The 57,242-nt window shown below is 73.3% G+C and carries 49 protein-coding genes and 3 pseudogenes (1 of these 52 running past the window's edge); 24 read left to right on the top strand and 28 right to left on the bottom strand.

The features are described 5' to 3' along the window. Positions 1–138 precede the first annotated feature (138 nt). Positions 139–1,806 (bottom strand): FadD3 family acyl-CoA ligase, encoded by a 1,668-nt coding sequence (locus AC069T_RS06005; protein ID WP_478781560.1) that lies wholly within the window; start codon positions 1,804–1,806, stop codon positions 139–141. Positions 1,807–1,917: 111 nt separating this feature from the next. Between AC069T_RS06005 and AC069T_RS06010 the strand changes: the two genes are divergently transcribed. From AC069T_RS06010 to AC069T_RS06020, 3 genes are read left to right on the top strand one after another with little or no spacing between them, the layout of a single operon-like run. Then, a complete protein-coding gene (locus AC069T_RS06010; RefSeq protein WP_478781561.1) occupies positions 1,918–3,090 on the top strand; it encodes a lipid-transfer protein in 1,173 nt (390 codons plus the stop codon). 9 nt (positions 3,091–3,099) lie between these two features. Next, positions 3,100–3,540, top strand: a complete 441-nt coding sequence (locus tag AC069T_RS06015; protein WP_478781562.1) for a Zn-ribbon domain-containing OB-fold protein — start codon at positions 3,100–3,102, stop codon at positions 3,538–3,540. Further along, positions 3,537–4,316 (top strand): enoyl-CoA hydratase/isomerase family protein, encoded by a 780-nt coding sequence (locus tag AC069T_RS06020; protein WP_478781563.1) that lies wholly within the window; start codon positions 3,537–3,539, stop codon positions 4,314–4,316. The genes AC069T_RS06015 and AC069T_RS06020 overlap by 4 nt, the downstream gene beginning before the upstream one ends. A 52-nt stretch (positions 4,317–4,368) precedes the next feature. Here AC069T_RS06020 and AC069T_RS06025 read toward each other — a convergent pair whose 3' ends face one another. Next, positions 4,369–5,001 carry a hypothetical protein gene (locus AC069T_RS06025; RefSeq protein ID WP_478781564.1) on the bottom strand — a complete coding sequence of 211 codons (633 nt, stop codon included), beginning with the start codon at positions 4,999–5,001 and terminating at the stop codon, positions 4,369–4,371. 131 nt (positions 5,002–5,132) lie between these two features. Here AC069T_RS06025 and AC069T_RS06030 point away from each other — a divergent pair, with 131 nt between their 5' ends. Beyond that, positions 5,133–5,906, top strand: coding sequence for a hypothetical protein (locus AC069T_RS06030; protein ID WP_478781565.1), 774 nt, complete (start codon positions 5,133–5,135; stop codon positions 5,904–5,906). A 215-nt stretch (positions 5,907–6,121) separates the two neighbouring features. Here the strand turns inward: AC069T_RS06030 and AC069T_RS06035 are convergent, their stop codons facing one another. Next, complete coding sequence (locus AC069T_RS06035; protein WP_478781566.1) at positions 6,122–8,461, bottom strand: outer membrane protein assembly factor BamB family protein; 2,340 nt, start codon at positions 8,459–8,461, stop codon at positions 6,122–6,124. Between the two features lie 220 nt (positions 8,462–8,681). Next, a complete protein-coding gene (kbpA, locus tag AC069T_RS06040; RefSeq protein ID WP_478781567.1) occupies positions 8,682–9,437 on the bottom strand; it encodes an AfsK-binding protein KbpA in 756 nt (251 codons plus the stop codon). A 144-nt stretch (positions 9,438–9,581) separates the two neighbouring features. On the opposite strand from kbpA, the gene AC069T_RS06045 reads away from it, so the two are divergent. Then, entirely contained in the window at positions 9,582–10,217 is a 636-nt protein-coding gene (locus tag AC069T_RS06045) for a TetR family transcriptional regulator (protein WP_478781650.1), read from the top strand. Positions 10,218–10,555: 338 nt separating this feature from the next. On the opposite strand, the gene AC069T_RS06050 is transcribed toward AC069T_RS06045, so the two are convergent. Then, entirely contained in the window at positions 10,556–11,077 is a 522-nt protein-coding gene (locus AC069T_RS06050; RefSeq protein WP_478781568.1) for a nitroreductase family deazaflavin-dependent oxidoreductase, read from the bottom strand. 268 nt (positions 11,078–11,345) lie between these two features. After that, complete coding sequence (locus tag AC069T_RS06055) at positions 11,346–12,572, bottom strand: acyl-CoA dehydrogenase family protein (RefSeq protein ID WP_478781569.1); 1,227 nt, start codon at positions 12,570–12,572, stop codon at positions 11,346–11,348. A 251-nt stretch (positions 12,573–12,823) separates the two neighbouring features. Here AC069T_RS06055 and AC069T_RS06060 point away from each other — a divergent pair, with 251 nt between their 5' ends. After that, on the top strand, positions 12,824–14,032 hold the full coding sequence (locus AC069T_RS06060; protein ID WP_478781651.1) for a thiolase C-terminal domain-containing protein: 1,209 nt from the start codon (positions 12,824–12,826) through the stop codon (positions 14,030–14,032). 53 nt (positions 14,033–14,085) lie between these two features. After that, positions 14,086–14,742: a pyridoxine/pyridoxamine 5'-phosphate oxidase gene (locus AC069T_RS06065; RefSeq protein WP_478781570.1), complete on the top strand. Its 657-nt coding sequence runs from the start codon at positions 14,086–14,088 to the stop codon at positions 14,740–14,742. 116 nt (positions 14,743–14,858) lie between these two features. On the opposite strand, the gene AC069T_RS06070 is transcribed toward AC069T_RS06065, so the two are convergent. From AC069T_RS06070 to AC069T_RS06080, 3 genes are all read right to left on the bottom strand, one after another. Beyond that, the gene (locus AC069T_RS06070) at positions 14,859–15,527 is read right to left on the bottom strand and encodes a GNAT family N-acetyltransferase (protein ID WP_478781571.1); all 669 of its coding nucleotides are present in this window, start codon (positions 15,525–15,527) and stop codon (positions 14,859–14,861) included. A 115-nt stretch (positions 15,528–15,642) separates the two neighbouring features. Beyond that, positions 15,643–16,065 carry a Zn-ribbon domain-containing OB-fold protein gene (locus AC069T_RS06075; RefSeq protein ID WP_478781652.1) on the bottom strand — a complete coding sequence of 141 codons (423 nt, stop codon included), beginning with the start codon at positions 16,063–16,065 and terminating at the stop codon, positions 15,643–15,645. Positions 16,066–16,112: 47 nt separating this feature from the next. Beyond that, positions 16,113–16,565, bottom strand: a complete 453-nt coding sequence (locus AC069T_RS06080; protein WP_478781653.1) for a DoxX family protein — start codon at positions 16,563–16,565, stop codon at positions 16,113–16,115. A 269-nt stretch (positions 16,566–16,834) separates the two neighbouring features. Here AC069T_RS06080 and AC069T_RS06085 point away from each other — a divergent pair, with 269 nt between their 5' ends. From AC069T_RS06085 to AC069T_RS06110, 6 genes are all read left to right on the top strand, one after another. Further along, the gene (locus AC069T_RS06085) at positions 16,835–18,025 is read left to right on the top strand and encodes a flavin-containing monooxygenase (protein ID WP_478781572.1); all 1,191 of its coding nucleotides are present in this window, start codon (positions 16,835–16,837) and stop codon (positions 18,023–18,025) included. 514 nt (positions 18,026–18,539) lie between these two features. Beyond that, the gene (locus AC069T_RS06090) at positions 18,540–20,765 is read left to right on the top strand and encodes an acetate--CoA ligase family protein (RefSeq protein ID WP_478781573.1); all 2,226 of its coding nucleotides are present in this window, start codon (positions 18,540–18,542) and stop codon (positions 20,763–20,765) included. 88 nt (positions 20,766–20,853) lie between these two features. Then, positions 20,854–21,762 carry an enoyl-CoA hydratase/isomerase family protein gene (locus AC069T_RS06095; RefSeq protein WP_478781574.1) on the top strand — a complete coding sequence of 303 codons (909 nt, stop codon included), beginning with the start codon at positions 20,854–20,856 and terminating at the stop codon, positions 21,760–21,762. A gap of 36 nt (positions 21,763–21,798) precedes the next feature. Beyond that, positions 21,799–22,755: a GlxA family transcriptional regulator gene (locus AC069T_RS06100; RefSeq protein WP_476753970.1), complete on the top strand. Its 957-nt coding sequence runs from the start codon at positions 21,799–21,801 to the stop codon at positions 22,753–22,755. 107 nt (positions 22,756–22,862) lie between these two features. Beyond that, positions 22,863–23,861: a type I glyceraldehyde-3-phosphate dehydrogenase gene (gene gap / locus AC069T_RS06105; RefSeq protein ID WP_478781575.1), complete on the top strand. Its 999-nt coding sequence runs from the start codon at positions 22,863–22,865 to the stop codon at positions 23,859–23,861. Positions 23,862–23,983: 122 nt separating this feature from the next. Then, on the top strand, positions 23,984–24,613 hold the full coding sequence (locus AC069T_RS06110; protein ID WP_478781576.1) for a flavin reductase family protein: 630 nt from the start codon (positions 23,984–23,986) through the stop codon (positions 24,611–24,613). A 112-nt stretch (positions 24,614–24,725) separates the two neighbouring features. Here AC069T_RS06110 and AC069T_RS06115 read toward each other — a convergent pair whose 3' ends face one another. The 3 genes from AC069T_RS06115 to AC069T_RS06125 form a co-directional block, all read right to left on the bottom strand. Continuing rightward, positions 24,726–26,057, bottom strand: coding sequence for an MFS transporter (locus tag AC069T_RS06115; RefSeq protein WP_478781577.1), 1,332 nt, complete (start codon positions 26,055–26,057; stop codon positions 24,726–24,728). Between the two features lie 182 nt (positions 26,058–26,239). Further along, entirely contained in the window at positions 26,240–26,869 is a 630-nt protein-coding gene (locus tag AC069T_RS06120) for a class I SAM-dependent methyltransferase (protein ID WP_478781578.1), read from the bottom strand. Positions 26,870–26,945: 76 nt separating this feature from the next. Then, a complete protein-coding gene (locus tag AC069T_RS06125) occupies positions 26,946–27,272 on the bottom strand; it encodes a glycine-rich domain-containing protein (protein WP_478781579.1) in 327 nt (108 codons plus the stop codon). A 260-nt stretch (positions 27,273–27,532) separates the two neighbouring features. Here AC069T_RS06125 and AC069T_RS06130 point away from each other — a divergent pair. After that, positions 27,533–28,308, top strand: a pseudogene (locus tag AC069T_RS06130) (helix-turn-helix domain-containing protein). A gap of 125 nt (positions 28,309–28,433) precedes the next feature. Here AC069T_RS06130 and AC069T_RS06135 read toward each other — a convergent pair. Beyond that, positions 28,434–28,613, bottom strand: a pseudogene (locus AC069T_RS06135) (MFS transporter); the annotation flags it as partial. 530 nt (positions 28,614–29,143) lie between these two features. Between AC069T_RS06135 and AC069T_RS06140 the strand changes: the two are divergent. After that, positions 29,144–30,124, top strand: a complete 981-nt coding sequence (locus AC069T_RS06140; protein WP_478781654.1) for a GlxA family transcriptional regulator — start codon at positions 29,144–29,146, stop codon at positions 30,122–30,124. Here the strand turns inward: AC069T_RS06140 and AC069T_RS06145 are convergent. The 4 genes from AC069T_RS06145 to AC069T_RS06160 form a co-directional block, all read right to left on the bottom strand. Further along, the gene (locus AC069T_RS06145; RefSeq protein WP_478781580.1) at positions 30,011–31,297 is read right to left on the bottom strand and encodes an MFS transporter; all 1,287 of its coding nucleotides are present in this window, start codon (positions 31,295–31,297) and stop codon (positions 30,011–30,013) included. The two genes, AC069T_RS06140 and AC069T_RS06145, sit on opposite strands and share 114 nt — an antisense overlap. Before the next feature lie 178 nt (positions 31,298–31,475). Next, entirely contained in the window at positions 31,476–32,525 is a 1,050-nt protein-coding gene (locus AC069T_RS06150) for a Zn-dependent alcohol dehydrogenase (RefSeq protein WP_478781581.1), read from the bottom strand. 25 nt (positions 32,526–32,550) lie between these two features. Further along, the gene (locus AC069T_RS06155; protein ID WP_478781582.1) at positions 32,551–33,699 is read right to left on the bottom strand and encodes an acyl-CoA dehydrogenase family protein; all 1,149 of its coding nucleotides are present in this window, start codon (positions 33,697–33,699) and stop codon (positions 32,551–32,553) included. Between the two features lie 2 nt (positions 33,700–33,701). Further along, entirely contained in the window at positions 33,702–34,646 is a 945-nt protein-coding gene (locus AC069T_RS06160; protein WP_478781583.1) for an SDR family NAD(P)-dependent oxidoreductase, read from the bottom strand. An 83-nt stretch (positions 34,647–34,729) separates the two neighbouring features. On the opposite strand from AC069T_RS06160, the gene AC069T_RS06165 reads away from it, so the two are divergent. Further along, on the top strand, positions 34,730–35,665 hold the full coding sequence (locus AC069T_RS06165; RefSeq protein ID WP_478781584.1) for a cyclase family protein: 936 nt from the start codon (positions 34,730–34,732) through the stop codon (positions 35,663–35,665). Positions 35,666–36,096: 431 nt separating this feature from the next. On the opposite strand, the gene AC069T_RS06170 is transcribed toward AC069T_RS06165, so the two are convergent. The 4 genes from AC069T_RS06170 to AC069T_RS06185 form a co-directional block, all read right to left on the bottom strand. Further along, positions 36,097–36,573 carry an ATP-binding protein gene (locus AC069T_RS06170; protein ID WP_478781585.1) on the bottom strand — a complete coding sequence of 159 codons (477 nt, stop codon included), beginning with the start codon at positions 36,571–36,573 and terminating at the stop codon, positions 36,097–36,099. A gap of 480 nt (positions 36,574–37,053) precedes the next feature. Next, the gene (locus AC069T_RS06175; RefSeq protein ID WP_478781586.1) at positions 37,054–37,977 is read right to left on the bottom strand and encodes an acyl-CoA dehydrogenase family protein; all 924 of its coding nucleotides are present in this window, start codon (positions 37,975–37,977) and stop codon (positions 37,054–37,056) included. 9 nt (positions 37,978–37,986) lie between these two features. After that, the gene (locus AC069T_RS06180; protein ID WP_478781587.1) at positions 37,987–39,141 is read right to left on the bottom strand and encodes an acyl-CoA dehydrogenase; all 1,155 of its coding nucleotides are present in this window, start codon (positions 39,139–39,141) and stop codon (positions 37,987–37,989) included. Further along, entirely contained in the window at positions 39,141–40,334 is a 1,194-nt protein-coding gene (locus tag AC069T_RS06185; RefSeq protein WP_478781588.1) for an amidohydrolase family protein, read from the bottom strand. The genes AC069T_RS06180 and AC069T_RS06185 overlap by 1 nt, the downstream gene beginning before the upstream one ends. Positions 40,335–40,536: 202 nt before the next feature. Between AC069T_RS06185 and AC069T_RS06190 the strand changes: the two genes are divergently transcribed. Further along, a complete protein-coding gene (locus AC069T_RS06190; protein ID WP_478781589.1) occupies positions 40,537–42,036 on the top strand; it encodes a class I adenylate-forming enzyme family protein in 1,500 nt (499 codons plus the stop codon). A gap of 21 nt (positions 42,037–42,057) precedes the next feature. Here AC069T_RS06190 and AC069T_RS06195 read toward each other — a convergent pair whose 3' ends face one another. Then, positions 42,058–42,570, bottom strand: coding sequence for an EF-hand domain-containing protein (locus AC069T_RS06195; protein WP_478781590.1), 513 nt, complete (start codon positions 42,568–42,570; stop codon positions 42,058–42,060). A 175-nt stretch (positions 42,571–42,745) separates the two neighbouring features. Continuing rightward, positions 42,746–43,126 carry an STAS domain-containing protein gene (locus AC069T_RS06200; protein WP_478781591.1) on the bottom strand — a complete coding sequence of 127 codons (381 nt, stop codon included), beginning with the start codon at positions 43,124–43,126 and terminating at the stop codon, positions 42,746–42,748. Positions 43,127–43,462: 336 nt separating this feature from the next. Here AC069T_RS06200 and AC069T_RS06205 point away from each other — a divergent pair, with 336 nt between their 5' ends. Both AC069T_RS06205 and AC069T_RS06210 read left to right on the top strand, forming a co-directional pair. Beyond that, positions 43,463–44,038: a sigma-70 family RNA polymerase sigma factor gene (locus tag AC069T_RS06205; protein ID WP_478781592.1), complete on the top strand. Its 576-nt coding sequence runs from the start codon at positions 43,463–43,465 to the stop codon at positions 44,036–44,038. A gap of 146 nt (positions 44,039–44,184) precedes the next feature. Next, positions 44,185–45,522, top strand: a complete 1,338-nt coding sequence (locus AC069T_RS06210; RefSeq protein ID WP_478781655.1) for a maleylpyruvate isomerase N-terminal domain-containing protein — start codon at positions 44,185–44,187, stop codon at positions 45,520–45,522. A 106-nt stretch (positions 45,523–45,628) separates the two neighbouring features. On the opposite strand, the gene purU is transcribed toward AC069T_RS06210, so the two are convergent. Together purU and AC069T_RS06220 are read right to left on the bottom strand one after the other, a co-directional pair. Further along, positions 45,629–46,510, bottom strand: a complete 882-nt coding sequence (purU, locus tag AC069T_RS06215; protein ID WP_478781593.1) for a formyltetrahydrofolate deformylase — start codon at positions 46,508–46,510, stop codon at positions 45,629–45,631. Between the two features lie 47 nt (positions 46,511–46,557). Beyond that, positions 46,558–47,058, bottom strand: a complete 501-nt coding sequence (locus tag AC069T_RS06220; RefSeq protein WP_478781594.1) for an SCO4402 family protein — start codon at positions 47,056–47,058, stop codon at positions 46,558–46,560. A gap of 117 nt (positions 47,059–47,175) precedes the next feature. Here AC069T_RS06220 and AC069T_RS06225 point away from each other — a divergent pair, with 117 nt between their 5' ends. Then, on the top strand, positions 47,176–48,489 hold the full coding sequence (locus tag AC069T_RS06225) for an ABC transporter substrate-binding protein (RefSeq protein WP_478781595.1): 1,314 nt from the start codon (positions 47,176–47,178) through the stop codon (positions 48,487–48,489). Between the two features lie 37 nt (positions 48,490–48,526). On the opposite strand, the gene AC069T_RS06230 is transcribed toward AC069T_RS06225, so the two are convergent. Next, positions 48,527–50,581 (bottom strand): DNA polymerase III subunit gamma/tau domain-containing protein, encoded by a 2,055-nt coding sequence (locus AC069T_RS06230; RefSeq protein ID WP_478781596.1) that lies wholly within the window; start codon positions 50,579–50,581, stop codon positions 48,527–48,529. A gap of 237 nt (positions 50,582–50,818) precedes the next feature. Continuing rightward, positions 50,819–52,204, bottom strand: a complete 1,386-nt coding sequence (locus AC069T_RS06235; protein WP_478781597.1) for a transcriptional regulator — start codon at positions 52,202–52,204, stop codon at positions 50,819–50,821. Positions 52,205–52,519: 315 nt separating this feature from the next. Between AC069T_RS06235 and AC069T_RS06240 the strand changes: the two genes are divergently transcribed. From AC069T_RS06240 to AC069T_RS06250, 3 genes are all read left to right on the top strand, one after another. Further along, the gene (locus tag AC069T_RS06240; RefSeq protein WP_478781598.1) at positions 52,520–53,179 is read left to right on the top strand and encodes a bifunctional DNA primase/polymerase; all 660 of its coding nucleotides are present in this window, start codon (positions 52,520–52,522) and stop codon (positions 53,177–53,179) included. Positions 53,180–53,281: 102 nt separating this feature from the next. Further along, positions 53,282–54,073 (top strand): ABC transporter ATP-binding protein, encoded by a 792-nt coding sequence (locus AC069T_RS06245; RefSeq protein WP_478781599.1) that lies wholly within the window; start codon positions 53,282–53,284, stop codon positions 54,071–54,073. Beyond that, positions 54,070–55,704 (top strand): transporter, encoded by a 1,635-nt coding sequence (locus AC069T_RS06250; RefSeq protein ID WP_478781600.1) that lies wholly within the window; start codon positions 54,070–54,072, stop codon positions 55,702–55,704. The genes AC069T_RS06245 and AC069T_RS06250 overlap by 4 nt, the downstream gene beginning before the upstream one ends. A gap of 167 nt (positions 55,705–55,871) precedes the next feature. Here AC069T_RS06250 and AC069T_RS06255 read toward each other — a convergent pair. Next, positions 55,872–56,438 (bottom strand): annotated as a pseudogene (locus tag AC069T_RS06255) (hypothetical protein); the annotation flags it as partial. A 151-nt stretch (positions 56,439–56,589) separates the two neighbouring features. Between AC069T_RS06255 and AC069T_RS06260 the strand changes: the two are divergent. Next, positions 56,590–57,242, top strand: partial view of an aminoglycoside phosphotransferase gene (locus AC069T_RS06260; RefSeq protein ID WP_478781601.1) — the 5' portion only. Its footprint extends 154 nt past the window's final position; only the first 653 of its 807 coding nucleotides appear in the window; it begins with the start codon at positions 56,590–56,592; its stop codon lies beyond the right edge, outside the window.

Genomic DNA, 57,242 nt, shown 5'->3' on the forward strand with positions numbered 1-57,242 from the left:
GAGGAAGGGGGAACACACCACAACCCCCCCCCAACAAAAAACAATCCTCACCCCCCCCCCCGGAGCGGGGCCTCCCCCCCCCCCCCCCCCCACCCCCCCCCCCGCGCCCGAGGCGTGTCCGGGGCGACGGGGCCCGACTCAGCGCTTGTGGCCGGGCCGGTCGGCCTCGCCGACGGCGGGGACGGAGGGCGGTCGGCGGGTGTCCTCTCCCCGCCCCCGCAACTCCCCCTTCACCACCTTCCCGCTCGCGTTGCGGGGGAGGTCCGGGACGAATTCGACCGTGCGCGGGACCTTGTAGTTGGCCATCTCGCGGCGGGACCAGGCGATCAGGTCGTCGGCGGTCAGGGTGGCGTGCGGGCGGCGTACGACGTAGGCCTTGCCGACCTCGCCGAGGCGGGCGTCCGGGACGCCGACGACGGCGACATCGGCCACGTCGGGGTGCAGGCCCAGCAGTTGCTCGATCTCCGCCGGGTACGCGTTGAAGCCGCCGACGATGAACATGTCCTTGATGCGGTCCGTGATGCGGAGGTTGCCGTCGGGGTCCAGGACGCCGACGTCACCGGTGCGCAGCCAGCCGTCCGGGGTGAGCACGGCCTCCGTGGCGGGCGCGTCCTCGAAGTAGCCCCGCATGACGTTGAAGCCGCGGACCAGGACCTCGCCGGGGGAACCGGCCGCCGCCCCGGCACCGGACGCGTCCACCACCCGTACCTCCGTGCCGGGGACGGCCCGCCCCGACGTCGAGGCGATCACCGCCGCCGCGTCACCGCGCCGGCACATGGTGACGATTCCGCTCGCCTCCGAGAGCCCGTACGCCGTCAGCACCGTGTCGATCTTCAGCTCCGCCTTCAGCCGCTCCACCAGGCGCAGCGGGACCACCGCCGCTCCCGTCACCACGAGCCGCAGCGCCGAGAGGTCGTGGGCGTCCCGGGACGGGTGGTCCAGGAGGGACTGGTGGAGGGTGGGCGGCCCGGGCAGGACCGAGACGCGTTCCGCGGCGACGTTCGCCAGCACCGTGTCCACGTCGAAGACGGGCTGCGGGATCATCGTCGCGCCCCGCATGAGGCATGCCACGATGCCCGCCTTGTAGCCGAAGGTGTGGAAGAACGGGTTCACGATCAGATAGCGGTCGCCCTCCCGCAGCCCGGACAGCTCGCACCACACGGCGTAGGCGCGCAGCGTCTGGGCGTGGGTGATCACCACGCCCCTGGGCCGGCCCGTCGTCCCGGACGTGTAGACGATGTCCGAGGGCGAGGAGCCGTCGAGGGCGTCCCCGCGCGCCCGGACGTCCGCCACCCCGGCCTGCTGCCCGCTCGCCAGGAAGTCCGCGAACGTACGGAAGTCGGCGGGGGCGTCGTCCGAGAGCACCACGACCTGCTCCAGGTGCGGCAGCCCCGGCAGCGGGCCCCGCCCCGCGCCCTCCCCCGCGGCCCGCCGCAGGGACGCCACGTACGACGTCCCGAGGAACGTGCCCGTCACGAACAGCAGCCTGGCCCGGCTCCGGGACAGCACGTACGCCGCCTCCGCGCCCTTGAACCGGGTGTTCAGCGGGACCAGCACCGCACCGGCGCACACGGCGCCGAGGGCCGAGACGATCCAGTCCAGGGTGTTGGGCGCCCAGACCGCCACCCGGTCGCCGGCCCGCACCCCGTTCGCCAGACAGGCCGCCGCCGCCCGCTCCACGCGCGCGCCCAGCTCCGCGTACGAGACGCGCGTACGGCCCTCGACGACCGCCTCGGCGTCGCCGTACCGCTCGGCCGCGGCCCGCACCAGCCCCGGGATGCTGCCCCACTCCAGGTCCCCGCGCATCGCACGCCTCCCCTGACCGGACGACCGGACGTACCGCTAGCTGACTGACCGTCAGATTAGCTGTAGCCTGACGCCCTGTCAGCAGGCGTGACCGCGCGCGGAGGTGTGCCCATGGCGGGCAAGGGGACGGGAAGCACGGCAGGGATCAAGGACGCCACCGCCGTCGTCGGCATCGGACAGACGGCCTTCGCCAGGCAACTGGCCGAATCCGAGAAGGCATTGGCCTGCCGGGCGATCCTCGCCGCCCTGGACGACGCCGGGATCGCACCCGCCGAGGTCGACGGGCTCGCCTCCTACACCATGGAGGAGACGGACGAGGTCGAGGTCGCCAAGGCGGTCGGGTTCGGCGACCTCACCCACTTCAGCAAAGTGGGCTACGGGGGCGGCGGTTCGTGCGCCACCGTGGCCCATCTCGCCGCCGCCGTCGCCACCGGACAGGCCACCGTCGGCGTCGCCTGGCGCTCGCGCAAACGGGGCAGCGGGCCCCGCCCGTGGCGGAACACCACCGTCCAGCTCCCCACCCCCGCCCAGTGGACCCGGCCCTTCGGGCTGCTCAGACCGGCCGACGAGATCGCCATGCTGGCCCGCCGCTACATGCACGAGTACGGCGCCACCCGCGACCACCTGTTCAACGTCGCCCTCGCCTGCCGCAACCGCGCCAACCAGAACCCGGCCGCCATGATGTACGAGCGCCCGCTGACCCGCGAGATGTACATGACCTCCCGCTGGATCAGCGAGCCCCTCTGCCTGTTCGACAACTGCCTGGAGACGGACGGCGCGCTCGCCTGCGTGGTCGTCCCGGCCGAACGGGCGCGCGACTGCCGCCACCGGCCCGTCTACGTCCACTCCGCCGCGCAGGGCCTGCCCGCCCAGCACCACGGCATGGTCAACTACTGGAACGACGACCCCCTCACCGGCCCCGCCTGGACCGCCGCCCGGCAGCTGTGGAAGCACGCCGACCTCACCCCCGAGGACGTCGACGTCGCCCAGATCTACGACGCCTTCACCCCCCTCGTACCGCTCTCGCTCGAGGGCTACGGCTTCTGCGGACGGGGCGAGGGCGGCGCCTTCACCGAGGGCGGCGCGCTGGAGATCGGCGGCCGGCTGCCCCTCAACACCGGCGGCGGCGGCCTCTCCGAGGCGTACGTGCACGGCTTCAACCTCATCAACGAGGGCGTCAAGCAGCTGCGGGGCACCAGCACCGCCCAGGTCCCCGGCGCCGCCACCTGCCTGGTCACGGCCGGGGAAGGCGTCCCGACCTCCGCCCTCCTGCTCAGGACCTGAGGAGCCGCCATGCCCCTGCTGCCCCCCGTCCCCGACGACGACGGCGCCCCCTTCTGGCGGTACGCCGCCCGAGGCGAACTGCGCGTCCAGGCCTGCGCCGGACCCGGCTGCGGCGAGCCGCGTTTCCCGCCGCGCCCCTGCTGCCCGCACTGCCACTCCTTCGCCGCCGAGTGGCGCAGGACGAGCGGGCGCGGACGGATCTGGTCCTACGTCGTCCCGCATCCGCCGCTGCTCCCGGCCTACGAGGAGCAGGCCCCGTACAACGCGATCGTCGTGGAGCTGGCGGAGGCGCCGCGGATCCGGCTCGTCGGGAACCTGGTCAGCGCGCCGGACGCCCGGCTCGACTCGGTCGACCCCGGCCGCATCCGGATCGGGGCGCGAGTGCAGGTGGTCTTCACCGGCGCCGGGACCGGCATGACCGTGCCCCGCTGGGTACTGGAGCGGCCGTGAGCGGCGGCCTGCGCACGAGCACCGACCAGGACACCGGCGTCGCCGTCCTCACCCTCGACCGGCCCGACAAGCTCAACGCGATCGACCTCGCACTCGCCGCCGAACTGGCCCGTGCCTGGCGGGAGCTGCGGCTCGACGACTCCGTACGGGCCGTCGTCCTCACCGGAGCGGGCGGCCGCGCCTTCTGCACGGGGATCGACCGGAGCGTGGACGTACCCCAGCCCGACTCGCCCTACATGACGGACGATCCGCTGCTCACGGTCGGCCCGAAGGCGAACGACCTGTGGAAGCCGGTGGTCGCCGCGGTCGAGGGGATGGCCTGCGGCGGCGCCTTCTACCTGCTGGGCGAGGCGGAGTTCGTCGTCGCGGGCGAGACGGCTGCCTTCTTCGACCCGCACACGACGTACGGCATGGTCAGCGCGTACGAGGCCGTCCACATGGCGCACCGGATGCCGTACGGGGAGGCCGCGCGGACGGCGCTCATGGGAACCGCCGAGCGGCTCTCCGCCCGCCGGGCGTACGAGATCGGCCTGGTGTCCGAACTCACAGCCTCTGGCGAGGCGTTGGAGGCCGCCGTGCGGTGCGCCGCCGTCATGGCCTCCTACCCGGCCGCGGCCGTACAGGGCACCGTCCGCGCCCTGTGGACGGCACGGGAGGCGGCGCGCGCCCACGCGTTCGCGCAGGCGCCGCACCTCATCGCGCTGGGCAACCTGCCAACGTCGCGGCAGGCCGAACTGTTCGCCGCACGGCGGCCGGACGGGTACCGGATGCGGTGAGCCCGCCCCGGCTGCTCGGTCGGTCCGCTCCGGCTGTCCGGTCGGCCCGGCGTCAGCTTCTCGGCCGGGCCGCCGGGTCGACCTCGCAGTGGTCCACCGAGTCGACGAGGCCCGAGCCGCCGACCTTCACGCGGACGGTCTCCTTGCCGCTCGCGGGGATCGTGACGCGCTCGTAGCCGGAGGTGACGGAGATGTCGTTCTCGTCGAGGAACTCGACCGTCACCGTGAACGTGCCCTTGCGGGCGTTCGGGTTGGACACCTCGACGGTCGCGTACGGAGTCTTCCTCGTCGCGCAGCTCAGCAGCCGCGCCTTCGCGTCCTCCAGCGACTTCGAGCCGCTGCCCGAGGAGGAGGTGGAGCGGTGGTTCGGACGCCGGTCGTAGCCGCCGCTGGTGCTGCCTCCGCCGGTGCTGCTGCTTCCGTACGTGTCGTCATCGTCGTAGTCGTCACCGGAACTCGTCGAGCCGGAACTCGTCGAGCCGGAGCTGTACGACCCTCCGCCCGACGTCGACGACGACGAACTGTCGTGGTTCTGGCTGGAGCTGCTGCAACCGCCGCCCCCGCCGCCCCCGCCGCCACTGTGGCTGCCGCCGCCGCGACCGCGCCCCGACGAGAAGCCGGTCAACGCGAGCACCACCATGGCCAGAACCGCTGCGAATTTGAGACTGCGCCCCCGTGTATGCATGTGATCAGACTACTCACCGCTCGCTCCCGGTCACACCGCATGACAGAGATGGCCGCGCATCCTCCACACCGCATGGCGGGTGCGCACTTCGCGGCGTAGCGTCGGTTGCGAGAGCAGTGAGGAGGCCCGCGATGGTCCGCAACGTTCTCGGGTCGGTACTCGCCCTCCTCGGAGCGGCGGCCGCCGTCTGGAGCCCTTTCCGTGCCTGGTACGACGGCCGTCACGGCCGGTACTACCGCGTGGGTGACCTGTTCTCCGGAGCCGGCGTCGGCGACGCCCGGGCCGGGCTGTTCGCCTCGCTCTTCCTCCCTCTCCTCGCAGCGGCGGTCCTGGCGGTCATCGGGGTGCTGCTGCGGTCGCGGCTGCTGGTCGCCCTCGCGGGCGTCGTCGTGCTCGGCTTCGCCGTGCTGTGGATGGTGCGCGTGGGTCAGGCCGAGTCCGGCCTGACCGTCGACAGCGACGGGAACGGCCTCGGCACCGGTGTCGCGGGCGCTCTCGCCGGTGGGGTGCTGCTGCTGCTCGGCGCGGCCGTGATGCGGGGCCGGGACGGGCGGCGCGAGCGCATGGCGACGCTGCCGCCGTCCGAGCGGTCCGCGCCGTCGGAGGAGCCCAGGTCCTGGCAGTCCCCGCGCCACCAGGAGGAGCCCAGGTCCTGGGAGTCCCCGTCCGAAGAGGAGCCCCGGTCACGGCAGTCCGCGCCCGCGGAAGAGCCGGGGTCGTGGCAGTCCGGGCCGGCCGGGGAGCCCCGGTCCTCGCAGTACCCGCCCCAGGAGGAGCCCGGGTCCTGGCAGTCCGGGCCGACGGATCCGACGCCGGACCGGCCGCCGCAGCGGGAGCCCGGCGGCACGGGTGCGGCGGAGGACGAGCCGACGGCCACGTGGCGGCGTCCGCCGGATCAGCACTGACAGGTGGCGGCGTCCGCCGGATCAGCACTGACAGGTGGCGGCGTCCGCCGGATCAGCATTGACAGGTGGCGGCGTCCGCCGGATCAGCACTGACAGGTGGCGGCGTCCGCCGGATCAGCACTGACAGGTGGCGGCGTCCGCCGGATCAGTACTGACGGGGCGCCCGGCCGACGCCGGTTGCCGTCCCGCCGGTCGGGCTGACGTGCCCTCGCGCCTCACGTCGTTCTCGCTGTGCCCGTGCCCTTCTCCGCGTCCAGGGCGTAGACGCATCTGTCCTTGCTGCAGGCGTAGACGACGCCGTCCTTGACGACGGGGGCGCCGGTGATCTCGCCGCCGGTGGCGAGCTTCCAGCGGAGGCGGCCGTCGTCGGCCTTCAGGGTGTAGAGGAGATGGTCGGTGGAGCCGAAGTGGATGCGGCCCTCGGCGACGGCGGGGGCGCCGACGATGTCGCCGCCCGCCTGGAAGCGCCACTTCGGGGTGCCGGTGACGGCGTCGAGCGTGTAGAGGCCCTTGCCGCTGCCGACGTGGACGTGGCCCGCGGCGACCAGGACGGGCTCGGCGGAGGCGCGGGACTCCGTCGCGATGCGCCAGCGGTCGCGGCCGTCGGTGGCGTCGAGCGCGTACACCGTGCCGAGGTAGTCGGCGAGGTAGACGCCGCCGCCCGTCACGGCGGGGCCGGGGGCGAAGGTGGGCGGGCAGAGGAAGACCGCGGGTGCCTCGAAGTGCCAGCGGACGTGGCCGCTCGTCACGTCGATGGCGAGGACCCGGGTGCCGGCGGAGACGTACACATATCCGTCGGGTGCCGGGGTCAGCCGGACCGGGACGCCGCCGCAGGAGGCCGCGTCGCCGATGGGGTACGACCAGCGCTCCTCGCCGGTCCGGGAGTCCAGGGCGCGCAGCCGCGCGTCCTTACACACGTAGACCGTGCCGTCGTGGACCGCGGGTCCGGCCTCAGTGGTCTCGAAGTCCGTCTGGGCGCCGGTGATCTCCCAGAGCTTGCGGCCGTTCGCGGCCTCCCAGGCCTGGACGCCGCCGCCGCGGGTGCCGGTGACGACGGTGCCGCGGTCGGCCTTGAGGGAGTAGACCCAGGCGTCGGTGGACAGGCGCCACAGGTCCGCGCCCTCGCGGGAGTCCAGGGCGAACAGCGTGGGGCCGTCGGAGGCGTGGATACGGCCGTCCGCGACCGCCATCGACCAGGCGACGTCGCGGGTCTTGAAGCGGCGCCGGCCGGTGGCCACGTCCAGCGCGTGGACCTCGAAGGAGGTGACGTAGACGAGGTCGTCGGCGACGGCGGGCGTGCCCCACACGTCGTTCGACATGCGGAAACGCCAGGGGCGCCAGCCGGACGGGGACTCCGGGGCCCGGGCGGGCGGCGCGACGGCGGGTGCCGGGTCGGCGCCGTTCACGCCGGGGCGCGGCCGGGACCAGGACGCGGCGAGGCCCGCCTCGGGAGGAGGCGCCTTCACCGCGGCGGCGCGGGCGTCGGCGACGCGCGGTCCCGGCCCGATCGGCACCCGGGCGCCGGCCAGCCGCACGGGACCGGTGTCGGGCGCGCCGACGGCCGACGGGGCCGGGGCGTGCTGCGGGACGGGTGGCAGCGCGGCGCCGCCCCGGGCTCCGCCGCCGCGGCCCGGCGCAGGGGCGGGCTGCACCGGGGGACGGCCGCCGCGGCGCGTCTCGATCAGGCCCACCGCCCGCTCGGGCAGCCACGCCGACGCCGTACCGCTGTCGTCGGAGCCGGAGCCGAAGAGGTGCGGTGCCAGCTGGGCCTGGAGGTCGGCGGGGTTGGGCCGGGCCGTCGCGTCCATCTGCATGCAGGACTCGATGAGGGGCCGCAGCTCGTCCGGGAGGCCTGCCAGGTCCGGCCCCTCCCGGAGCAGCATGAAGACGGTCTCGACGGGGTTCGCGCCGTGGAAGGGCGCGTGGCCGGTGGCGGCGAAGACGAGCATCGAGCCGAGCGAGAAGACGTCGCTGGCGCCGGTCACGCTGCGCGAGTCCTTGGCCTGCTCGGGTGACATGTAGGCGGGGGTGCCGACCGCGACGTTCGTCATGGTCAGCCGGGTGTTGGAGACCCCGGACGCGATGCCGAAGTCGATCACCCGGGGGCCGTCCTCGACGACGAGGACGTTGGAGGGCTTCAGGTCGCGGTGGACCAGCCCCGCGCCGTGGATGGACTGCAGGGCCTCGGCGACACCGGCCGCGAGCCAGCGCACCGCCTGGGCCGGGAGCGGCCCGCACTCGTTCACTATTTCCTCGAGCGAGGGCGCGGGGACGTACGCGGTGGCGAGCCACGGCACCGCCGCGCGCGGGTCGGCGTCGACGACGGCCGCCGTGTAGAAGCCGGAGACGGCCCGCGCGGCCTCCACCTCACGGGTGAAGCGGACCCGGAAGAGCTGGTCCTCCGCGAGTTCCGTCCTGACCGTCTTGATCGCCACGCGCCGGCCGGACGCCGAGCGCGCGAGATAGACCAGCCCCATGCCGCCCGCACCCAGCCGTCCCAGCACCTCGAACGGCCCGATCCGCCGCGGATCGTGCTGCGTCAGCTGATCCACCACTTGCCTGCCACCTCCCCGTACGGGCCGCGTCATCCACGTATGAACACGGCCCCGTGCAGCGTCTCACCACCGAACCGCCACAGCGGCACGCACCCCGATTCTTCCTGTCCTGGCCACCGGTTGCGAACCCGGGTGCGGATCGGGGTGTCTCAGGACAAAACCATGTCGGGCGGCTTCTGCAAAGCGGCGGCCGGATGGTGGAACGCGGGCAGCGGCCCGGTCAGCGCTGCATCACCGCGAACGACGCCCCCTGATTGTCCGTGACCACCGCCACCCGTCCGTACGAGGTGTCGAACGGGGGTGCCTGTACCCGGCCGCCGAGCCGCCGGACCGTCTCCAGCGCGTCCTCGCAGTCCCGGACGCCGAAGTGGACGAGGAAGTGCGGGGGCATCTCGGCCGGGAAGATGTCGGACACGGCGGCCCGGCCGACGTCTGGCTGGGCGGGGGTGCCGAAGAGGTCCTCGTAGAAGGAGCCGGACGGATCCCTGGCGTACAGCTCGGCCCAGCAGAAGGAGCCCTGCTGGTGGCGGCGGCCGAAGCCGGGGTGCCCTTCGGCCTGCCAGAGGCCGAAGACGGCGCCCTCGGGGTCGGCGGCGAGCACGGTCGTGCCGAGGGAGTCCACGGGCAGCGGGCCCGTGATCACCTGCCCGCCGGCCGCCCCGGTCCGCCGGGCGAGGGCCGCCGCGTCGCGGGTGGCGAAGTACACCGTCCACACGGTGGGCATCCGGCCGTCCCGCTTGGGCGTGAGGCCCGCGACGGGCTGCCCGTCCCGGTGGGCCCACACGGAGGTGCCGCGCCGCGCGGAGGAGGCGGTACGAGGGGTGCGCGGGGTGCCGTACGCCTCCTCGAAGGTCCATCCGAAGAGTTCGCCGTAGAAGCGCTTGCCCGCCTCGACGTCGGAGAGCTGAGCGTCCGTCCAGCAGGGGACGCCCTCCGCGAACGCGGCGGATGCGGCAGATGCCGTGGATTCGGCCATGCCGCCAAGCTAACGGCCCCGCACGCACCGCGCACGGTGGGCGCACCCCTGTCCCGGGGCCCGGAAATGGCCGTACTCCCCATTTGCAGTCGGCCGAATCGCGCTCCGATCACCCCTCGGTAAGCTGACGGCATGACAGGACAAGTGCGTACCGTCGACGGCCGTGTGGCCGGACGGCGTGGGCAGGCGACCAGGCAGAAACTGCTCGACTGCCTCAGCGAAATGCTCAGCTCCTCGCCCTACCGGGACGTCAAAGTCATTGATGTCGCCCGGAAGGCGGGCACGTCACCGGCGACTTTCTACCAGTACTTTCCGGACGTCGAAGGCGCCGTCCTGGAGATCGCCGAGCACATGGCCGCGGAGGGCGCCGGGCTGACCCAACTGCTCGAAGGGCGCTCCTGGGTCGGCAAGGCCGGGTGGCAGACCGCGCAGGAACTCGTGGACGGGTTCCTGGAGTTCTGGCGCCGGAACGACGCGATCCTGCGCGTCGTCGACCTGGGCGCCGCCGAGGGCGACAAGCGGTTCTACAAGATCCGGATGAAGATCCTGAACTCGGTGAACAACTCCCTCACGGACACGGTCGCCGAGCTGCAGTCCAAGGGCAAGGTCGACAAGGACGTGAACCCGGCGGCGATGGCCGGTTCGCTCGTCGCCATGCTCGCCGCGGTCGCCTCGCACCAGAAGGGCTTCCAGACGTGGGGCGTCAAGCAGGCTGAACTCAAGCCGAACCTGGCGATGTTGGTGCACCTCGGCGTCACGGGCAAGAAGCCGACGAAGTAGCACCCTTCCTCTCTTCCGGCACAATTCCTGTCAAGCGGGCGGCAGTCCACCGGTGTGGACTGCCGCCCGTTGCGCTGTGCGGGGCCGTCCCGCCCCGTGCCGGAGGGCCGCCGGGGGGGCGGCGGGTCCGGCCACCGCGCCGGCGGCCGGACCTAGGGCCTGTCGTTTGGATCAGGCTGGCTGTGACCGACGGTTCGTCCTGACCGGCCCGAGCGGGGTCTGGCGCGTGCAGCTGCAAGGCGGAGGAGGGAGTCGACGCGGAGCGTCGGCGACCGACGGCAACGCCGCAGATGTGCGTGCCAGACCCCGCGACGCCGGCGTGATCCAAACGACAGGCCCTAGCGCGGCACGATCCGGAACAGGCGGATCTCCCGGCTGACCCGCCGCTGGTACGTGGCGTACGGCGGCCAGAACGCCAGCGCCGCCCGCCATGCCGCCGCCCGCTCGTCCCCCTGGAGGAGGCGGGCGGTGACGGGCACGTCCCGGCCCTGCCAGCTGATCTCGGCGTCCGGGTGCGCCAGCAGGTTGGCGGTCCACGCGGGGTGTCCCGCCCGGCCGAAGTTCGAGCCGACGACGACCCAGCTGCCGGGCAGCGCGCCGCCGGACCGGCCCTCCGGCATGCAGGCCAGGGGCGTACGCCGCGGCAGGCCGCTCCGGGCGCCGCGCGCCGTCAGGATCACGCCCGGCAGCAGTCGCGCGCTGAGCAGCACCCTGCCGCGCGTCAGCCGGTGCACGGCTCGGTCGAGGGCGGGGATCACGTGCGGTGCGATCCGGGCGAAGGCCCTGGTCGAGGACACCTTCCGCACCAGCCGGAGGCCCGGGGCGACCGGATCGCCACCACTCCGGCCTCGCGGCGCCATCGGACCGCCACGCTTCCCGCGTCGCCGGGCCATCAGAGCGCCACCTCGCCCACGTCCCGAGGCGCCATCAGCCCGCCGGCTCTGCCCTGTCGCTGGGCCATCAGGCCGCCACCTCGCCCACGTCCCGAGGCACCATCAGCCCACCGCCTCTCCCGCGTCGCCAGGCCGTCCGCCACCGCCGCCTCTCCCGCGTCCCGGGCCATCAGACGGCCGCCCCTCCCCTGTCGCCGGGCCATCAGACCGCCGCCTCTCCCCTGTCGCCGGGCCATCAGACCGCCACCTCTACCGCTTCGAAGAGCCGTGCCGCGTCGGCCGCGTGCGCCCGCAGGCGGTGCACCGGCCCGAACAGCAGCTCGTCGCCCGCCGCCCGCTTGAAGTACAGGTGCGCCTCGTGCTCCCAGGTGAACCCGATGCCTCCGTGCAGCTGGATGCCTTCGGACGCGGCGGTCCGCAACGCCTCGAGCGCCTGCGCGAGCGCCAGGCCGCCCACCCGTTCACCGCCCGCGCCGCACGCCCAGGCCGCGTAGTACGCCGCCGACCGCGCCGCCTGGACCTGCACATAGACATCCGCGAGCCGGTGCTTGACCGCCTGGAAGGACCCGATCGGCCGCCCGAACTGCTGCCGCCGCCGCACGTACTCCACGGTCCGCTCCAGCGCACGGTCCGCGGCTCCGACGGCCTCCGCGGCGAGTACGGCGGCCGCCGCGTCCCCGGCGGCGGCGAGCGGGCCGAGCACGTCGGCGTCCTCGTCCCCGAGCAACTCGGCTTCCACGTCACGCAGTTCGATCCGGGCCTGGGGCCGCGTCCCGTCCAGCGCGGTCTGCCGCACCCGCACGAGCCCCCCGCCCGGCTCGGACGCGGCCCCCTCGCCCGTACGCCTCTCCGCAGCGGGCCGGACGAGGAACAACAGGGTCCGCGACCGCGCGAACCCCCCGGTGTGCGCGGCCACCACCAGAAGCCGCGCGCTGTGTCCGTCGAGCACCTGGGCCACCTGACCGTAGAGACGCCACCCGCCGTCGGTGCGCCTCGCCTGCACGCCGCCCGCCCGGCCGCCGCCGGCCCAGTCCCCCCGGTGGCCGCCGGCCAGACCGAGGGCGGCGGCGAGGCCGGGACCGGGCACGGCGAGAGCGGCGGTCAGTTCCCCGGCGGCGATCCGGGGCAGCAGGCCGGCGCGCTGGGCACCGGTGCCGAGGGCCAGGATCAGCGGGGCGGCGAGCACGGCCGTGGCCAGCAGCGGCGAAGGGGCGAGGAAGCGTCCCGACTCCTCGCAGGCGAGGGCGAGTTCGGTCATCGAGCAGCCGACGCCGCCGTACGCCTCGGGGAGAGCGAGGCCGGGCAGTCCGAGCTGGTGCGCGAGCGTCTCCCACAGTGCCGCGTCATACCCGGCGGGGGTCCGCACGGCGGCCCGCAACTCCCCGGGACCACAGCGCTTGTTCAGCAACTCCCGCACCGTACGGCGGATCTCGTCCTGCTCGGCGGTGAAGCGGGCGTCCATGGGCGGGCTCCTCCCCGGGGCGGCCCCCGGCCCGGGGGCTCCTCCCCCGGGCCCGATCTCCCGCCACCGAACCTGACGGACCGTCATGTTAGGTCGGGGCCGGACAGAAGCCCAGGGGCACGGCACCCTCCCAAGTCACGCGGTTACCGCACCCTCCCGCGTCCCGCCGCATCTGATGTACCGTCAGATACGTGTCCGCCACCCCACGCAGCGCCGCCACCGAACGCAGCACCACCACCCCACGCAGTGCCGTGACCCGACGCGGCACCGTTGCGCCCCGGACGGCCGGCACCCCGGGCCGGCGCGGGGTCGCCATCGTCGGTGCCGCGCTCGCCGACTGCGGCCGGGTGGACACGGCGACCCCGTACGCACTGCACGCCCAGGCGGCCCGCCGCGCACTGGCCGACTCGGGACTGGGCCGCGAGGCCGTCGACGGCCTCGCTTCCGCGGGCCTCGGCATCCTCGCCCCCGCGGAAGTCGCCGAATACCTGGGGCTCAGGCCCACCTGGGTCGACTCCACCTCGGTCGGCGGCGCCACCTGGGAGGTGATGGCCGCCCACGCGGCCGACGCCATCGCGGCAGGCCACGCGAACGCGGTCCTGCTGGTCTACGGCTCCACCGCCCGCGCCGACATCAGGGCGGGCCGCCGCACCGGAGATCTCTCGTTCGGCGCCCGGGGCCCGCTCCAGTTCGAGGTCCCGTACGGCCACACGCTCGTCGCCAAGTACGCGATGGCCGCCCGCCGCCACATGCACCAGTACGGCACCACCCTCGAACAGCTCGCCGCGGTCGCCGTCCAGGCACGGGCGAACGCCGCGCACAACCCGGAGGCGATGTTCCGCGACCCGATCACGGTCGACGACGTCCTGTCCGGCCCGATGATCGCGGACCCCTTCACCAAGCTGCACTGCTGCATCCGCTCCGACGGCGGCGCGGCCGTGCTGCTCGCCGCCGAGGAGTACGTACGCGACTGCCGTACCGGCCCGGTGTGGATCCTCGGCACCGGGGAGCACGTCTCGCACACGACGATGTCCGAGTGGGCCGACTTCACCGTGTCCCCGGCCGCCGTGAGCGGACGCCTCGCCTTCGGGCGCGCCGGCCTGCGCCCGGACGAGATGGACCTCGCGGAGATCTACGACGCCTTCACCTACATGACCCTCGTGACGCTGGAGGACCTCGGGTTCTGCGGGAAGGGCGAGGGGGGCGCGTTCGTGGAGAAGGGCCGGCTGACACTGCGCGGGGACCTGCCGGTGAACACCGACGGGGGCGGCCTCTCGGCCCAGCACCCGGGCATGCGCGGACTGTTCCTGCTGGTCGAGGCGGTACGGCAGTTGCGCGGCGAGGCGGGCGAGGGGCGGCAGGTGCGCAGGGCCGACGGGGGGCTGCCGCGCCTGGCGGTGGCGTCCGGGACCGGCGGCTGGTTCTGCTCCTCGGGGACGGTGGTGCTGGGGCGGGACTGACGCACGGGGGCGCCGGGACCGGTGCCCGCGGGGCCCCGGGCCATACTCGCTCCATGGAACCGGATCTTCATGAGCTGCTGCGATCGCTGCGGGTGTGGGACACCGACCTGCCCGGCTTCACGCCGGACGAGGCGCCCGGGGACCCGCTGACGCTGTTCGGGCGCTGGTTCGCCGAGGTGGTGGCCGCGGGCCAGACCGAGCCGCACACCATGTCCCTCGCCACGGCGGACGCGGACGGGCTGCCGGACACCCGCACGGTGATGCTGCACGGCGCGGACGCGGACGGCTGGTCCTTCGCGACGCACGCGACCAGCCGCAAGGGCCGCCAGCTGGCCGTCCGCCCGTACGCCGCCCTCGGCTTCTACTGGCCCGCCCAGGGCCGTCAGATCCGCCTCCGCGGCCCCGTCACGGTCGCGCCTGCGCACGAGGGGCAGGCAGATCTGCACGCCCGTTCCACCGGCGCGCTCGCCGCCGCCCTGGTGGGCCGGCACAGCGAGGTCCTGCCCGCGCGGGAGGAGTTGGAGCGGGCCTCGGAGGCGGCCTGGGCCCACGCGGAGCGCGAACCGGAGGCCGCCGCCCCGACCTGGACCCTGTACCGGCTCCGTCCCGACGAGGCGGAGTTCTTCCAGGGGGACGCCCGCAGGCGGCACGTGCGGCTGAACTACCGCCGCACTGCGGACGGCTGGCTAAAGGAGCTGCTCTGGCCGTGAGCACCGGCCGTCTGCAACTGCCATGAGCACCGGCCGGGAGGACCGGCCGGGAGGACCGGCCACGGGCGGCCACCCGGCTGCCCGGTTGCCCGGTTGCCCGGTTCGGGGTGACGGGGTTACGTCGGCTCGGACTCCGGTTCCGGGTCCGGGTGCGATCCCGGTTCCGGGTCCGGCCCCGGCCCCGGCCCCGGTTCCGGCTCCGCGTCCGTGGCGAGCCTCGCGTGCAGGTGGACGTCCCGGAAGGCGTCCTGCCGCCCCGCCTCGAACATCGCGCCCCGCAGCGTCCCCTCGTACCGGAACCCGCACCGCTCCGCGACCCGGCAGGAGACGTCGTGCCCGAGCGCGTGCCCCAGCTCCAGCCGGTGCAGGCCCAGGTCACTGAAGACGAAGCGCGCGATCGTCGCGAGGGCGCGGGTGGCGACCCCGCGGCCGCGCGCCTCGGGCAGCACCCAGTAACCGACGCGGGCGCAGCTCATGACGTGGTCGATCTCGTTGACCCCGATGTGCCCGAGGATCTCCCCGCTCGCGGCGTCCGTGACGCAGAACGAGGCCGCGGTACCGTCCACGGCGCTCTCGGCCCGCGTGCGGAGCGACTCCCGCGCGGCGTCGATGTCCCGGACCGCCTTGAGCGGCGTGTTCCACCGCTGGAACTCCGGGTCGGACAGCCCGCGCAGCCAGGCCCTGACCTCCGCGTCCGAGGCGGCGTTCCAGGGACGCAGCCGCAGACCGTGGCCGGTCGGCTCGCGGAAGGGGTAGGCGGGGTACTGCTCGTGCGCGTCGGCCATCCAGCCATTGAATCCCGCCCCGCGGCCCGGCACCCACCCGGGTCGGCCCGGCACCCACGCGGGTCGGCGCGACCGCCCGCACCACCGGTGAGCACCGCCGGTTCCCGAGCCGGACTCACCCCCGGGGCCGGAAGACCGGCATCCAGACCTCCGCCGGTCCCTGCGACCCCGTGGCCCGGAACGTCACCTCCAGCCCCATCCCGATCCGCAGCGCCGCCTCCCGGCACTCCACGATCCCGGTCATCATCCGCGGGCCCTCCGCGAGGTCGACGACGGCGGCGACGTACGGCGTGCGCCCGCGGAACGGCGGCAGGTCGTTGCGGTGGACGACGGACCACGTGTAGAGCGTGGCGTGGCCGCTCGCGGGCCGCCAGTGCACGTCCTCGCTCCAGCAGCGGGGGCAGAACTCACGGGGGTAGTGGTGGGTACGTGCGCAGGCGGCGCAGTAACGCAGCAGCAGCCGTCCCTCGGCCGCCGCCTCCCAGTAGGGGCGGCTGAACGCGTCGGCCTCCGGGAGATCGAACCGGTCCGGCCGCAGGGCTCCCGGCGGGCCGGCCGCCGCCCCCGCCGCCTGTCTCGCCCCCGTCACAGGAACAGCCCGAGCGCGTCGTCCACGGACCAGGTCTGCCAGGACATCGCGAAGAGGCCGACGACCGAGATGAGCGCCATCATCGCGTTCTGCCCCTGCTCGGCCCAGTCGTGGATCATCAGGACGAGGTAGAGCAGGTTCAGCAGCAGGCCGCCGGCCAGGGCGACCGGGGTGAGGAAACCGGCGACCAGGCCGAGCCCCAGGGCGAGTTCGGCGTAGACGACGACGTACGCCATCGTCCGGGGCCGGGGTGCGACGACCGTGTCGAAGCCGCTGCGGACGGCGTCCCAGCGGTGCTTGGAGGCGACGTCCGCCGCCCACGCGATCCCGGTCCCCCGCTCGAACCAGCCCTTCTTGTCCTTGTGCCGCCAGCTCTCCAGCCACCACAGCCCGAGTCCGACACGGAGCACGGCGAGCCACTGCGCGCCGGTGAACCAGATCGTGTCCATCGGCATCCACGCCTCCACTTGGAATCTGACGGTACGTCAGTTCAGCGCATCGGAAGGCGCCCGCGCAAGGGGCGTACGCGCCCGGCACCTACCCGTGCCCCCGTGACGGCCCGCGCCCCGTGACGGCCCGCTCGGGCACACGCCGTCGCCACAGCGGGGCGGCCCGCGTCACCGGCCCCACCCACCCTCGCCACGACCGTGATCAATTCGCAACCGATTCCGGTCTTGACCGAGACCCATCAAGTCAGGACGTGATTACGCTCGCGCTCATGGCCGACTCGACAGTTTCCTCGACACCCCGCCCGGTGCCGTCCCACGAAGACCGCCCCGTGTACGTGATCGGCGGCGGCCCTGGCGGACTCTCCGCGGCGTACGCACTGCGTGCCCGGGGCGTACGAGCCGTCGTGCTGGAGAGGTCGGACCGCGTCGGGGCCTCCTGGCGGCGCCACTACGACCGGCTGCACCTGCACACCACGCGCCGCCTGTCCGCCCTGCCCGGACTCGCGATGCCGCGCTCCTTCGGGCGGTGGGTGTCCCGCGACAACGTGGTGCGCTACCTGGAGAAGTACGCCGAGCACCACGAACTGGAGATCGTCACCGGCGTCGAGGTGTCCCGCATCGAACGGTCGGGGGACGACTGGCTGCTGCACGCCACCGGCGGCCGACGGCTGACCGGCAGCGCCGTGGTCGTCGCCACCGGCCACAACCACACCCCCCGGCTGCCCGACTGGCCCGGCCGCGACGCGTACACCGGCGAGCTGCTGCACGCCGGTGAGTACCGCAACCCCGCCCCCTACGCCGGCCGGGACGTCCTCGTCGTCGGCATCGGCAACACCGGTGCGGAGATCGCCGTGGACCTCGCCGAGGGCGGCGCCTCGCGGGTGCGGCTCGCGGTGCGCACGGCACCGCACATCGTGCGCCGTTCGACGGCCGGCTGGGCCGCCCAGTTCACCGGCATCCTCGTACGCCGCCTGCCGGTCCGGCTGGTGGACCGGCTGGCCGTCCCGGTGGCCCGGGTCAGCGTGCCCGACCTGTCGGCGCAGGGGCTGCCCCGGCCGGACCGCGGGCTCTACTCCCGGGTGCGGGAAGGCGCGATCCCGGTCCAGGACGTCGGTCTCGTCGACGCCGTGCGCCAGGGGCGGGTCGAGATCGTGGCCGCCGTCGAGAGCTTCGAGGACGGCAAGGTCGTCCTCGCGGACGGCGACCGCATCGAGCCGGACGTCATCATTGCCGCCACCGGTTACCGGCGCGCGCTGGAGGGACTCGTCGGTCACCTCGGCGTGCTCGACGCGCGCGGCCGCCCCGTCGTCCACGGCGCCCGCACCCCGCGGGACGCTCCCGGCCTGTACTTCACCGGCTTCACCAACCCCATCAGCGGCATGTTCCGCGAACTCGCCCTCGACGCACAGAAGATAGCGAAGGCGATCGCCCGCAAGACCGCCCGAAGCGCCGGCCGGTAGTAGCACCGGCGGCGACAGCAACCCGCCCCGGAGGACCGGCCTACGCCAGTGAGCCACCCGGGGACGTGGTGCGTCCGCGCACTGCGGCGAGCCGCTGCCCGAACCACCGACTGAGCGGAGGCTGACGCGGGGCCGGGCAGCCGACACGCGAACCTGCACACGGCACACCCCTCGCGTGGCCCCGACCCGGGAAACCGGAGAACCCGAGAACCCGAGAACCGAACCCCACCCGTTCCGGCCCCCCGGCGCTCCTTTCCGGACGGCGGTCCTCCGCCGGGTTCCGCTCCGGCGTACGGCGGGTACCGACCCGGTACGCACCTCCCCGGCCCCGGGACTCCCGGCCCCCGGGAGTCCTCCGCCACGGCACCGCCCTCGTCACCCGCGCCGTCCCCGCGGCCCACGCCCCTCTCCCCACCCACAGCCTTTGCCTGCACGAAGGTTCCTGACGGAGCGTCAGTTACGTAATCTGACACTACGTCAGTCAAATGGCTCTCACACAGGAGCGGGCGGACCGATGCTTGGATCAACCCACGGCACCCTCACCACCGACTCCCGCCGGGCCCGCGTCATCGCCTGCGGCGAGCAACCCTCACCGGTCGTCCACGGCAGACCCGCCGAACCCGACGACCTGGACGTCAGCGGCCGTCCGCTGTATGCCGCCGTACCCGATCTGGACCGCTTCTTCCGTCCCGAGTCCGTGGCCGTCGTCGGCGCCTCCGACTCCGAGGGCCGGCCGAACGCCGGGATCACCCGGCAACTGGTCGCGTGGGCCGAGCGGGTCGGCGCCCGCCTCCACCCCGTGCACCCCACCCGCCGTTCCGTCTTCGGCATCCCCTGCTTCCCCTCCGTCGGCGAGCTGCCCGAACGGGTCGACCTGGCCGTGCTCCTGGTCGGCGACCCCGTGCCCGTGATCGCGGAACTGGCCGACGCCAAGGTGCGCTTCGCGGTCGCCTTCGCGTCCGGGTTCGCGGAGACCGGGACCGAGGGCGCGGCGGCGCAGTCCCGCCTCAGCGCCGCCGTCGCCCGGTCCGGGGTGCGGCTGCTCGGGCCCAACACCAACCTCAACGCCTTCGAGCGGTTCCGCGACGACCTGGAAGGTCCGGCGATCGCGCTCGTCACACAGTCCGGACACCAGGGCCGCCCGGTCTTCGCCCTCCAGGAGCTGGGCATCCGCCTCTCCCACTGGGCCCCCACCGGCAACGAGGCCGACCTGGAGAGCGCCGACTTCATCTCCTACTTCGCCGAGCGTCCCGAGGTGGGCGCCATCGCCTGCTACCTCGAGGGACTGAAGGACGGCCGTTCCTTTCTGCTCGCCGCCGACCGCGCCGTGCGCCGCGGAGTGCCGGTCGTCGCGGTCAAGGTGGGCCGCACCGAGGCCGGCGCACGCACGGCCGCCTCTCACACCGGCAAGCTGACCGGCTCCGACGCCGTGGTGGACGCGGCGATGCGGCAGTACGGCGTGATCCGCGTGGACGGACTCGACGAACTCCAGGACACCGCCGCCCTGCTGGCCCGCGCGCGCACCCCGCGGGCGGACGGCGTCGTCGTCTATTCGATCTCGGGCGGCACGGGCGCGCACTTCGCGGACCTGGCGACGGCGGCCGGGCTGTCGCTGCCCACACTGTCCCCCGCCAAGCAGGCGGAACTCCACACCTGGATACCGCAGTACCTGAACGTCGCCAATCCCGTCGACAACGGCGGCCACCCGGTGGGTGACCGGCGGGGCCGGAAGATCATCGACGCGATCCTCGCCGACCCGTCCGTCGGGGTGCTGATCTGTCCCGTCACCGGGCCCTTCCCGCCGATGAGCGACAAGCTCGCCCAGGATCTGGTGGACGCGGCGGAACAGACGGACAAGCTGGTGTGCGTGGTGTGGGGGTCGCCGGTCGGCACGGAGTCCGCGTACCGCGAGACCCTGCTCGGCTCGGCGCGGGTCGCCACCTTCCGTACGTTCGCCAACTGCATCACCGCCGTCCGCGCCCACCTGGAACACCACCGGTTCGCCGCCGCGTACCGCTCGCCCTTCGACGAGGCGCCCCGCACGCCCTCGCCCTCCTTCCGCAAGGCGCGGGCGCTGATGCGTCCGGGACAGCAGCTGAGCGAGCACGCGGCGAAGCAGCTGCTGCGGACGTACGGCATCCGGGTGCCGCGCGAGCAGCTGGTGACCAGCGCGGCGGCGGCCGTGCGCGCGGCGAGCCTGGTCGGCTACCCCGTCGTGATGAAGGCGTCCGGCGCGCAGATCGCCCACAAGACCGAACTGGGCCTGGTGAAGGTCTCTCTGACCTCCGCCAGCCAGGTCAGGGACGCCTATCGCGAGCTGACCGACATCGCGCGCTACGAGGGGATCTCGCTGGACGGCGTACTCGTGTGCCAGATGGTCGAGCGGGGTGTCGAGATGGTCGTGGGCGTCACGCACGACCCGCTCTTCGGGCCGACCGTCACCGTCGGGCTCGGCGGCGTCCTCGTCGAGGTGCTGCGGGACGTGGCCGTGCGGGTGCCGCCGTTCGGCGAGGACCAGGCGCGGACCATGCTGGCCGAGCTGCGGGGGCGGGCGCTGCTCGACGGCGTACGCGGGGGCCCTCCCGTCGACGTGGACGCGCTCGTCGAGGTGATCCTCCGGGTGCAGCGGATGGCGCTGGAACTCGGGGACGACATCGCGGAGCTGGACATCAATCCGCTGGTGGTGCTGCCCCGGGGGCAGGGCGCCGTGGCCCTGGACGCGCTGGCGGTCTGCCACTGACCGGCCGCGCGACCGGCCCGCCGGCCCACCCCGGGCCCGCCGCGCCGGCACCGCCGCCGCGACCCGCCGTACGAAACGGAGCTCCCCCATGACGTCCTCCCCCGACGCGTCCCTCTCCGACGCGTCCCCTGCCGACGCGTCCTCCCCCGACGGCTCCCCGGGCCACGGGCGCACCGGCGACCCAGGCCCCCGTGACCCGGAGAGATCCCTCGGCTCATTGGTACTGCACGCCACTGACAACGCCGTCTCGTGGATCACCCTGAACCGGCCCGAGGCCATGAACGCCGTCACCCCGGACCAGCGCGAACGCGTGATCGCGCTGCTCGCGGAGGCGTCCGCCGACCCCGGCGTCCGGGCCGTCGTCGTCACCGCGACAGGGCGCGGCTTCTGCGCGGGCGCCGACCTGCGGGGCACGCCGACCGGCGGTGACCGCGTGCCCGGCGACGTGGCCCGCACCATCCGGCTCGGCGCGCAGCGGCTCGTCTCCGCCGTCCTCGACTGCGAGAAGCCGGTGATCGCGGCCGTGAACGGCACCGCCGCCGGTATCGGCGCCCATCTGGCGTTCGCCTGCGACCTGGTCCTCGCGGCCGAACCGGCCACGTTCATCGAGGTGTTCGCGCGCCGGGGACTGGTCCCGGACGGCGGCGGCGCCTATCTCCTCGCGCGCCTGACCGGACCGCAGCGCGCCAAGGAGCTGATGTTCTTCGGCGACGCGCTCACCGCCGCGGACGCGGAAAGGCTCGGCCTCGTCAACCGTGTCGTCCCCGCCGGGGACCTGGAACAGACCGCGCGCGCCTGGGCGGAGCGGCTCGCCGCGGGCCCGACCCGCGCCCTCGCCCTCACCAAGCAGCTCGTCAACGCCTCCCTGGACGGCGACCGGGCCGCGGCGTTCGCGCTGGAGGCGGCGGCGCAGGAGATCAACATGACGACTTCGGACGCCCGGGAGGGCGTCGCGAGCTTCGTGGAACGCCGAAGCCCGCGGTACCGGGGCCGCTGAACCCACGGCGGCGACGGCCCGCCGTAACCTCTACCCGTGCCCGCACCCCGCCCGCATCGCGTCGCCGTCCTCGTGCTCGAGGGGGCGAAGCCGCTCGACGTCGGAATCCCCGCCCAGGTCTTCACGACCCGCGCGAGCATGCCGTACGAGGTGCGGGTGTGCGGGGCGGCACCCGGTCTCGTGACCGGCGGCGACGGCCTCGCGTACTACGTCGCCCACGGCCTCGACGCGCTGGCGTGGGCCGACATCGTCTTCGTCCCCGGCTACCGGTTCCCGGACCGCGACGACCCGCCGCGGGCCGTCGTCGGCGCGCTGGTCGCCGCCCACGAGCGGGGCGCGCGGCTCGCCGCCATCTCGACGGGTGCCTTCGCGCTCGCCGCCACGGGCCTGCTCGACGGCAGACGTGCCACGACCCACTGGCACTACACGCGGGCACTCATGGCCAGGCATCCGCTCGTCCAGGTCGACGAGAACGTGCTGTTCGTCGACGAGGGCAGCGTGCTCACCTCGGCCGGCGCCGCCTCCGGCATCGACCTGTGCCTGCACATCCTGCGCGGCGACCTCGGAGTGGCCGCGTCCAACCACGCGGCCCGGCGTCTGGTCGCCGCCCCCTACCGCAGCGGCGGCCAGGCCCAGTACGTGCCGCGCAGCGTCCCCGAGCCGCTCGGCGAGCGGTTCGCGGCCACCCGCGAGTGGGCGCTGCACCGGCTCGGTGAGCCCCTCACCCTCGATGTACTGGCGCGGCAGGCGGGGGTCTCGCCGCGCACGTTCTCCCGGCGCTTCGTCGAGGAGACCGGCTACACGCCGATGCAGTGGGTGATGCGTGCCCGTATCGACCTGGCCCGCGAGCTGCTCGAGCGCTCGCAGCGCGGCGTCGAACAGATCGCCGCCGACATCGGGCTCGGCACCGGCGCGAACCTGCGTCTGCACTTCCAGCGCATCCTCGGCACCACACCGAGCGAGTACCGGCGCACCTTCACCCGGGGTGAGTAGCCCCGTCGACACCGCGTGGCGGGATCCTTTTGAACCATGGCGATCCCGCCACTGTCAGCGGCGGCGGCCGCGGGCGAGCCTGGGGTGAAAGGGAAGGGACCCCACTCATGACTCGCATCGCCATCAACGGATTCGGCCGCATCGGACGCAATGTGCTGCGCGCACTGCTGGAGCGCGACACCGCCCTGGAGATCGTCGCCGTCAACGACCTGACGGAGCCCGCCACGCTCGCCCGGCTGCTCGCCTACGACAGCACCGCCGGCCGGCTCGGGCGCCCGGTGACCGTCGACGGGGACGCCCTCGTCGTCGACGGACACCGGATCACGGTGCTGGCCGAGCGCGAACCGGCGCAGCTGCCGTGGGCGGAACTCGGCGTCGACATCGTCCTGGAAGCCACCGGCCGCTTCACCTCGGCCAAGGCCGCGCGCGCCCACCTCGACGCGGGCGCGAAGAAGGTACTCGTCAGCGCGCCGTCGGACGGCGCCGACGTCACGCTCGCGTTCGGGGTCAACAACGACGCCTACGACCCGGCCCTGCACACGATCGTCTCGAACGCCTCCTGCACGACCAACGCGCTCGCGCCGCTGGCCGCGGTCCTCGACGAACTCGCCGGTATCGAGCACGGGTTCATGACGACGGTGCACGCCTACACGCAGGAGCAGAACCTGCAGGACGGTCCGCACCGCGACGCCCGTCGCGCCCGGGCCGCCGGCGTCAACATCGTGCCGACCACGACCGGCGCCGCCAAGGCGATCGGCCTGGTGCTGCCGAACCTCGCGGGCAAGCTGTCGGGCGACTCGATCCGCGTACCGGTGCCGGTGGGCTCGATCGTCGAACTCAACACGACCGTCGCCCGCGACGTGACGCGCGACGACGTGCTGGCGGCATACCGCACCGCGGCGGACGGGCCGCTCGCCGGCATCCTCGAGTACTCGGACGACCCGCTCGTGTCGTCCGACATCACGGGCAATCCCGCCTCGTCGATCTTCGACTCGGCTCTCACCCGTGTCGACGGCCGCCACGTCAAGGTGGTCGCGTGGTACGACAACGAGTGGGGTTTCTCGAACCGCGTGATCGACACGCTCGAGTTCCTCGCCACCCGCTGACCGGACGCCGCGGCGGCACCCGGCCTCCCGAACTGCCCTGCTTCATGAGGGCGTTGGGGGCACGGGTCGGTCGCCGTCCACCCCTTCCCATCTGACGCTCCGTCAGTTTCAATGGAGGAGTGATGGGACACGCAGGGATGGCGGCCGCCGCCGTCCGTTACCTCAGGTCGGCCGGGGCTCCCACCGTCGCGGAGCCCGCCGGGGCGCCGGTCGGGACGCTGCCGCGCCCCGGGCTGCGCGCGGTCGGCGACGACGAGCGGGCCCCGGTCGACCAGGCGGAGTTCCGCCGGGTGCTCGGGAGCTTCGCGACCGGCGTGACCGTGGTGACCGCCCCGGCCGCCGAGGGCGAGGGCGGCCCCGCCGGTTTCGCCTGCCAGTCCTTCTCCGCCCTCTCGCTCGACCCGCCGCTGATCGCCTTCATGGTGGGGCGTACGTCGGCGACCTGGCCCCGCATCGCCCGCGCGGGCGTCTTCTGCGTGAACGTGCTGGGCGCGCACCAGGGCGAGCTGTGCCGCGGCTTCGCGGTGAGCGGCGCGGACAAGTTCGCCGGCGTCGCGTACGACGCGGCGCCCGCCTCCGGCTCCCCGCGCCTCGCGGGCACCCTCGCGTGGATCGACTGCACCGTCCACGCCGTCCACACGGGCGGCGACCACCTCGTCGTGGTGGGACGGGTGGCCGCGCTCGGCACGTCCGACGAGGACCGGCCGCCGCTCCTCTTCCACCGGGGACGCTTCCTCCATCCCCCGGCCTGAGCCGCCCCGCCGGCCGGCCCGAGCCCGCCCGCCGCTCGACCGCCGCCCCTCCGCCGGGCCCGCCGCCCGCTCACCGCACCCGCCGCACCCCCGCCCGCGGCTCACCCCATGCTCAGGCCGGTGCCCCGGCCACCGCCGGAGCCGGCCGGACCGGCCGCCGCCGGATCACCAGCGCCATGAGCGCCGCCGCCGCGCACAGCGCCCCGGAGGCGTACCAGACGACGTCGTACGAGCCGAAGGCGTCCCGCGCGACCCCGCCGAGGAAGGCGACCAGCGCGGCGCCCACCTGGTGCGAGGCGAGGACCCAGCCGAAGACGATCGCGCTGTCCTCGCCGTACTGCTCACGGCACAGGGCGAGGGTGGGCGGCACGGTGGCGACCCAGTCGAGGCCGTAGAACACGATGAAGAAGATCATCGGCGGATGCACGCCGGGCGCCAGCAGCATCGGCAGGAACAGGAGCGAGACGCCCCGCAGCGCGTAGTACACCGCGAGCAGCCGGCGCGGCTCGAAGCGGTCGGTGAACCAGCCGGAGGCCACCGTGCCGATCACGTCGAAGACGCCGATGACCGCGAGGAGCGAGGCGGCCGCCGTGATCGGCATGCCGTGGTCGTGGGCCGCCGGCACGAAGTGGGTCTGGATCAGGCCGTTGGTGGAGGCGCCGCAGATCGCGAAGGTGCCCGCCAGCAGCCAGAAGGGGCCGGTGCGGACGGCGGAGAACAGCACCGTCACCGCCCGCCGCGCCGCCCCCGGCACCGGCGGGGGCTTCTCCACGAACTCCGTCGCGCCGTACGGCTTCAGGCCCACGTCGGCCGGGTGGTCGCGCAGCAGCAGCCAGACGAAGGGGACCACGGCGAGGGCGGCCAGGGACACCGTCACGGCCGCGGGACGCCAGTCGCGTTGCGAGGTGATCATCCAGGACAGGAGCGGAAGGAAGATCAGCTGGCCCGACGCCGAGGCCGCGGTGAGGATGCCGGTCACCAGGCCCCGGCGCTGCGTGAACCAGCGGTTGGTGACCGTCGCGGCGAAGGCGAGTGCCATCGAGCCCGATCCGAGGCCGACCAGGAGGCCCCAGCAGAGCAGGAGCTGCCAGGGTGCCGTCATCCACACGGTCGCCCCGGAGCCGAGGGCGATCACCAGCAGCGCGACCGCGACCACCCGGCGGATGCCGAAGCGGTCCATCAGCGCGGCGGCGAAGGGTGCTGTCAGCCCGTACAGGGCGAGGTTGACCGACACCGCCGCGCCGATCGTGCCGCGCGACCAGCCGAACTCCTCGTTCAACGGGTCGATGAGCAGGCCCGGCAGCGAGCGGAAGGCCGCCGCGCCGATGATCGTCACGAAGGTCACGGCCGCGACGAACCACGCGCGGTGGATGCGTCCGGGACGGGACGGCAGGGCGGGTCCGGATTCCGTTCCGGCGGCGGTGGCTTCGGATGTCTGGGTCACGTCCTAGAGCTTCCGGGGCGCGCTCCGCCTGATCGAGTGGCCCGAAGGACAGCATTCGCTAGGATCGGGCCATGGCCCTTCTCCAAGAGCGTGAGCGCCATCGCCAAGGCTCTCGGGGTATCACGGGCCCTTGTACCGCCACCTCGGAGAGAGCGCCTGAGGCAGGCGCACGGGCCATGCGGTCAGGCCGCCAGGGCGCGGACAAGCATCGTGCCCACGGCCCTGCCCTCTGGTGGGTCGATCAGAGACACACGCACGTCAGAGAAGCCGTGCCCCGTCAGGATGTGACTCCACTCATCCGGAGTGCGGTCGTGCCGCAGTCCGGCTTTGGCAGGCTTGGGCCCCTGGCTCGCTGGAGGCAAATGAGAGAAGGCCAGGATGCCGCCCGGGGCCATACGCGAGCGGATCAGCGGGAGCAAGGTGGCCGGATCGACGAACCACACGGCACCAAAGATCGAGAGCACGACATCGAATCTCTCGTCCGTCTCGTTCAGGAACGCCGTCGCCTCCGCCGTACGGAATTCAAGGCCCGGCAGATCGCCCCAGCGCTCCCGCGCGACCGTCTCGCGCGCAGGGGCGATGTCCACCCCTTGACCGGTCGCGCCAAGCGCCACGAGGTGCGCGAGGTTACTACCGCTCCCTGAGCCGAGTTCCAGCACCCGGCGTCCGGCCACGGGGCCCAGAACGCTCTCGTTCGGGCCGTGATCGGCGTACTGGGTCCAGTTCAGCCAGCTCGTATCACCCTTGGCGTTCACGGTCCTGCGCGGCTTGCTCCCGACCGCGTACCGGTCCCAGGACTCAGCCAATGACATGCGTTGATCCTTTCCGACAAGAGGGGCCCACCCCCAACCTACGGAGACAGGCCCCAACTCACATGGTCGTCAACCGCTACTTGGGCGAGTCGTGGCACCCGGCGTGGCACTGGTTGCAGTCGGCCGCGTCGTCCATGCCCCACAGGTCGGGGTCGATCTCGAACCCGGCCGCCTTGATGGCCTTGATCGTCCGCTCCAGAACGAGCGGGCCGCCGCTCCTGCGGTCGCGCCCGTCCTGCTTCGCCTTGTCGTCGCTGACGCACTGGACCCCGGCCGTCGTCCCCGGAAGCTCCGGAACGTGGTGGATGTACCGGCCGAAGTGCCGGCTGGTGAAGAGGTGGTACGGGATCGAGTCGAGCATGAACGAGTGCCATGCTTCGTCCACCTGCTCAGACGGGCCCATGAGAAGGTCCGGGTTCTCGCCGCACGTGACCAGGTAGGCGATGGCCTGTCCGAACTTGGCCTCCGCGGGTTCGCGGCTTGGTCCGAGTGCCGTCGGCTCTCACCGTGTAAGCGCTGATGCGGATGGACATGACGACCATGTTCCGGATCGATCACGACCCTTGCGGCGACGTTCAAGGCGTCTCTCGGGCGTCATGCCGGTGCCACCCCAAGGGCGTCAAACCGGTGTCATTGGAGGCGTGACGTGGCTACCCTCGGATCATGACGACTCCGGCCGAGCGGGAGCGAATCCCCAACGACGTGCTGACGTCCGTGCGCAAGTCGATGAATCTCAGCCAAGACGAGTTCGCCCGGGGCTTACGCGGCGCAGGCGAGGAGTTGGGGGGGAGCCGAACGACGCCTCCAAGCGACTCGTGCAACGCTGGGAGTCCGGGGAGACCAGGACATGCCGCCCGCTGTATGCGCGGGCACTGAAGCGGTCGACCGGCCGTACCCCTGAGTCGCTGGGGTTCGCGATCCCGATGGCACGCGTCCACTCGGACGGGGCAGGAGGCCACGACATGGAAGCTGGGGAAGTCGGCACGGCTGACGCTGCCACGAGCCGGGAGCCAGGGCTGCGGAGCGAGTACGCGGGCATCTGGCTGTCCCGGTACGAGTTCTACTCGTCCAGCCGTGACGAGACGTTCGACTGCAAGCATCACGTCGTGATCGTCCAGCACGGCAACCGGCTGACAGCCCAGAGTCTGCCCGGAGCATCGACCAACCCGGACAGCCCATTGTCTTTGGATCTCACCGTTGATCGGAACGTCGTCACCGGTACGTGGACCGAGCAGACGGCAGCTGACGGGTACTACCAGGGCGCCCGGTACCACGGTGCGATTCAGCTGCTCATCGAGCCGACGGGCCGACGTATGGCGGGCAAGTGGGTCGGGTTCGGCAAGGACTTCGATGTGAACACGGGTCCGTGGGAACTGCGCCTACTCGACCGATCGACAGGCCGCGCGAGCATCGAGCGGTACTCGACCACACCGCAGTGAGGGATCGGGGCGCTCCCCTGCGGGAGCCGCCCCGTGCGGGCGCCTGACCACCCAATCCGCCCCGACCGGTTCGAAACCGGCAGGTGCGCAAGACCACTTTCAAGTTCCCCGAAGCATCACTACGCGAACTCCTCGTTCAACGGGTCGATGAGCAGGCCCGGCAGCGAGCGGAAGGCCGCCGCGCCGATGATCGTCACGAAGGTCACGGCCGCGACGAACCACGCGCGGTGGCTGCGTCCGGGACGGGACGGCAGGGCGGGTCCGGATTCCGTTCCGGCTGCGGTGGCTTCGGATGTCTGGGTCACGTCCTAGGCCGTGTCCGCAAAGTCCCGCCTGTTCCGCGACGCCTGGCACGCACTCTCGCCGCACCGGGCGAAGCCCCAAGTACGTCCAGTACGAGGGTCTCCGCCCGGCACGCCGAGAGCACGCACCAGACGCCGCGGAACCCGCCCTCCGGGCGGACGACGAGACTGTGCGGACACGACCTAGAGCTTCCGGGGCGCGCTCCGCCTGATCGAGTGGCCCGAAGGACAGCATTCGCTAGGATCGGGCCATGGCCGCCCTTCTCCCTCGCCCGCCCGGGAACACCACGGCCCCGACGACGGCGGCACCCGAGGCCACCACCGCCGCGACGACCCCGGACGCCCCCGCGACCGTCCCGATCCCCGAGCCCGCCCCGCGCCGGAAGCCCCCCGTCGAGCCGCGGAGGGCCGCGGATCCGAGGACGGCCGCGGAAGCCCCCGGACCCGGAGCAGCCGCGGAAGCCGCCGACCCCGGGGCCCGGCCCGGACCCGGCCACCGGCACCGCGTCGCCGTCCTCGCCCTGGACGGGGTGATGCCCTTCGAACTGGGCATTCCGCAGCGGATCTTCGGGAGGGCCAGGGACGCCGAGGGGCGCCCGCTGTACGACGTCGTCACCTGCTCGGTCCGCCCGCCGGGCCCTGTCGACACGGACGCCGACTTCGCCGTACTCGTCGAGAACGGGCCGGAAACGCTGGCCACCGCCGACACCCTGGTCGTCCCGACGTCGTACGAGCTGGGCCCGGTCTACGACGAGGGCGTCCTGACACCCGAACTGGCCGCCGCCCTCACCCACGTCCGGCCCGGCACCCGGCTCGTCTCGATCTGCACCGGCGTGTACGTGCTGGCCGCCGCCGGCTACCTCGACGGCCGCCCCGCCACCACGCACTGGGCCTCCGCCGAGCACTTCCAGCGCCTCTTCCCGCAGATCAAGGTGGACGCGGACGTCCTCTTCATCGACGACGGCGACGTCCTGACCTCGGCCGGTGTCGCCGCCGGGATCGACCTGTGCCTCCATCTCGTACGCCGCGACCACGGCACCGCCGTCGCCAACGACGTGGCCCGCCGCACCGTCGTACCGCCGCACCGCGACGGCGGTCAGGCGCAGTACGTCCACCGGCCGGTCCCCGAGCCGCAGGTGGCGACCACGACGGCCGCCCGCGCCTGGGCCCTCGGCCGCCTCCACGAGCCGATCCAGCTGCGCGACATGGCGGAGCAGGAGTCCATGTCCGTACGCACCTTCACCCGCCGCTTCCGCGAGGAGGCCGGTATCAGTCCCGGGCAGTGGCTCACCCGGCAGCGCGTGGAGCGGGCCCGCCATCTGCTGGAGTCCAGCGACCTGTCGGTCGACCAGGTCGCCCGGGACGCCGGCTTCGGCACGGCCCAGTCGATGCGCCAGCACCTACAGGCCGCTCTCGGCGTCACCCCCACCACGTACCGCCGCACCTTCCGTGCCGGGGCGGGCGGCCGGGACGGCGGCGGGGCCGGCACCGGCCCCGCGGGCAACGCCGGCTGACCGGTCCGCACCGACCGGCGACCGGCGTCCCTCCCCCACCGCCCCCACCGCCGTGAGCACCGCCGTCAGCGCGACGCCGGCCAGGATCGCGCTCGACGGTGTGACGAAGTGCAGCAGGGCGCCCGCGAGGGAGCCGGTGGCCGCGTACCCCGCGCCGACCGCCGCGTACATCACCGAGTAGCCGGCGGCCAGCGCGCTCGGCGGGAGCGCCTCGCGCAGCGACAGGTTGCGGGTGAGGATCGCACCGGCCTGGAGGACGCCCGCGACGACGAGGGCGACGGCCATCCAGCCGGTGTCCGGTATCAGCGCGACCAGCGCCACGCACGCGGAGACACCGGCCATCAGCACGACGCTCCGGGTCCGCAGGTCCCCGCGCCAGGACCGCAGCCCGTACACGAACGCGCCCACGCCGGAACCGAGCGCCAGCCCGGTCAGCAGCGGGCCCGACCAGCCGACGCCGATACCGCGCTGCTCCAGGAGGGCGGGCAGGACGAGTTCGGCGAGGGCGAGCAGGGACAGACTCGCCGCGCCCGTGACGTACACCGGCCAGGCACGGGCCAGCAGGCGGGGCAGGGAGACGCCGGCGCGGTCCTCGGGGTCGGCCTCCCAGCCGGCGGGCAGCAGCCACAGGCCCGCGACGGAGGTCCCCATCAGGGCGGCGGCCAGCAGCAGCGGCACGGTGGGGTCGACGCCCAGCGCGAGGACGGTGACCAGGGCCGGGGACAGCGCCCAGATGCCGGACATCAGCATCGACTCGGCCGACAGGGCCTGGGCGGCGGCCCGCTTCGGGACGATGCCGGTGAGCAGGGTGCGCAAACCGCCCGGGACCGCGCCGGGCGCCGCGCCGGCGAGGAACGCGCACGCCGCGAGGACCGCCGCGGGCGCCTGCGGGAACGTGCCGAGACCCGCGAAACCGGCCGTGCCGGCCGCGAGACCCGCGGCCAGTTGGGAGCGGGCTCTCTCCGGGCGCAGCCGCATGCCCAGGAGGGGCGCGCCGACGATCTCGCCGGCCACGTAGGCCGCCGCCAGGACCGCGCCCAGCGCGTAGCCGCCGGGGCGCTCGCGGACCAGGAAGACCAGGGCGAGCGGGGCCATGGCCACCGGCAGCCGGGCCCCGACGGCCACGAACGCCCAGGCCAGGACCCGCTTGGAGGCGACGTCGCGATAGCTCATGCGACGACGTTAGGGGACCGGGCCGACACCGGCCTCGGATTTTCCCCGCCCTGTGGACAACTCCGGCCGGGGCCGCCGGAGCCGGGAAGAGCGGGAGCGTGACGGCGCTCCGCCGGAACGCGAGCGACCGGCCGCCGGAACCCGCGTGACCCGCCGCCAGAACGCGCGCGACCGCCCGCTAGAACGTCAGGACCGCCCGCGCCACCCTCCCCCGCCGGGTGTCGTCCGCCGCCTTCTCGAAGTCCTCGACGGGGTACGTCCTCGTCACCAGCTCGTCCAGCAGCAGTTGTCCCCGTTGGTAGAGCCCGGCGTACCGGGCGATGTCGCGCTGCGGGCGCGAGGAGCCGTAGCGGCAGCCGAGGATCGACTTGTCCAGGTACATCGAGGAGACGAGGAAGGACGCCTCGGCGGTCGCCGGCGGTACTCCGAGGAGGACGGCCTGGCCGTGCCGGTCGAGCAGGTCGACGGCCTCGCGGACGAGTTCGGTCCGGCCGACGCACTCGAAGGCGTGGTCGGCGCCGGTGGGCAGGAGGTCCCGCACGCCGTGCGTCGAGGTGAGGAAGTCGGTGGCGCCGAACCGGCGGGCCGTCGCCTCCTTGGCCGCACTGGCGTCCACCGCCACGATCCGCCGGGCGCCCGCGAGCCGTGCGCCCTGGATGACGTTGAGCCCGACGCCGCCCGTGCCGATGACGAGCACGGTGTCCCCGTGTTCCACCCGCGCCCGGTTCAGCACGGCCCCGACGCCGGTCAGCACCGCGCACCCGATCAGCGCGGCGGACGGCATCGGGATGTCGTCGGGGATCCGGACCGCCTGCACCGCCTTGACGAGGGTCCGTTGCGCGAAGGCCGAGTTGGAGGCGAACTGGAAGAGCGGCCGGCCGCCCCGCGTGAACGGCTGCCGCGGCATCCCGATCGCCTTGCGGCACATGGTCGGCCGCCCCCGGTCGCACTCCGCGCAGGCTCCGCAGTTGGCGAGCGTGGACAGCGACACGTGGTCGCCGGCCCGGACATGGGTGACGCCCGCGCCCACCGTCTCGACGGTCCCCGCACCCTCGTGCCCCAGCACCACCGGGACGGGGAAGGGGATGGTGCCGTCCAGCACGGACAGGTCGCTGTGGCACAGGCCGGCCGCCGAGATCGCCACCCGCACCTCGCCCGGTCCCGGGTCGCGTACCTCCAGGTCGTCCACGACCTCGGTCCGCCTGCCGTCGAAGATCACGCCTCGCATCGCACCGGCTCCCCTCTGCCCGGGGTCATCCCCTGGGCTCCTTCGGCAGGCCGAGCACCCGCTCGGCGATGATCGTGCGCTGGATCTCGTCCGAGCCGCCGTAGACGGTGTCGGCCCGGCTGAAGAGGAACAGGTGCTGGAGCGCGTCGATTTGGTACGGCTCCCGCGGTGACCAGTCCGCGGGCCCGACGGCCGCCCCGGCCCCGCGCACCTGCATCGCCAGCTCGCCGAGCTCCTGGTGCCAACGGCCCCACAGCAGCTTGGCCACGCTCGGCGCACCCGGCTCCGCCGTCCGCGAACCGCCCAGTGTGCGCAGGGCGTTCCAGCGCATGGTGCGCAGCCGCGCCCACGCCTCGACGAGCCGGTCGCGGACGACGGGGTCGTCGGCCGCGCCGGTGGCGACGGCCGTCTCGATCACCTGCCCCAACTCCCGTGCGAAGCCGATCTGCTGGGCCAGGGTCGACACCCCCCGCTCGAAGCCGAGCAGGCTCATCGCGACGCGCCAGCCGTTGCCCTCGCCTCCCACGACGTGCTCGGCGCGCGCCACCGCCCCGTCGAAGAAGACCTCGTTGAACTCGCTCGTCCCGGTGAGCTGGCGGATCGGCCGGACCTCGACGCGGCCGGGCTGGTCCATGGGGACGAGCAGGAACGACAGGCCGTGGTGGCGGGCCGACTCCGGCCGCGTACGGGCGAGGACGAAGCACCAGCCGGCCTCGTGGGCGAGGGAGGTCCAGATCTTCTGGCCCGTGACGCGGTACGAGTCCCCCTCCCGTACGGCGGCGGTGCGCACGCCCGCGAGGTCGGAGCCCGCGCCCGGCTCGCTGTAGCCCTGGCACCACAGTTCCTCGCCGCGGGCCACCGGTGGCAGGAAGCGGGCCTTCTGCTCCGGTGTCCCGTGGGCGATGAGGGTGGGGGCGAGCAGCTTCTCGCCGATGTGGCCCGTGCGGACGGGGGCCTTCGCGCGGGCGTACTCCTCGGCCCAGACGACCTGCTGGGTCAGTGACGCGGTCCGGTTGCCGTAGCCGTCCTCGCTCCAGCCGAGCCCGATCCAGCCGGCCGCGCCGAGTTCCCGCTCCCAGCCCCCGCGGGTGTACTCGCCCGGGAGGTGCTCCGCCAGCCAGGCGCGGGCCTCCCCCCGGAAGGTCTCGTCCCGCGGTCCGAATCCGAAGTCCACGGTCACCGCCTCACGTCGGCCGCTCTCACGGTTCGCGGCGCGTTCGGGCGTTGTTTCGCGGCGGCGGCCCGGGCCATCGCCTCGACCCGCTCCAGCAGCGGCATCGGGTCCGTCCCCACCGTCCCGGGGAGGAAGTCGGCGATCCGCTCGGGGGTCCAGGAGCCCTCGGCGTAACCGGCGCGCAGCTCCCGCGGCTGGGCCCAGACCGCGATCTTGGGGCCGGCGATCGTGTAGACCTGGCCGGTGATCCGCTCCTCGCGGGCGCGGTCGGAGAGGAGGTAGACGACCAGCGCGGCCACGTCCTCGGGCTCGCCGATCTCGGCCAGTTCCATCGGGACGTTCGCCGACATCCGGGTGCGGGCGACCGGGGCGACCGCGTTCGCCGTGATCCCGTACTTGTGCAGGCCGAGGGCCGCGCTGCGGACGAGGGAGATGACGCCGCCCTTCGCGGCGCTGTAGTTGGCCTGGGCGACGGATCCCTGGTGGTTGCCGCTGGTGAAGCCGATCAGCGTGCCGTACCCCTGCCCGCGCATCACCGCGGAGGCGGCGCGGAAGACCGTGAACGTGCCTTTCAGGTGCGTGGCGACGACGGGGTCCCACTCCTGCTCGGTCATGTTGAAGAGCATCCGCTCCCGCAGGATCCCCGCCGTGCACACGACGCCGTCGATGCGTCCGTACGACGTCAGGGCCGTGTCGACGACGCGCTGTCCGCCCGCCATCGTCGAGATGTCGTCGGCGACCGCGACCGCGTCCCCGCCCGCCGCCTCGATCTCCCCGGCCACGGTGTCGGCCACCGCGCTCGTCGGCTCACCGCCCTCGACCGACACCCCGTAGTCGTTGACGACGACGCGCGCTCCCTCGGCCGCCGCGGCGAGCGCGACGGCCCGGCCTATCCCGCGGCCGGCCCCCGTCACGGCGATGACCTTGCCTGCCAAGAAGTTCCCCACGCCGGCCCCTTCCCGCGGTTTCTGACGGTCCGTTAGATTCTATGGCCCGTCGGACACCCGCAGACAAGCCCCGCGGAGGACCCATGTCACTGACGACGCCGCATCCGGCGTTCCACGACCTCGCCGAGCGCGTCAACAACTGGGGCCGCTGGGGCGCCGACGACGAGATCGGGACGCTGAATCTCGTCACCGACGCGGTGGTGCGGGAGGCCGCGGCGTGCGTGCGGACCGGACGCCGGATCCCGCTCGCGCTGCCGCTCCAGCAGGACGGGGTGCAGACCGGCATGATCCCGGGGCGGGTCAACCCGCTGCATGTGATGGTGCAGATCAACCAGGAGCTGTTCGGCCCGGGCACCGTCGCGTGCAGCGACGACGTGGTGACCCTGGGGCTCCAGGCCGCCACCCACTGGGACGCGCTTCCCCACGTGTCGCACTCGGGCAGGCTCTACAACGGCCGGCCCGCCGACTCGATCACCCCGCACGGCGGCGCCGCGTTCGGCGGGATCGACAAGCCGCGGCACATCGTCTCGCGCGGCGTGCTGCTCGATGTCGCCCGCGCCCGCGGCGAGGACCGGCTCGCCGGGGGGCACGCCGTGACCCCCGAGGATCTCGACGCCGCCGAGGAGCTGGCGGGCACGCGTGTGCGCGCCGGGGACATCGTCCTGGTACGCACCGGCCAGATCCAGGTCTGCCTGGCGGGCGACAAGCAGGCGTACGGCCATCCGTCACCGGGACTGTCGGTCCGCACCCCGGAGTGGTTCCACGCCCGCGATGTCGCCGCGGTCGCGAACGACACCCTTACTTTTGAGATATTTCCTCCGGAAATAGAGGGTCTGTGGCTGCCCGTACACGCGCTCGACCTGGTCGAGATGGGGATGCTGCAGGGCCAGAACTGGAATCTCGAAGAGTTGTCCACAGCCTGTGGACAAGAAAACCGCTACAGCTTCCTGCTGTCGGCCACCCCCGAACCGTTCGTCGGCGCCACGGGCTCTCCGGTCGCACCGGTAGCCGTGCTGTAGACACGGGAGACAGCGGGAGGGGCAGGCGCCGGGCGGCGGACAGCGGCTGGCGGCGCGTCGCTGCCCGCCCCGAGCACGGCACCGCGCGCCGCCATCCGGCTCCGGCGTACTGCCCCCCTGCTCCCCGTGACCCTCGGGGAACCGACGCCGGATCGCGATCCGCACTCGCCGGGGGTTTCCGTCACCGAAACCCTCGGCGTCCCCTCGCGGCGCATCGCTGACCACAAGAGTGATCAAACGGACACGGTGCGTCAACACCCGAAAGGGGATTCATCACCTGCGCACCGTTCTGCGGTGGCGCGCACGGAAGCACAGCCCGGCGCATTCAGCCGTGGACCCAGCCGCGGAAGCCGTTGCCGTGCATGTCTGCACCTCGCCATGCATGGATGCACCCCGCGCGCGGCGGGCCGCACCGTCAGGACGGCGGCGCGCTACACGGCCTCGTACGCGTACCCCTCGTACGACGGGTACGCGACCGCCCGCGCGACGCCCGGGGCGCAGCGGTCCACCTCGCACCAGATGCGCTTGCCGGCACCCTCCCGGCTCCAGCCCCAGCGGTCGGCGAGACCGTCGACCAGCTCCAGGCCGCGGCCGTTCGTGTCGTCACCGTGCGCGTGCCGCGGGGCCGGGGGGCAGTCACTGGCGTCGGCCACCTCCAGGCGGACGGTGCCCGCGGGCACACCGGGAGGCTCGTCACGCGCCCCCAGCTGGAGGCGCAGCACGGCCGGGCAGCCGGTGTGCACCACCGCGTTGGTGACCAGCTCCGAGACGAGCAGGATCAGCGTCTCGGCCAGCGGCTCGTCGTCCTCTATCCCGGACACCGCGAGCCGCGCACGGGCCCAGCGACGGGCGCGACCCACCTCTGCGGGGTCGGGCCGGATCTCCAGCTGCACTTGAAGCACCTGCACCGTTCACACCATCCGAACCGGCGGACACATCGCCTCGCGCCTCACCAGGGCCACGATCGTGGCCTTCACCTGCATGGCCAGAACCAGGGTCACGGAACGTGATTCCCTTGAGAGACAGCATGGTTGACGTACAGTCACCCCAACAAGCGCTTCGGGCATATTCCAGCGCGAAGGAGTACGCGTACGGCATACTGTGCGACGCTCGTGACGGGGAGTCGAACAGGCGGGGACGACGGTCCGTCCCGCCCTGCGAGCGGCGCACATCGCCGGATCCGGGGCCGCCTCGGGGGCAGCACCGGTACGGTCCGGCCTCACAACCACTCGCATCCCACACAAGGTACCGGAGCACGGCGCCGACTCCAGGCGGTGACGAGTCACGCCTAGGACACAACCCGGTCTCGACGCTCCGTGATTGCGGGCTGCCACGATCCGCGACATCCCGCCGGGCGGCCTGCGCGCACTCCCCTGCACAGAGCCTCATCAGGAGGATCCGGACAGCAGATTTCCGGCCAACATCTCCTCACTCTCCGTAACGGAGCCCGCGCGCTGCGTCCGGACCCAGGCCCGCTTCAGGTAGAGATGCACGTCGGACTCCCAGGTGAAGCCCATGCCGCCGTGCACCTGGAGGCAGTCCCGGGCGCCGCGCACCGCCGCCTCGTCGGCGAGCAGCCGGGCGGCGGCGATGTCCAGCGGGTCGGCGGTCACGGCGGCCGCGTAGACCGCCGCGCGTGCGGTCTCCACGCGGACCAGCAGCTCGGCGCACAGATGCTTGACCGCCTGGAAGGCGCCGATCGGCTGCCCGAACTGCTCGCGCGCCCGGGCGTGTTGCACCGCCAGCTCGCAGGTGCGGGCCGCACCGCCCAGCTGTTCGGCGGCGGTGAGCAGGACGACGACGGGATCGGGCGGTACGCGGACGGGCACCCGGTGCAGGGGCGTCAACGGATCCACGGACGTCAGCGGTACCGCTCCCCGCACCGGCGGGAGCACGGTCCCCCCGGCGACCGCACCGGCGGAGCCCGCCGACGCCTGCCCCCGTACGACGTCCGCCTCCCGCAGCCACTCCACGAGGCCGCCGTACGCGGCGGTGACCACCGTCTCCCCGGTGGCGGCCCCGGGCACGGTCCCGGCGGCGAGATGCGTGGCCACCAGCGGTCCGGGCAGCAGCACGCGCCCGGCTTCCTCGAAGGCCAGTACGGCCTCCGGCAGGCCGAGGCCGACGCCGCCGTCCGCCTCCGGCAGGCGCAGCGCGAAGAAGCCCGCCGCGCCGAGCTCGCGCCACAGCGCGCGGTCGAGACCGCCGCGGGCCACCGCCGCCCGCAGCGCCCCGGCGCCGAAACGGCCTTCGAACAGCGCGCGCACCCCTGTCCGCAACGCCAACTGGTCGTCGGTGAGTTGGAAGTCCACGGGGAGCCGTCACCGTCCCTTCGGCAGGCCCAGGATGCGTTCGGCCACGATGTTCCGCTGGATCTGCGAGGTGCCCGCCGCGATGGTGTACGAGAGCGACGACAGCCGGTCGAGGGTCCACGCGTGCCGCAGGTCCAGCGCGCCGGGGCCGAGCACCTCGGCCGCCGCGTCGTACAGCTCCTGCCGGGCGTGCGAGTACCGCAGCTTGAAGACGGACCCGCCGACGCCCGGCACCCCGCCGGTCCGCTGCGCCTCGCTCACGTTCCACTGCGTCAGCCGCCACAGCGCGCGGAACTCGGCGTTCAGCCGGCCGAGGCGGCGGCGCAGCACGGCGTCGTCCCAGCGGCCGTTCCCGCGGGCCTCCCGGGCGAGCTGGCCCAACACCCGTCGGCAGGCGACGACTTCACCGACGAACGCCGTGCCGCGCTCGAAGGACAGTGTCACCATGGTCACGCGCCAGCCGTCGTTCTCGGCGCCGACCCGGTTGGCCACCGGGACGCGCACCTCGTCGAGGAACACCTCGGCGAACTCGGTGGAGCCCGCGAGCGTGCGCAGCGGGCGGACCGTTATGCCCGGCGCGTCCATGGGCAGGGCGAGCCATGAGATCCCGCGGTGCTTCGGGGCCGCGGGATCCGTCCGCACCAGCAGCTCGCACCAGTCGGCCACCTCCGCGTGCGAGGTCCAGATCTTGGCTCCGCTCACCACGTAGTCGTCGCCGTCCCGCCGGGCGCGCGTGCGCAGCGCCGCGAGGTCCGAGCCGGCGTCCGGCTCGGAGAACCCCTGGCACCACACCTCGTCGCCGCGCAGCACGGGCGGCAGCCAGCGCGCCCGCTGCGCGGCGCTTCCCTCGGCGGCGATCGTGGGCCCGGCGTGCAGCAGCCCGACGAAGTTGGCGCCCACGTAGGGCGCACCCGCCTTCTCGGTCTCCTCCAGGAAGATCAGGTGCTGGGTCGGGGTGGCGCCCCGGCCTCCCGCGTCGACGGGCCAGTGCAGCCCCGCGTACCCGGCTTCGTACAGCATCCGCTGCCAGCCGAGGTCGTACGCGCGCCGTCCGGGCCAGTCGCCGGGGGACGGTCTGGGGGGCAGCCCGGGGAGCACCTCGCGGAGCCAGGCGCGCAGCCGGGCGCGGAAGTCCTGCTCCTCCTGCGTGTACGCGAGGTCCATTACGTGTCGAGGTCCAGGTCCAGCATGCGGATCGCGTTGCCGCGCATCAGCTTGTGGACGGTCTCGTCGTCGAGGCCCCGCACGTGGTCGAGGGCGACCTCCCTGGTGTGCGGGAAGGTCGAGTCGACGTGCGGGTAGTCCGTCTCGAAGGTGGCGTTGTCGCGGCCGACGGCGTCCAGGGACGCGATGCCGTGCTTGTCGCGGAAGAAGCAGCAGAAGATCTGCCGGTAGTAGTACGTCGACGGCGGCTCCGGGATCAGGTCCTTGACCCCGCCCCAGGCGCGGTGCTCCTCCCAGACGTCGTCGGCGCGCTCCAGGGCGTACGGGATCCATCCCATCTGCCCCTCGGAGTAGGCGAGTTTGAGGCGGGGAAATTTCACGAGCACGCCGGAGAAGAGGAAGTCCATCATCGAGGCCATGGCGTTGTTGAAGCTCAGCGAGGCCTGCACGGCGGGCGGTGCGTCCGGGGACGCCGCGGGCATCTGCGAGCTGGACCCGATGTGCATGTTCACGACGGTGCCGGTCTCCTGGCAGACCGCGAAGAAGGGGTCCCAGTAGCCGGAGTGGATCGAGGGCAGCCCGAGGTGGGTGGGGATCTCCGAGAAGGTCACGGCCTTCACCCCGCGGGCGGCGTTGTGCTCGATCTCGGCGACCGCCAGGCCGATGTCCCACAGCGGGATCAGGCACAGCGGGATCAGCCGGCCGCCGCTGTCGCCGCACCACTCCTCGACCATCCAGTCGTTGTACGCGCGGACGCAGGCCAGGGCGACCTCCTTGTCGTGCGCCTCCGCGAAGGTCTGTCCGCAGAAGCGGGGGAAGGTGGGGAAGCAGAGACTGGCCTCCACGTGGTTGAGGTCCATGTCCTTGAGGCGCTCGGCGGGATCCCAGCAGCCGCGCCGCATCTCCGCGCGGGTGATGCCCTCCAGCGTCATCTCGTCGCGGTCGAAGCCGACGGCGGCGATGTTGCGCTTGTACGGGAACTTGAGGTCCTCGTAGATCCACCAGTCGGTCGGCGGCCCGTCGGGGTCCATCGTGATCCGGTACTTGCCGGCGACGTAGGCGAGTTCGCCGATGCCCGCGGTGAGGGGCTTGGGGCCGCGGTCCCGGTACTTCTGCGGCAGCCAGGTCTCGAAGAGGTGCGCGGGCTCGATCACATGGTCGTCGACGCTGACGATCCGCGGCAGTTCCGTCATGGGTCCCCTCCACCGTGGGCTGCATGTCCGGTGACGTATCTGATGACCCGTCAGAAATTAGGCTAGCCCCGCACCCCTGGACCGACAAGGCGGTGCGCCCTACGCTCTGGCCCTATCTGACGGTCCATCAGCTCCGTGCTTCCGGGCGGTCGCGGGAGACCGGAGTGACGGGCCGCAGGGAACCGGCAGTGAGGGGATCGACGTGACCGACACCGCACACGCACTCGCCGCCTCGCACACGCTCTGGGAACTGGCCGGCCGTCGCGCCGAGCTGACCCCCGACCGGCCCGTCCTGCTCCAGGGCGACCGCCGGCTGACCTTCGGCGAGCTGCACGCGCGGGCCGAACGGGTGGCGGCGGGCCTGTACGGCATGGGCGTACGCCCCGGCACGGTGGTCGCCTGGCAGCTGCCCACCCGGATCGAGACCGTGCTGCTGTCCTTCGCGCTGGCCCGGCTCGGCGCCGTGCAGTCACCGGTGATCCCCTTCTACCGGGACCGCGAGGTCGGCTTCGCCCTGCGGGCGTCCAGGGCCGAGTTCTTCGCCGTACCGGGCGTGTGGCGCGGCTTCGACCACACGGAGATGGCGCGCGCGCTCGGCGCGAGGGGCGTCTTCGAGGCGTACGACGACCTGCCGGACGGCGATCCGTCCGTGCTGCCCGCCCCGCCCGCCGACGGCACCGGCGTCCGCTGGGTCTACTGGACCTCGGGCACCACCTCCGACCCCAAGGGCGTGCTGCACACCGACCGTTCACTGATCGCGGGCGGCTCCTGCCTGGCGCACGCGCTGCGCCTGTCGGCCGACGACGTGGGCTCGATGGCCTTCCCGTACGCGCACATCGCCGGGCCCGACTACACGGTGATGCTGCTGCTGTACGGCTTCCCCGCGGTGCTGTTCGAGCACTTCGCGCTGCCCGCCGCCCTGGACGAGTACCGCCGGCACGGGGTGACGGTGGCCGGCGGCTCCACCGCGTTCTACTCGATGCTCCTCGCCGAGCAGCGCAGGCGGCCCGGCGCGAAGGTGATCCCGACGCTGCGGCTGCTGGCGGGCGGCGGGGCGCCGAAACCGCCCGAGCTCTACCACCGCGTGGTGCGCGAGATGGGCGTCCAGCTCACCCACGGATACGGGATGACCGAGGTCCCGATGATCACGATGGGCTCGCCGGACGACACGGCCGAGAACCTGGCGACGACGGAGGGACGGCCCCCCGAGGGCATGCGGATCCGGATCGTGGACGGGGAGGTGCGGCTGCGCGGCGAAGCCGTCTGCCAGGGGTACCTGGACCCGGCGCAGACGGCGGAGGCCTTCGACGAGGAGGGTTTCCTGCGCACCGGCGACCTCGGCCGGCTGACCGACAGCGGTCATCTGGTGCTGACCGGCCGCCTCAAGGACGTGATCATCCGCAAGGGCGAGAACATCTCGGCCAGGGAGATCGAGGACCTGCTGCACCGGCACCCGGCCGTCGGCGACGCCGCCGTGATCGGCCTGCCCGACGCCGAACGCGGCGAGCGGGTCTGCGCGGTGGTCGAACAGCCGCCGGGGGCGCCCGCGTTGACCCTGCCGGCCGTGACGGCGTATCTGCGCGGGGAAGGGCTGTCCGTGCACAAGCTGCCGGAGCAACTGGAGGTGGTGGACGCCCTTCCGCGCAACGAGACCCTGCGCAAGGTGCTCAAGTACCGGCTCAGGGAGCGCTTCTCCGCGTGACCGCCGAGCGCGCCGCGGCCCTCACTCGGGCACCGTGAAGTAACGGGCGAAGGCGGTGACGACCTCCGTCTCGCCGATACGGCCGTCGGCGTCCGTGTCGAGGCTGCCGGCCGCGGCGGCGGCGACGTCCTCCGGGGCACCCAGGGCCTGGAGGACGCGCGCCGTCTCCTCGACCGTGGCGGCGCCGTCCCCGTCGGTGTCCGCCACGGCGAGCGCCGCGTGCAGGAAGGGGCGGGCGATCTCGGCGAAGCGGTCAGGGTTGTCGCGCAGCCGCTTCGCCGCGCCGTTCACGAACTCCGCGCGCGTGATGCGCTGGTCGCCGTCCCGGTCCGCGATGCCCGCCATGCCCTGCCAGAACGCCTCGGCGCCGCTGTACAGGGCCTGGCCCTTGTCCGACCGGGCCGCCGTGGCGAACTGGGCGAGGACGGACTTGGCCGCCGCGTTGAAATCCTCGCGGTCGATGTAGCCGTTGCCGTCCTGGTCGAAGGTGGCGAACCGGGCGGCGATCCTGCGCTCGTACTCGGTGCTGACCATGGTGTTCGGACCGCCTTACATCAGAGCCGGACTTTCAGCCGGACTGCGCGTTCATCTGGCAGGGAGCGTACGACGCCGGCGCCCTCCCGGGAGCGGGAAACCGGCGCTTGTACCAAGACCGCGGGAATTCCGGGACAACTGTGTGGCACCGCGCCACGGTGAGGTGACCCGGTTCTCACGCGGACAGGGGTTGCGACTCCTCGTCGAGGGCGGTGACGAGGTCGGGGAAGACGTCGAAGAGGCGGCGCACCCCGAGGGCGGCGAGCACCCGGTTGACGTGCGAACCGTCCTCCGCGCCCTGGGCGGGCAGGATCAGCCGCAGCCGCCCCTGGCAGGAACGGATGAGCCGCCGGGTCGCGATGAGCACGCCCACCCCGCTGGAGTCGCAGAAGAAGACCTCGGACAGGTCGAGGACGAGACTGTGGCGGCCGTCGGCCACCACGTCGTGCACCCGCTGGCGGACCACCGGTGACGTCACCAGGTCCATCTCGCCCGCCACCTGGAGCACGGCCCAGTCGCCCTGCTCCCCGTCGGTCACCTTGAGCGTCACCGCCACGCCTCTCGTCGCTCGCCGGAAGCGGAATGCGCTCCCTCGCTTCTCCTGCGCGGCTGCCCGGCAGCCTTTTCCATGAAACACCCGCCGGTGATCGAAAGCCCGCCCCGGTCGAGCCAATCCGTTCCCGGTCGATCTGCCCCGGTCAGGCCTGATCGGGGCGGGGACGGGTAGGCGCCGCGCCGACGGGAGTCCACTACCAAACGCCGCTCGTCAAGGGGCGCACATTGCCGTAAAGGGGCGTGCGTTGTCGGACGTGCCGACTACATTCAGGACAGCGATGCGCACAGGCTGGACCCAGCAGGACGGGCACCACGACAAGCAGGGGTGAGGGGCCGTATGGCGAAGGACGCACCGCCCCGCTGGGACCGCAAGATGCAGCAGCGGCTCGCTCGCGGGGAGGCGGCGGCGCTCGGCGAGCTGTACGACCGGTTCGCCTCGCTCGTGCACGGACTCGCCCACCGCGTCCTCGGGGACGAGCACGCGGCCGACGGCATCACCCGCGAAGTCTTCGCCCACGTCTGGGAGAACCCGGACGCGTACGACCCCAAGCAGGGCCCGCTGCGTTCCTGGGTCGCCACGCTGACCCACCGGCTCGCCGTGCAGCGCCTGCGCGTCACCGAGACCGCCGCGCTGGCCGGCGGCCGGGGCAGCGCGGAGGAGCTGGAACGCCGGGTGCGCCGCGCCTCGGTGGCCGCCCGCGCGGACTACATCGTCACCTCGATGCCCACCCCGCTGCGGGCCGCCCTGGAGCGGGCCTACTTCCAGCGCCGCGACTACCGCCGGACCGCCGCGGACCTCGGCATCACCGAGGACGAGGCCCGCCGCCGGCTGCGCCTCGGACTCCAGCTGCTGTCGACGGCGCACGACGCCGGTCCGTCCGGGACCCCGCCCGAACCGGGGAGCACGCGGTGACCGGGGACGCCGAGCGGTTCGACGGCCTCGGCCCGGAGGGCGCGCACGGGGGACACGGCGGTCCCGGCGGCGGGGAGGCCGGTCCCGGAGAAGGGCCCGGCGGTCCCGGTGACGTGGAGAGCGGTCCCGGGGAAGGTCCCGGCGGTGTGGAGAGCGGTCCCGGAGAAGGGCCCGGCGGCCACGGTGACGTGGAAAGCGGTCCCGGAGAAGGGCCCGGCGGCCACGGTGACGTGGAAAGCGGTCCCGGGGAGACCGGTTCCGGGGAAGGTCCCGGCCGGCCGGCGCTCATCCCGCTGCCGCGCGCCTCCGTCGAGGACACCGGACTTCCGCTTCCCGAGCCGGACCCGGCCGCGGCGCTCCGCTCCCCCGCGCCGCTGCTCCTGGAGCACCGTGTCCTGAAATCGCTCCTCGGCGCCTGGGCGCTCGCCGCCTGCTCACCGGAGGAGACGCTGACCGTCGAGGAACACCTCGGCGAGTGCGGCGCCTGCGCGGACGAGGCCCGCCGGCTGCGCGAGGCGGTCGGACTGCTGCACCCGGCCGAGAGCCTCGACCTCGACCCGACGCTGCGCACCAGGGTCCTGGAGGGCTGCCTCGGCCGGCGTCCGCCGCGCATCCCGGTGCCCGACTGGGCGGCCCCGTACGACGCGGAGACCGCACGGCTCGACGCGCTGCTGCAGGACATCGGCGGCGCCGAGTGGCACGCGCCCGTGCGGCTGCGCTGGTTCGACGGCGAAGGTCCCGTGAGTCGCCGTACGACCGTCGCCGGAGTGATCGCCCACCTGCTCAGCGTCGACGGTCTGGTCGCCGTCGCGCTGGGTCTGGACGATCCGCTGGGCGGGACCCGCGCGGACGAGGGGTCGCCCGCCAGGCGGACCGAGGCGTACTGGGCCGCGTCGCACTTCCCGCCCACCCGTGCCCTGCGCGGCCCCTGGCGGGAGCAGAGCCACAACCTGGTCCGGACGGTGTCCTTCGCGGGCGGCGGCTCCGGGCTCCTTCCCGTGCCGTACGGCGGCTTCGAGCTGCCGCTGCGCGACTCCATGCTGGACCGGGCGTTCGAGTGCTGGGTGCACGCGGGCGACATAGCCGAAGCGGTGGACTACCCGTACGAGCCGCCCGCACCCCGCCATCTGCACCGGATGATCGACCTGGCGGCCCGCATGCTGCCCGTGTCGCTGGCCGAGCGGCGCCGCGCGGGTCTGTCGTCCCCGCCGGCCCGGCATCTCGTCGCCGCCGGGGCGCCCGGCCGCAGCCTGCGGCTGGAGATCGAGGGAGCGGGCGGCGGGGAGTGGCTCGTCCCGCTCGACTCGCCTGGCGCGGTCGCCTCCGCCGAGCGGGAGGTCGCGCATGTCGCGCTGGACGGGGTGGAGTTCTGCCGGCTGGCCGCGGGGCACGTACCGCCCGAGGAGGCCGCCGCCGGGCAGGACGGGGACCGGGAGGCGATCAAGGACGTGCTGAGCGCGGCGGCGTCCTTGAGCCGGATGTAGGCGGACGCGGCTGGATGCGGCCGGATGTCGTCATATGCGGCCGGAGGCAGGCGGACACGGCCGGAGGCGGGGTGCCGCCCGGGGTGTGCCCGCCCGGAGGCCGCGGCTACGCGAAGACCACCGTGCGGCGGCCGTTGAGCAGGATGCGGCGTTCCGCGTGCCACTTCACCGCGCGGGCCAGGGCCTGGCACTCCACGTCGCGGCCGATGGCGACGAGCTGGTCCGGGGTCACGTCGTGGCCGACGCGCTCGACCTCCTGCTCGATGATCGGGCCCTCGTCGAGATCGGCCGTCACGTAGTGCGCGGTGGCACCGATGAGCTTCACACCGCGGGCGTGCGCCTGGTGGTACGGCTTGGCGCCCTTGAAGCTCGGCAGGAAGGAGTGGTGGATGTTGATGATGCGGCCGCTCAGCTGCTTGCACAGGTCGTCCGAGAGGACCTGCATGTAGCGGGCCAGGACGACCAGCTCCACGTCCTCGGCGCGCACCAGCTCCAGGAGCTGCGCCTCGGCCTCCGCCTTGGTGTCCCTCGTCACCGCGATGTGGTGGAAGGGGACGCCGTACGACGCCACGAGTTCGGCGAAGTCGGTGTGGTTGGAGACCACGGCGGCGACGTCGACGGGCAGCGCGCCGATCCGGGCGCGGAAGAGCAGGTCGTTCAGGCAGTGGCCGAACTTGCTGACCATCAGGACGACCCGCATGCGGTCCTCGGCCCGGTGGATCTGCCAGTCCATGTGGAAGGCGTCGCCGATCGCGGAGAAGCTCGCGCGGAGCTTGTCCACCGTCACCGGTGCCTCGGCCGAGAAGTGGACCCGCATGAAGAACAGGCCCGTGTCGTGGTCGCCGAACTGCTGGCTGTCCTCGATGTTGCAGCCGGTCATGAAGAGATAGCTCGACACGGCGTGCACGATGCCCTGCTTGTCGGGGCACGAGAGGATGAGGACGTACTGCTCGGCGGGCGCGGCGGCGGGGACGGACTGCTCACTCATGCACGCCAGGGTCCCATACCCGGCAGCCCCGCCGGGCGGGTGTATCGCTAGGCGGACCGGGTCAGGATCCGGAGCACTTCGAGCGTGCGGGGCGGCACGTCGGGGTCGTCCCCGTCGCTCGTCGCGAGGCGCACGTGCGCCTCGCGGGCGGCGCGGACCGCCTCCGGCCACGCGTGGTGGTCGAGATAGGCGGAGACCGGCGCGTCGGGGCCGACCTGGTGCATGATCCGCAGGACGCGCAGCACGGCGGTGTCGACGAGGGCCGCCTCCTGCGAGTCGCGGAGGATCGTGCCGACGTACTTCTCGGCGGACCAGTTGTCCAGCCAGGTGTCCTCGACCAGGCGGTACACGGCGTCGGTGACGTCCCCGTACCCCTCGACGCCCGCGAGCCAGACGTCCCGCTGGAACCCTGGGTCGGAGAGCATGTGCAGCGCGGAGCGCACATTGCTGCGCCAGCGCCACCACGGCATGTCGTTCAGTGGCATGCCGCCCATGGTGGATGAGCGGTGCCCGCGACGGGAAGACTTCTCCGAACCTTGCACGGTCATCGATCGTACGTTCCCTTCACAAAGGCGCTCACCGCACCCCGTTGTTCACCTGTATGTCACCGTGTGTTGACCGATGGTCACTCCCGGGTTGGTGATGTGACGGAATCGTGCATGGGCATGACCGGCAGGCGACGCACCCGCAGTTCCTCCCCCTCCCGACCGTCCCGCCCCCTGAAGGCCACGCTGCTGGCGGCAGGCGCTCTGGCGGTGTGTGCGTCGATCGCCGTCGGCTGTGGAGTCGTCCCCGGTGTCACAGGGGGTTCCGGGGGCGACTCCATCACCGTCATGACCTGGGCCCCCGAGGAGACCGCCGCGACGAACAAGCCCGGCATGCCCGCCATGGCGCAGGCGTACGCCCGCTGGGTCAACTCCCGCGGCGGCATCAACGGCCGCGAGCTCAGGGTGCTCACCTGCAACGACCACAACGACTCCGTGGACGCCGCGAAGTGCGCCCGGCGCGCGGCCAGGGAGGACGTCGTCGCCGTCGTCGGCTCCTACAGCCAGCACGGCAGCTCCTTCCTCTCCCCGCTGCAGGGCGCCGGCATCCCGTACATCGGCGGCTACGGCCTCACCGACGACGAGTTCAAGAGCCCGCTCTCCTACCCCGTCAACGGCGGGCAGCCCGCGCTGCTGGCCGGCCTGGGCGAGGAGCTCGGCGAGACCTGCGGGCCCGTCGTGCTCGTCCGCCCGGACACCATCGCCGGTGACGAACTCCCGGTGCTCATCGGCGCGGGCCTGGAGCGCAAGCGGCACGCGCCGGCCGTGGACATACGGGCGGCGGAGGACTCCACCGAGTACTCGGCGCAGGTCTCCCAGGCCCTCGGCCGGGCGACCTCCGACCCCGCGAAGCGCGGCTGCGTGGTGTCCGCGCTCGGGGACCGCACCGCCGCCTACATGGACTCCTTCCGCCACCACCGGGACGACTACCCGAAGGTGCGCACCGCGTCCGTGCTGGGCAGCGTCGACCAGACGGTGATCGACGCCACCGGCGGGCCTTCGGGCCCGTACGAGAACGCCTACGTCACCAGCTGGTACCCGGCTTCGAGCGACGCGCGCTGGAACGCCATGAAGGCGGTGATCCGCGAGCAGGCCTTCGACGACAACCGGATCGACCCCTCGGACGCCGGGGTTCAGACCACGTGGATCGCCTACAACGTCCTGCACCGGGCCCTGGAGGCCCTCGGCGACGGCGAGGTGAGCGCCCGGACCGTCCGGCGCAAGCTCGACGACGGCCTCAAGGTCACCACCGGCCGGCTCACGCCCACGCTCAGCTGGCGCTTCGGGGACCTGCTGGCGGCGGTCGACTTCCCGCGTCTGATCAACGCGGACGTGACCGTCCAGGTCGTACGCCAGGGCCGGCTGGTCTCCGCCAGGCGCGGGTTCGTCAACGTGTCGAAGACGCTGGAGAGCGCGGCCTCGAACTCCCTGTGAGCGCGCGGCCGCCGGCCTCCCCCGGGGACAACGGACCTCAGAGCTGCGTCGACTGACGCTGGGTCAGTCCGTACGTGGACGCGATGGAGTTCCACAGCACCGCGGCCTTGTTCTTCTGCGCGCTTGCGGTGCCGCTCGCCCGGTCGCCCGCCTGGGACTGTGCGGTGGTGCGGGCGCGGTGCTTGTGGCAGCCGTGCTTGCCGGCGACCTGATCGGCCCACGCCGCGTAGTGGTTGTCCGCGGACGCGGACGCCTTCCACGCGTTGGTGAGCGCGGTGGTCAGGTCCGCGTGGTTCGGCAGCTTGTCGACCTTGAGGCGGGACAGCCGGGTGACGAGGTTGTTGCGCTGGCCGGCCGCGGCACGCAGGTCGGTGGCCGCCTGGCCGAGGTTGTTGCACGCCCGTACGTTGCCGACGGCCTTGATCACGGAGTCCCGGCTGCCGTTGCTGTCCGCCAGGAGCTTGTCCAGCGCGACCGCCTGCGCCTTCGCCGGGTCGGCGGAGGCGGACGGCGACTGCGCCCCGGTGGACGCCGCCGCCGAGACGGGCTCGCCTTCGTTCTTCTCGTCGCTGCCCGAACCGGTGCTGAGCAGGGCGCCGGCCCCGATGCCGAGGACGGCGATGCCGACGCCGACCGCGGCGATCACCGGCACGCGCGAGCCGGTGCGGCTGCGCCCGCCCCCGCCGCTGCCGCCGTCGGCGCCGCGGCGCGCGGCGGCCCGGCCGCCCGGCGCGCCGGGACCCGCGCCCTGCGGGGCCCGCCGGGACGGGGAGTCGATCCGGGGCAACTGCTGTGTGGACGCGGGCCCTTCCGGTTCGCTGCGGAAGAGGTTGTCGAACTCCGCGGGGGGCGTACGGTCCTCCGGGCCCCCCGGGTGTATCCCGTACGAGGCTCCGGCGGGCTCCGCGGGGACCGGGGCGATGTACTGCGTGGCCTCGGCGTCCGGGTGCCCCGCGGACGGCAGCGGTCCCGGCGCGGCGTGGTTCGCGCGCCCCAGGTACTGCGTCGCGTCGGAGGGCACCTCGGGCGGCAGGGCGCCGGGGCTTACCGGGGGCAGGAACTGCGTGGCACCCTCGTCAGGCGCTGCGGGGACGGGCGGCAGGTACTGGGTGGCGCCCTCGTCGACGGGCGCGGCGGGGACGGGCGGCAGATACTGCGTGGCGCCCTCGTCGGGCGCTGCGGGGACCGGCGGCAGGTACTGCGTGGCGCCCTCGTCGACGGGCGCGGCGGGCGGCAGCGGCGAGGCGGCACCGGCGCGGTGCGACGGCGCGTGACGACCGTCGGGGGCCTGCGGAGGCGGCGCGGAGGCGTGCGCACCGGGTGCCTGCGGCGCACGGTGGCCGCCGGTGCCGTGGTGGCCCGGCCGCGTGCCCTCCGGCGGCAGCGGCTGCGACGGCGGCGGGGTCCCGCCCCACCCCTGTGCGGCACCGGGGTCGGTCCAGCCCTGGGCCGCCGCCGACCCGTCCCAGGCCTGGCCGGTCCCGGCCTCGGTCCAGTTCGCGGGGGCGTTGGCGGGGGCGCCCCAGTCCGGGGCGGGGGCGGAGTGGTGCGGCTCGGACGCGCCCCAGGCCGGGGACGGCGAGCCCGCACCGTCGGCGGAGGCTCCCCAGCCGGACGGGCCGGAACCCTGCTGCGTGCCCTGGCCGGGCTGTGCGTACTGCCCGGAACCCTGCTGCGTGCCCTGGCCGGGCTGTGCGTACTGCCCGGGGCCCTGCGTCTGGGACTGCGAGCCCGCGCCGTCGGCGGGGGCTCCCCAGCCGGACGGGCCGGGACCCTGCTGCGTGCCGCCCTGACCGGGCTGGGCATACTGCCCGGAACCCTGCGCCTGGGACGGCGAGCCCGTGCCCTCGGCGGGGGCTCCCCAGCCGGGCTGCGCGGGGCCCTGGCCGGGCTGTGCGTGCCGGCCGGTCCGGGGGTCCTGGTCCGGGGCGGCGGTGGGGCTCCACCCGCCGTCCCAGGTCTGACCGCCGGCCGGCGCCGTGCGGTCACCCGTCGTGCCCGGCAGCAGAGGTTCTCCGCCGTCGGAGGGCAGCACGATGCCTTCGCGCGCGGGTCGCGCCGAGGGCGAATCGCCCTGTCCACTCTGTGTCACCGGGACTCCTACGAATGGGGGACCTTCGGAATCGTCGGCTCACGCTACCGGGTCCCGACAACCCCGTGCCACGCAGCACATGGCCCGGCCCCCGCCCCGGCGACCGCGACGCCGAAACCGCCCCCCGGTGCGCCCCGCACGCCTCCCTCCACCCCGTGCACACCGGTTTCCCCGCTGTTCACGCTGCCGCGCCCCGTCCGTTCACCTCGCGCGCGCCACAGCCCCGCAGACGACCGCTCAGGCCGCCGCCTGAAGATCCATCCGCGCCCCGAACTCCCTTACCACGGCCTCCTCGCGGTACGGCTCCAGCCGCTGCTGGAAATTCTCCAGATACTCCGCCCCGCGGTTCGACCGCAGGGTGCCGAGGAGTTCGACGGCACGCAGGCCCGTGTGGCAGGCCTGCTCGATCTCGCGCTGCTGCACCTGCGCGGTGGCCAGCAGCACGAAACCGATCGCCCGCCGCCGCGCCCGCGACTCGGGGTGCCCCGCGAGGGACTCCTGCGCGCACCGCGCCGCCGCCTCGGCCTGCCCCAGGTCCCGGTGGCAGTGCGCCAGCTCGTCGGCCAGATAGGCCTCGTCGAAGTGCGCGATCCACGTCGGGTCGTCCCCGGAGGCCGCGTCCGCCGACTCCAGGGCGGTGACCGCCCGCCCCGACGCCAGCTGCGCCGCCCGCACGTCGCCCATCAGCGCGTGCCCGCGTGCCTCCGCGGCGTGGAACATCGACTCCGCACGCGGGGTCACCCGGCCGCGCGCCCCCTCCTGGGCCGCGCGGGCCAGCTGCGCGATCTCGCGCGGGTTGCCGAGCTGCGCGGCCAGGTGGCTCATGGACGCGGCCAGCACGTAGCCGCCGTACCCGCGGTCACCGGCCGCCTGGGCGAGCCGCAGCGCCTGGATGTAGTACCGCTGGGCGAGCCCGGGCTGCCCGGTGTCGACGGCCATGTAGCCGGCCAGCTCGGTCAGCCGCGAGACCGCGGCGAACAGTTCGCGCCCCACCGCCTCCCGGTAGGAGCCCGCGAGCAGCCCCGAGACCACGCTGTTCAGGTAGTGCACGACGACGGGCCGTACGTGGCCGCTGCCGTACTGGTGGTCCAGCTGCACGAGCGCCTGGGTCATCGCGCGGACCGCCGCCACGTCCGGCAGGCCGACACGCGGCCCCGCCGCGCGGGCGACCTGCGAGTCCGGTGCGGAGATCAGCCAGTCGCGGCTCGGCTCGACCAGCGCGGAGGCCGCAACGGACGAGCCGGAGAGGAAGTCCCGGCGCCCCACGTCACTGCGCCACAGCTCGCAGACCTGCTCGATGGCTCCGAGGACGGTCGGCGAGAACTGGAGCCCGACGCCGGACGCGAGGTTCTTGCCGTTGGCCATGCCGATCTCGTCGATGGTGACCGTACGGCCCAGCTTGCGGCCCAGGGCCTCGGCGATGACCGCCGGCGCCCGTCCCCGCGGCTGCTGTCCGCGAAGCCAGCGCGCCACGGACGTCTTGTCGTAGCGCAGGTCCAGTCCGTGTTCCGCGCCGCACATGTTGACCCGGCGGGCCAGTCCTGCGTTCGAGCAGCCCGCTTCCTGGATGAGCGCCTGCAGTCGTTCGTTCGGCTGCCGCGCGACGAGCGGCCTTGCGGCCATGGCGTACCCCCTGCTTTCTGGCGACTCGCGTGCCTGCCCACGCACGGAGTTGACGTGTCCTCTGTGGCCGCCCCTCGGAGTGCGGAGGCGGCCAGGAAGATCAATGCCCCGTCGAGATAAGGAAGATGCGAGGCATGTGAGGATTGCCGGGGTAAAGGCGATTGCCCGACCCCACAGGGGGTTACCCACCCCCCGCTGCCGCTGCCCGTGCGCGCCCCCGCCCGTGCACCCGTGCGCCCCGGATGCGGGCGCGGTGCTCCTCCCCCGCGCGCACGCCGCCCGTAACCCGGGGTGGGTGCGGGAGTTGAGTTGACCGTGGACGAGACCATCGCAGGCACCGAGACCGCTCAGATCCCCGTGCAGCGCGGCGAAGCGCTGCTGGACGCCGCAGTGCGCTACGTCGAGGAGCGCCACTGGGACGTGTTCCCCGGCACCTGGCTGGAGGCGGTCGACGGCACGCAGCGCTGCTCCTGCGGTGAGCCCGCGTGCGCCCTGCCCGGCGCACACCCGGCGAGCGGGGACTGGGCGACCCGGGCGACGGGCAGCGCGTCCGTCGCCCGCCGGATGTGGTCGACGCAGCCCGCGGCCTCGGTCCTGCTGCCCACGGGACGGACGTTCGACGCCATCGACGTGCCCGAGACCGCCGGGTTCCTGGCCCTCGCGCGCATGGAGCGCATGGAGCTGACGCTCGGCCCGGTGACCTGCACGCCCGACCGGCGCATGCAGTTCTTCGTCCTCCCGGGGGCCGCGGCCAAACTCCCCGACCTCGTCCGCACGCTCGGCTGGCCGCCCGCCTCCCTCGACCTGCTCGCGCTCGGCGAGGGCACGTACGTGGCCGCCCCGCCCACGCGCTACGGGTTCCGGGGTGCCGTGCAGTGGGCCTGCCGGCCGACCCCGGCGAACCGCTGGCTGCCGGACGCGGAGGAGCTCGTCCCGCCGCTCGCCTACGCCTGCGGGCGGGACGCGCGCCGGTAGCGCCGGGCGGTCCCGCGCCCCGTGCGCCCGGGCCCGCCGCGGCCGGTCACGCGGTTCCCCGCACCCCGTCGGCAGCGGGGTCGCTCCCCTTAGGGTGCTTGTATGACCGAGGCAGCAGGGGTGGATGTGCCCGCCGTACGCGTACGAGGGCTCTGGAAGCGGTTCGGGGACCAGATCGCCGTCGCCGGGATCGATCTGGAGGTGCCCGCGGGTCAGTTCATCGGACTCGTCGGACCGAACGGGGCCGGGAAGACCACCACCCTCTCGATGGTGACCGGGCTGCTCAGGCCCGACCAGGGCACCGTCGAGGTCGTCGGCCACGACGTGTGGCGCGACCCGGTGCAGGTCAAGGCCCGGATCGGGGTCCTGCCCGAGGGACTCAGGCTCTTCGAGCGGCTGTCCGGGCGCGAACTCCTCGCGTACACCGGCCGGTTGCGCGGACTGCCCGGCGCCGAGGTGGACAAGCGGGCCACCCAGCTCCTGGACGTCCTCGACCTCGCGGGCGCCCAGCACAAGCTCGTCGTCGACTACTCGACGGGCATGCGCAAGAAGATCGGCCTGGCCTGCGCACTCCTGCACAACCCCGAAGTCCTCTTCCTCGACGAGCCGTTCGAGGGTGTGGACCCGGTGTCCGCGCAGATCATCCGGGGCGTCCTGGAGCGCTACACGGCCTCCGGCGCCACCGTCGTCTTCTCCTCCCACGTGATGGAGCTCGTCGAGTCCCTGTGCGACTGGGTGGCTGTGCTGGCGGCCGGACGCATCCGCGCGCACGGCCCGCTGGCCGAGGTCCGCGGCGACGCCCCCTCGCTCCAGCACGCCTTCCTCGAACTCGTCGGCGCGCACGGCCGGACCGCCGGCTCCGACCTCGACTGGCTCGGCGGCGGCGCCCGGTGAACACCGCCCCCGCCCCGGGTCCGGCCGCACCCGCCGCACCCGCCGCCTCCGTCACTTCCGTCTTCGTACGTCTCAAGCTGTCGCTCCTGCGCAACGGGCTGCGGCAGTCGTCCGGGCGGCGGGCCACGTACATCACCTCGACCGTGCTCGTGCTCCTCTTCGCCGCGCTCCAGCTGACCGGCCTGATCGCCCTGCGCGGCAACGCCCACGCCACCGCCGTCACCGTCCTGCTGGTGGCGGTCCTCGCGCTCGGCTGGGCGGTGATGCCGCTGTTCTTCCCCAGCGGCGACGAGACCCTGGACCCCACCCGGCTGGTGATGCTGCCGCTGCGTCCGCGGCCCCTGGTGCGGGCGCTGCTCGCGGCCTCCCTGGTCGGCATCGGGCCGCTGTTCACGCTCTGCCTGCTCGGCGGTTCCGTGCTCGCCGTCGCGCACGGCCCGGCGGCGTACGTCACCGCGGTGGTCGCCGCGGCGCTCGCGCTGCTCGTCTGCGTGGCCCTCGCGCGGGCCGTCGCGGCCGCCAACATCCGGCTGCTGACCAGCCGCCGGGGACGCGACCTCGCGGTGCTCAGCGGCCTCGTCATCGCCGTCGGCGCGCAGCTGGTCAACTTCGGCGCGCAGCGGCTCGGTTCGGCGGGCGGGCTGTCCGCGCTCGAACCGGCGGGCGACGTGCTGCGGTGGGTGCCGCCCGCCTCGGCGATCGGCGCGGTGCACGCGGTGAGCGAGGGCTCGTACGGTGTCGCGGCCGCCCAGCTCCTGCTCACCGGGGCCGCTCTGGCGGGCCTGCTGGTCCTCTGGTCGCGGAGTCTGACCCGGCTGATGACCTCGCCGGACGGGTCGACGCTTCAGGCGGCCGAGCCCGCCGCCCGGGAACGCGCTTCGACGGGCCTGAGCCGGCTGCTGCCCGCGGGGCGCACCGGGACCGTCATGGAGCGGAGCCTGCGCTACGTGTGGCGCGACCCGAAGACCAAGGCGGCCTGGGTGACCTCGCTCGCCGTCGGGCTGATCGTGCCTGTGTTCAACGCCCTCCAGGGCACCGGGTCGGTCTACTTCGCGTGCTTCGCGGCCGGCATGCTCGGCATCCAGATGTACAACCAGTTCGGGCAGGACACCTCCGCGTTCTGGATGGTCGCGATGACGATCTCGTCGACCCGGGACGCGTACGTCGAGCTGCGCGGGCGGGCACTGGCGCTGCTGGTGATCACGCTGCCGTACGCGACGCTCGTGACCGTCGCGACCACCGCGCTGCTCGGCGACTGGGCCCGGCTGCCGGAGGTCCTCGGGCTGTCCTTCGCGCTGCTCGGCGCGATGCTGGCGACCGGCGCCTGGTCGTCGGCCCGCTTCCCGTACTCGATCCCGCAGGAGGGCTACAAGAACGTGGCCCCGGGCCAGGCGGGCCTCGCCTGGATCTCGATCTTCGGCGGGATGGTCGCGGCGGCGCTGCTGTGCGCCCCGGTCATCGCGCTCACGATCTGGCTGAACGTGGCCGCGGACGGCGACGCGTGGACGTGGCTGCTGCTGCCGGCCGGCACCGCGTACGGCGCGCTGATCACGCTGCTCGGCCTGCGCCTCGCCGCCCCTCGCACGGCCCGGCGACTGCCGGAGATCCTGACGGCGGTGAACAAGGGCTGACCCCACGTGCTTCCGGGAGACCTCGAACAGGGCCGTCATCAACTAGCTGTCCGCGTGGCGGGCCACGCAGGAGCAGATTCCGAAGATTTGCCCCTGTGGCCAAGATGGTCGCATCTTGAAAGGGTGCCTCCGAGGTTGCCGACAGCTCCCCCGGAGGCACCTGTATGTCAGGTCTTGGCCGCCGCAACCTCGCGCGCCCGGCTAGCAAGTTCCCGTACGGCCTGGGCCTTGGCGTACGGCGCCAGCTCCTTACGCATCGTGTGGAAGTGGTCGTCTCCGCGAACGGACGAGACATGCTCGTACTCGTCGAGGAATCGCCCCCACGACTGGCATGAGGCGTCCAAGTGTCCCAGGCGCAATTCCCGCTGCGCCAGGACCGCGTAGGCGTGAACACGGCCCTGCCGTTCCTGGGCTGGCTGAAACCGGATCGACTGCTTCATCGCGTTGACGCTTCCCGACAGGTCGCCCTCCTCCATCAGCACGTGGGAGACGTGGAACAGGTACGCGGTCTTGTCGTATCCGCCGATCGCGTCACGCCGGTTGTCGGCCTGCGACAGTGCGGTCTCAGCTTCCCGCAGGCGGGTGTGGGCCTGACGGCGATCTCCGACCATGGACGCCGCATGCGCCTGCTGCCCGCGCAGGAAGGCCACCAGGCGGGGGCCGGCCGACGGCTCCGCTTCGGCCGCAGAATCGGCCAGCTCCAGCGCCATCCGCCCATGACCGAGGTTCGAGGAGAGGTCGTACTCATCGCCGACATGGAGGAAGTCACCGCGGGCACCCTGCCGGGCTGCGGAGAAGACAACCCGTACAACTGACCCTTGACGTTCAGTGCCGGGGCCGTGCATGACCGGCGGCCCCGGCACCGACTCAAGACAGGAGCCTCCTTTGCCCACCCCGCGCCTGACCCACCTCCCGGCAGCCGCACTGCGCCTGATCGAAAAGGCCAGCGGCCCCGTGGCCGACGTCGGGACCGTCGCCGCAGGGCTGAACAGCACCATCGCGGCCCGCGTGCGTACGTCCGAGCGGACCATGTTCGTCAAGGGACTGCCGCTCGATCACCCGCGGGTATGGACCCAGACCCGCGAGGCGCAGATCGCCCCCTACGTCCGCGGTATCGCACCGGAACTGCTCTGGCACGTTGAAGCGGACGGCTGGAGCCTTCTCGCCTTCGAGTATGTAGAGGGTGGCCACGCGGACCTCACGCCCAACTCCCAGGACGTGCCCGCCGTCATGGCCGCCATGATCAGGTTGAGCGAACTGCCCACGGCGCCGCCGATCGAGCTGAAGACCATGCCGTACCGGCTTCGCGGGTACGTGGACGACCCGGCAGACCTGTCCTGGTTCGCTGGCAACTCCTTCCTGCACACCGAATGGAACCCGCACAACGTCCTCTTGAAGGACGGCCAGGCGCTGCTCGTGGACTGGGGATGGGCGTCCCTTGGGGCAGCCTGGATCGACCCAGCGTTGTGGCTGCTCTGGCTCATCGCGCACGGCCACACGCCGGGCCAAGCCGAGAATGCAGCCGCCGCACACCCGGC

Source organism: Streptomyces sp. NPDC043867 (genome assembly GCF_056435845.1).

What these genes read in the sequence shown, in the direction of transcription:
- AC069T_RS06015 (WP_478781562.1), top strand. Translation starts at nt 3,100, where the DNA reads ATGCCCCTGCTGCCCCCCGTCCCCGACGACGACGGCGCCCCCTTCTGG.
- AC069T_RS06150 (WP_478781581.1), bottom strand. Translation starts at nt 32,525, where the DNA reads ATGCGAGGCGTGATCTTCGACGGCAGGCGGACCGAGGTCGTGGACGAC.
- AC069T_RS06165 (WP_478781584.1), top strand. Translation starts at nt 34,730, where the DNA reads ATGTCACTGACGACGCCGCATCCGGCGTTCCACGACCTCGCCGAGCGC.
- AC069T_RS06070 (WP_478781571.1), bottom strand. Translation starts at nt 15,527, where the DNA reads ATGGCCGACGCGCACGAGCAGTACCCCGCCTACCCCTTCCGCGAGCCG.
- AC069T_RS06220 (WP_478781594.1), bottom strand. Translation starts at nt 47,058, where the DNA reads ATGACCGTGCAAGGTTCGGAGAAGTCTTCCCGTCGCGGGCACCGCTCA.
- AC069T_RS06125 (WP_478781579.1), bottom strand. Translation starts at nt 27,272, where the DNA reads ATGGGCCCGTCTGAGCAGGTGGACGAAGCATGGCACTCGTTCATGCTC.
- AC069T_RS06025 (WP_478781564.1), bottom strand. Translation starts at nt 5,001, where the DNA reads ATGCATACACGGGGGCGCAGTCTCAAATTCGCAGCGGTTCTGGCCATG.
- AC069T_RS06005 (WP_478781560.1), bottom strand. Translation starts at nt 1,806, where the DNA reads ATGCGCGGGGACCTGGAGTGGGGCAGCATCCCGGGGCTGGTGCGGGCC.
- AC069T_RS06055 (WP_478781569.1), bottom strand. Translation starts at nt 12,572, where the DNA reads ATGGACGCCCGCTTCACCGCCGAGCAGGACGAGATCCGCCGTACGGTG.
- AC069T_RS06095 (WP_478781574.1), top strand. Translation starts at nt 20,854, where the DNA reads ATGACGTCCTCCCCCGACGCGTCCCTCTCCGACGCGTCCCCTGCCGAC.
- AC069T_RS06080 (WP_478781653.1), bottom strand. Translation starts at nt 16,565, where the DNA reads ATGGACACGATCTGGTTCACCGGCGCGCAGTGGCTCGCCGTGCTCCGT.
- AC069T_RS06140 (WP_478781654.1), top strand. Translation starts at nt 29,144, where the DNA reads ATGCCCTTCGAACTGGGCATTCCGCAGCGGATCTTCGGGAGGGCCAGG.
- AC069T_RS06065 (WP_478781570.1), top strand. Translation starts at nt 14,086, where the DNA reads ATGGAACCGGATCTTCATGAGCTGCTGCGATCGCTGCGGGTGTGGGAC.
- AC069T_RS06225 (WP_478781595.1), top strand. Translation starts at nt 47,176, where the DNA reads ATGACCGGCAGGCGACGCACCCGCAGTTCCTCCCCCTCCCGACCGTCC.
- AC069T_RS06235 (WP_478781597.1), bottom strand. Translation starts at nt 52,204, where the DNA reads ATGGCCGCAAGGCCGCTCGTCGCGCGGCAGCCGAACGAACGACTGCAG.
- AC069T_RS06245 (WP_478781599.1), top strand. Translation starts at nt 53,282, where the DNA reads ATGACCGAGGCAGCAGGGGTGGATGTGCCCGCCGTACGCGTACGAGGG.
- gap (WP_478781575.1), top strand. Translation starts at nt 22,863, where the DNA reads ATGACTCGCATCGCCATCAACGGATTCGGCCGCATCGGACGCAATGTG.
- AC069T_RS06205 (WP_478781592.1), top strand. Translation starts at nt 43,463, where the DNA reads ATGGCGAAGGACGCACCGCCCCGCTGGGACCGCAAGATGCAGCAGCGG.
- AC069T_RS06030 (WP_478781565.1), top strand. Translation starts at nt 5,133, where the DNA reads ATGGTCCGCAACGTTCTCGGGTCGGTACTCGCCCTCCTCGGAGCGGCG.
- AC069T_RS06110 (WP_478781576.1), top strand. Translation starts at nt 23,984, where the DNA reads ATGGGACACGCAGGGATGGCGGCCGCCGCCGTCCGTTACCTCAGGTCG.
- AC069T_RS06050 (WP_478781568.1), bottom strand. Translation starts at nt 11,077, where the DNA reads ATGGCGCCGCGAGGCCGGAGTGGTGGCGATCCGGTCGCCCCGGGCCTC.
- kbpA (WP_478781567.1), bottom strand. Translation starts at nt 9,437, where the DNA reads ATGGCCGAATCCACGGCATCTGCCGCATCCGCCGCGTTCGCGGAGGGC.
- purU (WP_478781593.1), bottom strand. Translation starts at nt 46,510, where the DNA reads ATGAGTGAGCAGTCCGTCCCCGCCGCCGCGCCCGCCGAGCAGTACGTC.
- AC069T_RS06145 (WP_478781580.1), bottom strand. Translation starts at nt 31,297, where the DNA reads ATGAGCTATCGCGACGTCGCCTCCAAGCGGGTCCTGGCCTGGGCGTTC.
- AC069T_RS06010 (WP_478781561.1), top strand. Translation starts at nt 1,918, where the DNA reads ATGGCGGGCAAGGGGACGGGAAGCACGGCAGGGATCAAGGACGCCACC.
- AC069T_RS06180 (WP_478781587.1), bottom strand. Translation starts at nt 39,141, where the DNA reads ATGGACCTCGCGTACACGCAGGAGGAGCAGGACTTCCGCGCCCGGCTG.
- AC069T_RS06120 (WP_478781578.1), bottom strand. Translation starts at nt 26,869, where the DNA reads ATGTCATTGGCTGAGTCCTGGGACCGGTACGCGGTCGGGAGCAAGCCG.
- AC069T_RS06195 (WP_478781590.1), bottom strand. Translation starts at nt 42,570, where the DNA reads ATGGTCAGCACCGAGTACGAGCGCAGGATCGCCGCCCGGTTCGCCACC.
- AC069T_RS06085 (WP_478781572.1), top strand. Translation starts at nt 16,835, where the DNA reads ATGGCCGACTCGACAGTTTCCTCGACACCCCGCCCGGTGCCGTCCCAC.
- AC069T_RS06090 (WP_478781573.1), top strand. Translation starts at nt 18,540, where the DNA reads ATGCTTGGATCAACCCACGGCACCCTCACCACCGACTCCCGCCGGGCC.
- AC069T_RS06185 (WP_478781588.1), bottom strand. Translation starts at nt 40,334, where the DNA reads ATGACGGAACTGCCGCGGATCGTCAGCGTCGACGACCATGTGATCGAG.